Below are 54,541 nucleotides of genomic sequence, written 5' to 3' on the forward strand. Positions count from 1 at the left end.
GCGAATGCCGGACACCCGCATCAAGGCCCACACCAGCCCGAGCGCGGTCGACAGCAACAGCGAGCCGATCGTGACGACGATGGTCAGCCAGACGCCCTGCAGCAGGATCGGCACGAACTCGACGGCATCGTGGAAGAATTTTTGCATCGGCTCAAACGTATCCAGTCCCGTCATGTGCTCGAAATATTATCTCCGTCACCCTGACGAGCGCGTAGCGCGCCTCGAAGGGTCGACGGCCACCAGCCGCGCCGTCGACCCTTCGAGGCTCGCTCCGCCCGCACCTCAGGATGACGGATCACTTCGGAGCACACACGCTCTCACGACCCGCTGGCCTTCTGGCCCCATTTCTCGAGGATCTTTGCGATCGTGCCGTTAGCCTTCAGCTTCGCCAGCGAGGCATTGATCTTGGCGAGCAGCTCGGTGTCGGTCTTGCGGACGCCGATCGCGACCGTGCCGACGGTGACGGGCTTGTAGCCGTCGACCAGGCGGACGTCGGCGAAATTGCCCTGCTGCAGATTGTAGGCGAGGATCGGATAGTCGGCGAAGCCGGCCTTGAGGCGGCCCGCGTTCACGTCGCGCAGGATGTCGGGAATGGTGTCGTAGACCTTCACCTCGCTGAACAGCCCGGTCTTCTTCAGCGCGTCGACGAAGGCGGTGCCGACCTGGGCGCCGACCACGGTGCCCTTCAGATCCTCCTGCGAGGCATAGGCCTTGGTGTCGGCCTTCGGCACCACGAGGCCCTCGCCATAGCTATAGACGGGATCGGAGAAATCGATCACCTCCTTGCGCGCGGCGGTGGCGAACATCGCGGCCGCGATGATGTCGATCTTGTTCGCGGTCAGCGAGGGGATCAGCGCCGAGAACTGCATCGGCTCGATCTGCACGGAGAAGCCGGCGTCCTTGCCGATCTCGGTGGCGAGATCGACCATGATGCCCTGGATCGAGTTGGTCTTGGTGTCGAGGAAGGTGAAGGGGATGCCGGTCGGCGTCGAGCCGACCTTCAACACCTGCTGCGCCTGCGACGGCGCGCTCACAGCAAGAGCGAGCACCGCGACCGCGGCCTGGACGAGACGCTGAAACGACATCGCACCACCTCCCGAAGCTGGCCGCCGGCGCCGCGTCGTCCGCTGTAGAGCGGTTTTGGTTGCGGGCGACGCCGTTCCGGCCTATTTTCACCAATATGAAATTGTGGTCACGAAACCGCGGCAAATGCAAGCGGTTTTCATGCACATGAAGGAAGCGGACTGACGTGAGCGGCGGCAAGAGAATGCGCAAAGGCGCGGCAGCGAAGCCCGCGGCAGCCCGCCGCGCCGCCAAAAAGCCGGCCGGGAAGCCGGCCGAACCGGCGATGGATCTCGCGGTCGGACGCCGCATACGCGACCTGCGGCGCAGCAAGGAGATGTCGCTGGAAACCGTTGCCGCGCGCACCGATCTATCGATCGGCTTCATCAGCCAGATCGAGCGCGGCCTGTCGTCGCCCTCGCTGCGTGTGCTGGCGACCTTGGCCGACGTGCTCGGCGTTGGCATCGCAGCGCTGTTCGGCGCGACGCCGCGGGACGACGGCGCCGGCGGCGTCGTGACCCGCGAGGTCCAGCGCGCCGAGCTGAAACTGTGGCGCACCGGAATCTCGAAGCAATTGCTGAGCCCGGCCGGCAGCGAGAGCCGGCTCAACCTGTTCCTGGTGCATCTCGAGCCCGGCGGCAACACCGGCGACGAGTTCTATACCCATGACGGCGAAGAGGCCGGCCTCGTGCTTCAGGGCGAGATGATTCTCACGGTGGACACCGAGACCTGGACGCTGAAACAGGGCGACAGTTTCAGATTCGCGAGCCGCCGCCCGCACCGGTTTTCCAATCCGGCTGATGATGCCAAGGCCGTGGTGCTGTGGGTGAATTGCGTGACGGCGGCGGGGTAAGCCACCTGCCCCATCCAACGTCGTCCCGGCGAAAGCCGGGACCCATTACCACAGGGTCGTGTTGTTGAAGCAGGCTGTGGCCCCAGCGTCGCCCAACAACCAACATTTGTGGTTATGGGTCCCGGCCTTCGCCGGGACGACGACGATGGTTAGCCCGCCATCGTGTCGAGCCGTGTCACCCCAACCCCATCACCAATTCCTCGATCTTGATCGGGAAATTCCGTACGCGGATGCCGGTGGCGTGCCAGACGGCGTTGGCGACCGCGCCGGCGCTGCCGGTGATGCCGATCTCGCCGACGCCCTTGATGCCGAGCGGATTGACGTGCGGATCATGCTCGTCGACCGTGATGACGTCCATCGGCGGCACGTCGGCATTCACGGGCACATGATATTCGGCGAGGTTCGCGTTGAGGATGCGGCCTGATCGCTTGTCCATCACCGCTTCCTCATGCAGCGCGAAGGAGAGGCCCCAGATCATGCCGCCGCGCAGCTGGCTCTGCACCATCAACGGATTGATGATGCGGCCGGCGGCGAACGCGCCGACCAGCCGGGTGGCGCGGATCTGGCCGAGCTCGGGATCGACCTTGACCTCGGCGAAGACAGCGCCATGCGCGTGCATCGCATATTGCGATTGCGCCGCGGGATCGGCCGCACCGGTGCCACTGGCCTCGACCTCGGCAACGCCGGCACGCGCCAGGATGTCGGCATAGCTTTCGCTGCGCGTATCGTCGTCACGGCGATGGAGCCGCCCGGCGCGCGCCACCACGCCGGCATTGGCGGCGCCGAACAGCGAAGAGCGCTCATCTGACGTCGCAAGCTCGGCAAGCTTGGCGATCACGGCAGCGCCGGCGTTGTGGATCGCGGCGCCCACCGTTGCGGTATGCGCCGAGCCGCCGGCGATACCGGCATCCGGCAAGTCAGACGTGCCCGACAGGAACGAGATCTGATCGAGATCGAGACCAAGCGAATCGGCCGAGATTTGCGCGAGCGCGGTCCAGGCGCCCTGCCCCATGTCATGCGCGCCGCTCTCCATCACGCCGCGCCCGTCGGCGCGGATCACGGCGCGGGCATTGCCCTGGAACATCAGCGCGGGGAACGTCGCGGTGCCCATGCCCCAGCCGACCAGAAAACCGTTGTCGTCGCGCATCTGCTTCGGTTGCAATGGACGTCCCGCCCAGCCGAAACGTTCGGCGGCCTTCGCGTAGCACTGCCACAGCGCCTTGGAGGAAAACGGCTTGCCGGTGGTCGGCTCGACCTCGGCGTAGTTCTTGAGCCGGAACTCCAGCGGATCGATGCCGCAGGCGAATGCCGCCTCGTCGATCGCGCTCTCGAGCGCAATCGATCCGGTGGCTTCGCCCGGCGCGCGCATGAACAGCGGCGTGCCGGTATCGATGCGCACTGCTTCATGCGCGGTGCGGATCGCAGGGCTCGCATAGAGCGTGTGCGAGGCGTCGGCGGCGGGCTCGTAGAAATCGTCGAAGCTCGAGGTCGTGATGCGCGCCTCGTGATCGAGTGCGGTCAACAGGCCAGTATCGTCGGTGCCGATCCGGATGCGCTGCCGGGTCGCCGAACGGTGGCCGACCGGGCCATACATCTGGCTCCGCCGCAGCACCAGCTTGACCGGCCGGCCGACCAGCTTGGCCGCCATGATGCCGAGCACCTGCGGGCCGGAGACCAGCCCCTTGGAGCCGAAGCCGCCGCCGAGGAACGGGCTGGTGATATGGATATTCGCCGGCGGAATGCCGAACAGCCCGCCGATTCGCAACTGCGCCATCGCCATGCCCTGGCTCGGCGTGTCGATGAACAGACGGTCGCCGTCCCACACCGCGACGATCGCATGCGGCTCCATCGCGTTGTGATACTGCGCCGGCGTCTCATACGTTGCATCTGTCAGCTTCGAGGCCGCGGCAAGGCCCGCATCGATGTCGCCGTGGCGAACTTCGGCGGGATTGCCGATGCCGACCACCGGCGGCGCATAGGCCTCGCCGGCGTCGAGGCCGACGCGCGCGATCTCGACCTGATAGCGCGGCGACAGCAGCGCAGCGCCTTCGGTCGCGGCCTCCAAGGTCTCGGCGATCACGACCGCGATCGCCTGGTTGGCGTAACGCACCTCGTCGCTCTGCAAGAGCTCCATGCGGAAGGCGAACGGATTGCCCTTGGCGTCGGGGTCTTCCGCAAGAGGCGGCTTATGTGCCGGCGTCATCACGTCGATGACGCCGGGATGGCGCTTGGCGGCGGCGACATCGAGCGCGGTGACGCGGCCGCGCGCGATGCAGCTGGTCGCGATCACCGCATAGGCCATGCCGGGCGGATGATTGTCCGCTGCATAGCGCGCCTTGCCGGTCACCTTGAGCACGCCCTCGGTGCGGGTCAGCGGCTGGCCTATATTCGAGCCATGGCGGAGATGGGCGGGGTCGCGGGTCAGATTGAGTTCAGCTGTCATGCGTCACGCTCCTGCAACGGATGAGAAGGGAGAGCCCGGCAGCGCGGCAATACGGTCCGGCGTGCCTGCGGCAGCAAGGGTGAGCGCGCGCACGACGATGCGCTGCGCGAGTTCGATCTTGAAGGCGTTGTCGCCGGACGGTTTTGCATCGGCGAGCGCGGCGCGCGCCGCCTCGCGATAGCTGGCCGCATCCGCCGCGCGACTGGCGAGCACCTGCTCGGCCTCGCGCGTCCGCCACGGCTTTGCCGCGACGCCGCCGAGCGCGAGCCGCGCTTCACGGATTTTGCCATCTTCGATGCGCAAGGCCGCCGCGGCCGAGACCACGGCGAAGGCATAAGAGGTGCGCTCGCGGACCTTGATGTAGCGGGCGTGCCTGGCAAAGGCCTGTGCTTCGGCCGGCAGGCGCAGCGCGACGATCAGGTCGCCACGCTCCAGCGCGGTCTCGCGTTCCGGCGTCTCGCCGGGCAACCGATGCAGCGCCTCGAGCGGCAGCTCGCGCCGGCCGCTTTTGCCCTCGATCTCGACGACGGCGTCGAGTGCGACCAGCGGCACGCAGAAATCCGACGGATGGGTCGCGATGCAGCCTTCGCTCCAGCCGAGCACCGCGTGCAGGCGGTTCTCGCCCTTCAAGGCGTCGCAGCCGGCGCCCGGCCAGCGCCGGTTGCAGGCGCTGCCGGCGTCGTAGAAATAGGCACAACGTGTCCGCTGCATCAGATTGCCGCCGACGGTGGCGGCATTGCGAAGCTGGGCGGATGCGCCCGACAGCAGCGCTTCGGCCACCGCGGGATAGGTACGGGCGAACTCGGCGTCATGCGCCAGATCGGCATTGCGCACCAGCGCGCCGATGCGCAACGCGCCATCGGCGAGATGCTCGATGCGATCGAGCCCGGGCAGCCGCGCGACGTCGACCAGGCGGCTCGGCCGGCTGACGCCACCCTTCATCAGATCGAGCAGGTTGGTGCCGGAGGCGAGATAGGTCGCGCCGTTTTCGGAGGCCGCCGCGATCGCATCCGCGACGTTGGCGGGCCGGACATAATCGAAATTCATCATGCGGAGCGCCTTTGTTTTGCAGTGGTCATGCTGCTCTGTGCCTCGAGCACGGCCTCGGTGATCCCCTGATAGGCGCCGCAGCGGCAGAGATTGCCGCTCATGCATTCGCGCACCCGCTCCGGATCGTCGCCGGCCTGCCCCTCCTGGATCAGGCCGATGCCACTCATGATCTGGCCCGGCGTGCAGAAGCCGCACTGGAAGCCGTCATGGGCGATGAAGGCGGCCTGCACCGGATGCAGCTGATCGCCGCGCCCGACGCCTTCGATGGTGGTGATCTCGGCGCCGTCATGGCTGACAGCGAGCGCGAGGCAGGAATTGATGCGGCGGCCGTCGACCAAAATGGTGCAGGCGCCGCACTGGCCGCGATCGCATCCCTTCTTGGTTCCGGTGAGGTCGAGCCGCTCGCGCAACAGGTCGAGCAGGGTGACGCGGGGGTCGTCGAGGACAATTTCCCGGCGGACACCGTTGATGGTGAGACTGAGTGGGAGATTCATGCGGGGCTCCGATCCGTGTATGGTCGGTTGAATCAGGGCAACGCCGTCCCGTGGCCGCCGATCGGTGATCGGCGCGCCTTGTCAGGCCGGGTGCTGGTCGCCATATACGGAGGAGCCCTCCGTTTACAAGGGAGGGCGAGAAGAAAAAACAATGGCCGGTCCATCAACAGAAATTGCTCGCAAGCCGCGCGCCGACGCCGTGCGCAATCGCGAGCGCGTGCTGGAGGCGGCGAAGGCCGTGTTCTCGGCCGGCGGCAGCGAGGCGAGCCTCGAGGCCGTCGCACGCCATGCCGGCGTCGGCATCGGCACGCTGTATCGCCACTTCCCGACCCGCGAGGCGCTGTATGAGGCGGTCTATCGCCGCGAGGTCGAACAGCTCGGCGACCTTGCCGAGCAGTTGCAGAGCGCGCCCGAGCCGGTCGACGCGCTGCGGCGCTGGCTGCGCGCCAATGTCGAATTCGTGGCTACCAAAAAAGGCATGGTCGCCGCGCTGGCGCTGGTCGCGGCCGGCTCGAGCGAGCTGCACGCCTATTCGTTCGATCGCCTGACCAAGGCCATCGGCACCCTGCTCGCGCGCGCGGTCGCGGCCGGCGCGATCCGCAACGACATCAGCGCCGAGGACGTGCTGCGCGCGCTGATCGGCATGTGCTACATGCACGACCAGCCAGGCTGGCAGACCACGGCGCTGCGGCTGCTTGATGTGTTCGTGGACGGCTTGCGGGTGCAGCCGGCGGGCACGATAACGAAGCCCCAAGGGCCTGGGCTGGACGCGAAGAAAGCCAACCGCAAACCGGCGCGCTGACGCGCCGAAATTCGTTCACGCTGCCAGATTGAAGAGAACGCCGAGCGGCAGCCGGGGTCCTGCCGGATTGACATGAAGCACGGCGTCGATGGTGCGCGCGGCAGGGGATGACGGCTTCATCCAGTCAAGATGATCCGCGAGCCAGGATCGCGGCTCCCCGGCGAGCACGATCGCCGATGCCCAGGTAGCAAGCGGATTGTCGCGGGCCAGCGCCTGTTCGCGGCCGGGAATGGTTGCGCCGGCCGCGCCCATCAGATGATGCAGCACCGCCTTGGCAAGCAGGTCATCGAAACATCCGTCATCGACCCGTTCGCTCCCAACGGCATCGATCGCAAACAGCGCGTCGGCTTCGGCGCGACTGACCGAGCGCCCCGTGCGACCGGCAACGCAGAGAATGCGCGCGCATAGCGCGGTATCGGCGGCGTCGATCGTTCGCGAGAAGTGCGCCCGACCGGCCACAGTGGGTCCCTCGCCCGCAATGATGTCGCAGCACACCAGCGCGAGCGCCGCTGCGCTGCGTGCCGCAGCGTCAAACGTTGACCTCGCGACTGCGGCCACAAGATCGTCCGCGCCGCACGGCTCCCGCGGGGACAGTTCAAACTCAGGGCCTCGCATCATCGCTCTGTTGTTGATTGCAAGTGGCGGCGCTCAAGGACGCCCGGTGCGCGGCCGCAGCCACCGCATGACGATCGCGTGCGGCGTTCGCCGGCTGCGCGGCAAATCGTGCCGCTGCAGCGCCGCCTTTGCAAAGGCTGCAGCCTGCTCGCTGGAGTGCCGTTTCTCGCGCGCCAGCGTCATCCATTCGCGAATAACCGCGCGTCGTACCTTGGACATCGGAGTTTCCTTTCGGGATCAACTGCGCCTCAGGCCGCCAGCTGCAGCGGATGGGCCTGCGACCGCCGCGCCGACAGTGCGCAGCCGTATTGATGCACGATGCCCTGCTCGACGACGAAGCCGCGCTGCTCCAGCGACGCGCGCAGGCTCTGGTTGGCCGAGGCCTTCTGCGCATCGACCCAGACCACCAGCACCGCCCGGGCGCTGAGGAAATTCGCCAGCCAGTCCAGGGCCGGCTCGAGCGCAGGAAGCGTGCGACGCCGCCAGTCGACCAGCGCGGCGTCGTACTGGCCGGCCGGACGGCCACAATTGCCGGTCGCCGCCGCGCGCAGATAGCCGCGCCGGTGCAGCTCGAACATCAACTCCATGCTCTTCGAGCCGGCCACGACGATACGCTGCTGGGTCGTGCAGCCGGCCAGCGCGATCATCGGCTCGATGATCCGGTCGCCGGCGGTAATCTGAAGCGAAGACATGACATCACCTGTTCCCGTTCGCGCTCGCGCGTGCAGCCGAGCCGCGGCGGCCTGGCGTCCGCGGGAGCGCTTGCATCGGGATCAATATCTTCAGCGTGGGATATGAATTCGAGAGCGCTGCGCACGCCGCGGCATATGAACCGCATAAGCCCGCGCAAGTGTGCTGAAGTGCACAGACCGGACGGCGATAATCTCGTTAGATGCCGGTATTGCAAACTAGTGAATATTCATGATCCAGCCCGGCCGTCGTGCCGGGCTGTTTCGCGATGATGCAACAAGAAACCCCTCTTGAAGCGGGGCGCCTGGGACCGTGCGGGTCGGCTACTACGACGAGGCCCTCACCCGAACCGGCGATCGTAGCGCTTGATCGACAGCTCCTTGGTATCGATGTCGGGCTTCTTGCCGGAGAGCATGTCCGCCAGCACCCGGCCCGAGCCGCACGCCATGGTCCAGCCGAGCGTGCCGTGACCGGTGTTGAGATGCAGATTGGCAAAGCGCGTCGCGCCGATCACCGGCGGGCCGTCCGGGGTCATCGGGCGCAGTCCGCACCAGAAGGTGGCCTTGGGAAGATCGCCGCCGCGCGGGAACAGATCGGTCAGCGAATGATCCAGCGTCGCGCGCCGCGCGGCGTAGAGTTTGGTCGAATAGCCCGAGATCTCGGCGGTGCCGCCGACGCGGATGCGATCGCCGAGCCGGGTGATCGCGACCTTGTAGCTCTCGTCCATCACGGTCGATTCAGGCGCACCGGCGGCGTCCCTGATCGGCACCGTGATCGAGTAGCCCTTCACCGGATAGACCGGCAGTGAGATGCCGAGCGGCCGCACCAGATGCGGCGAGTAGCTGCCGAGCGCCAGCACATAGGCATCGGCGGTCATCATGCCAGCGCTGGTCGCAACGCCGGTAATGCGGGTCGCGTCCGCATTCAGCCCGTCGATGCCGACATTGAAGCTGAAGCGCACGCCGATCTTCTCGGCCTCCATCGCCAGCGCCAGCGTGAACATGTGGCAGTCGCCGGTCTCGTCATGCGGCAGCCGCAGTCCGCCGGCGAATTTCTGCTTCACAGAGGCGAGCGCAGGCTCGGCTTTGATGCAGCCCTCGCGATCGAGCACCTCGAACGGCACGCCATATTGCTTGAGCACCGCGATGTCATCGCCGGTGTGATCGAGCTGGGCCTGCTCGCGAAACAGCTGCAGCGTGCCGCGTGCGCGCTCGTCATAGCGGATGCCGATGTCATTGCGCAGCGCCTGCAGGCAGTCGCGGCTGTATTCCGCGATCGGGATCATCCGGCTCTTGTTCACCGCGTAGCGCGAAGTGGTGCAGTTGCGCAGCATCTTCAGAAGCCACAGCCACATCACGGGATCGAGCTTCGGGCGGATCACCAGCGGGCCGTGCTTCATCAACAGCCACTTCACCGCCTTCACCGGCACGCCGGGACCGGCCCAGGGCGACGAATAGCCCGGCGACACCTCGCCGGCATTGGCGAACGAGGTTTCGAGCGCGGGCTTCGGCTGACGGTCGATCACCGTCACCTCGTGGCCGGCGCGCGCAAGGTAATAGGCCGAGGTGACGCCGATCACGCCACTGCCGAGAACAAGGACCTTCACTTTTCCTCACATCCTGCAGCAACAAACGCAATCGCCGCTGCGAAACCACTCTGCTCCGCAACGGCGACAGCAATTTGTAGAGCTAGCGATTATCTCGCAAGCAATTATCAGGCCACGCGCTTGATGGCGTCGCCCAGGATCGAGACCATGTCGTCGATGTGCTTCTTCTCGACGATCAGCGGCGGCGAGACTGCGAGCGAGTCGCCGCTCATGCGCAGATAAAGCCCGCTGTTGAAGCAATCGACCATGAGGTCGTAGCCGCGCGCGGCGACGACACCATCGCGCGGCGCGACTTCGACCGCGCCCATCAGGCCGATATTGCGGATGTCGACGACGTTCGGCAGTCCCTTCAGCGAATGCAGGCCATCGCGGAAATAATCGGCGAACTGCGCACCGCGCGTCAGCAGGCCTTCATCCTTGTAGATGTCGAGCGTGGCAATACCGGCGGCGCAGGCCACCGGATGCGCCGAATAGGTGTAGCCGTGGAACAGCTCGATCATGCCCTCGGGGCCGGTCATCAGCGCGTCATGGATCTGACGGGTTGCGAACACCGCGCCGCAGGGCACGCTGCCATTGGTGATGCCCTTGGCGGTGGTCATCATGTCGGGCGTCACGCCGAAGAAGTTGGCGGCGAACGGCGTGCCGAGGCGGCCGAAGCCGGTGATGACCTCGTCGAAGATCAGGAGGATGCCGTGCTTGGTGCAGAGCTCGCGCAGCCGCTGCAGATAATTCTTCGGCGGCGGCAGCACCGCGGTCGAGCCCGGCACCGGCTCGACGATCACGGCGGCGATGGTGTCGGCGCCATGCAGCGCCACCATCCGCTCGACGTCGTCGGCAAGCTCGGCGCCGTGATCCGGCATGTCCTTGGCGAAGGCGTTGCGCGCCATATCATGGGTGTGGCGGATATGGTCGACACCCGGCAGATGGGTCGCGAACTGGCGGCGGTTGGCGACCATGCCGCCGACCGACATGCCGCCGAAGCCGACGCCGTGATAGCCGCGCTCGCGGCCGATCAGGCGGGTACGGGTCGGCTGGCCGGCGGCGCGATGATAGGCCAGCGCGATCTTGAGCGCGGTGTCGACCGATTCAGAGCCCGAATTGGTGAAGAAGATGCGATCCAGCCCCTTCGGGGCGATCTCGGCGAGGCGCTCGGCGAAATCGAACGCCAGCGGATGGCCCATGTTGAACGAGGGCGCGAAGTCCAGCGTGGTCAGCTGCCGCTCGACCGCGGACGCGATCTGCGGGCGGCCATGGCCGGCGTTGACGCACCAGAGACCGGCGGAGCCGTCGATCACCTGCCGGCCGTCGACGGAGGTGTAGTACATGCCCTTGGCGGAGGAGAACAGCCGCGGCGCTTTCTTGAACTGCCGGTTGGCCGTGAACGGCATCCAGAGCGATTCGGTCTTGATGGTGTTCGGAATCTGATGAACGGTCACGGCGCGCTCCATTGCTGACGATGCCTAGTCGGACCACTCTTCCCGGCACTCAACAAGTCCTTTTCTGTCGCACGGCAAGCCATTGATCTTGTTGAGGCGGTCTGCGAAGATTTGTTCGATCCGCAACACCTGCAACAGCGATTTTGCCAAAGGGACTGTCATGAGCGTCGACATCGGCGGCCGGCTGCGATTCATCCGTGCGCGGCACAAGCTGTCGCAGCGCGAACTCGCCAAGCGCTCCGGCGTGACCAATTCGACGATTTCGCTGATCGAATCCAACCAGATGAACCCGTCGGTCGGCGCGTTGAAGCGCATCCTCGACGGCATCCCGATGGGGCTCGCGGAGTTCTTCGCGATCGAGCCGGAGCGGCCGCGCAAGGCGTTCTACCGCGCCGACGAGCTGACCGAGATCGGCAAGAAGCCGATTTCCTACCTCCAGATCGGCGACAGCCTGTTCGGCCGGGCCTTGCAGATCCTGAAGGAGCGCTACGAGCCCGGCAGCGACACCGGCCGGGTGCCGCTGGTGCATGAGGGCGAGGAAGGCGGTATCGTCGTCTCCGGCCGGCTCGAGGTCACGGTCGACGACGAGCGTCGGGTGCTCAACGCCGGCGACGCCTATTATTTCGAAAGCCGCCGCCCGCACCGCTTCCGCTGCATCGGCGCCAAGCCGTGCGAGGTGATCTCGGCCTGCACGCCGCCGACATTTTGAACCGGGCGCGCGCGGCCGGCGACCCAAGGCGCAAGGGCCGCATGCCGCGGCCTCGCAGGTTGTAGCCCATGCCTCGCTCCTCTCGGCTCGCGGCCATCGCCGCGGCCATCACGGTCCTGGCGTCCAGTCCGTCCATTGCGATGGACGATTATCTGCGAGCATCGAGCAGCGCACCAACCGCGATCAGGCTGTGCGGCGATACCGGCGACAGCACGATCAAGACCGCCGACTGCAAGAAGGCCGGTTATGACAAGCTCGTGTCGCAGATAGATAAGGCGTTCGATGCGGCGCTGGCAAAAATGCCGGCAAACATCAAGCCGCTGCTGAAGCGCGACCAGGCCTGGTTCAACGAGATGATCATCGACGCCGCGGAGGTCTTGGCCGATGCCGACGCGGACGAGCTGAAGGAGAGTTTTGCCGAGGCGTTGCGCCGCCGCGCCGCCGCGCTCGACGGAATGGCATCCGGCCGTCCGGGCCTCGCCGGCAGCTGGGTCAACGCCTTCGGCAACATCACGCTGATGCCGGCCGAAGCCGGCGCCTATCGCCTCGCCGCCGATCTCCGTGGCGACTATGGCGGCGACCGGCGACGAAGCTGCAAGCTGACCGCGCTGGTCAAGCCTGCCGCGAGCGGCTGGCTGTCCGGCCCCGCACTCACCGACCCGGCCAAGACCGCCGAACCCGCAAAGCCACCGTCGTTGAAGGTCCGCCGCCAGGGAGAGAGCTTGCGCATCGTTGCCATCCTGGGCGACGACGAGGGCGGCCTCGCCGCATGCGAATCCATGGGGCAGATCACCGGCAGTTATCTTGCCGTGGGCAAGGACGCGGCATCCGACAAGGCCGATACCACTTTCGTCACCCCGACCTTCGACTGCACCAAGCCCGAGACCGCGACCGACGAGGAGATCTGCGCCGACCCTGATTTGGCCGACAATGACCAGCGCCTGAACCGGGCCTGGAAAGCTTTGCAGCCGCGGCTCGACGAGCCAACGCGGCGCGCGCTGATCGACGACCAGCGCAACTGGGTGAAGAGCCAGACTGAGGAGTACCCGGAATTCCTGCATCCCGCCTGGGAGAAGCAGACCTCGCAGGTGCACGACACCGTCGGTGCCCGCGACCATGTCGACGGATTGCAGCGCGAACGCCTTGCGCTGCTCGAAGGCTTTGACGACAAGCGCAATGGGCTCGCCGGCATCTGGCTCGCCTATAACGCCGTCATCAAGGTCACCGCCGACAGCGACGGCACCCTGAGCGCCACGGGATGGAAGTGGGACCAGGGCGACTGGAAGGCGGGCTGCGACTACGACATGACGGGCAAGATCGTGGCCGGCGTGTTTCGCTCCGACGAGCGGCGCAAGAACCCCGATACGCTCGAGCGCGACCACGCCATGCTGATCGTCAACCGGCTGGACGATGCCTTCGCCAGAAAACGCACCGGCAAGGACGGCGCCGAGGATAGCGCCGACGAGGCAAAATGCCGGCGCCGGCTCGACATCTCCTCGACCGCGCGGCTGTTTCCCGCCCGCCCTTCGCCTGACATCGACAAATTCAAGGGCGCGATCCGCTAAAGCGCGGACAGCATCACAGATCGCGCGTCTGGCGGTCGCCCCACGCAATGACGATGGCAATGGTGGCGAACATCGCGGTGACGGCGATCATGACAAGGATGGTGTCGAGGGGCATGGTCGTCTCCTGCATATGATGGAGAGACCTAGCGCGCCTGCGCGCGCATCGCCTTGTGCTGGATCAAAAACCGATGCCTCAGCTCGCGCCGCTCAGCTTGAGCCGTTCGAGGTCGAGCAGCCGCACACCATCGGGCACGATCAGCACCACCTTCTCGCGCGCAAGCCGGGTCAGGGTGCGGCTCACCGTCTCGATGGTGAGACCGAGATAGTCGGCGATGTCCTGCCGGCTCATCGGCAGCGGCACGGTGACGGACATGCTTCCGATCCGGGCGTGTCGCGTCTGCATGTTGAGCAGGAACGCGGCGATCTTTTCCTCGGCACTGCGCCGCCCGAGCAGCAGCATCTGGTCCTGCGCGAGGCTGAGCTCGTGCCCGGCGAATTCATGCAGGCGGCGCAGCAGATGCGGCTTGCCGTCGACATAGGCGAGGAACGTCGATCGCGCGAAACGGCAAACCGCGACCTGATTCACCGCCTCCGCGGTGACGCCGTAGCGGTCCTGCAGCGCAAGTCCGAGGAAGTCGCCCGGCAGCGCGAAACCGACGATCTGGCGGCGGCCGTCGGGCAATGACTTGTACAGCCGCACGACCCCGTCGGTGACGTTGAACACGCTCCCCGCCGGCGCACTCTGCTCGAACAGCGTGGTTCTTGCCGGGACCTGCTTGGCCTGGCTGATCCGGTCGAGCTCCTCGAGCTCGGACGGCTCCAGCGCGGCGCAGACGCTGAACAGCCTGACCTTGCAGTCCTCGCAGCCATTGGTGGCGCGGCCGTGCCTGCAGTCGCACGGCGTCGTGCCGGCACACGAATCCTGCAGTGGTTCGGCGATGCTCATGGCTTCGGGGGTCCGCATGGTTTCGATGTCGACACTATCAGCCCCGATTTGATCTGGATCAACCGCCGGGGTCATTGATGCAGATCAATGCTGCGCCGCCCGTTCCCCAGCAATTTCGCCCGTGTTCGGGGAAACCGACGATGAACGAGCATTTCCAAGCACTTCCGATCGACCATCATGACGCGATCGCGGCCTATCCGCTGGTGTTCATGCATGATGCCAGTATTACCACGGAGCAATGGCTGCAGTTCGTGCGCCAGCGCAGCCGCGGCAGTTTGCCCGAGACCGGGCTGATCGCGATCCGCGATCGCCGTGGCGTCATCCATGCCGTCTTCAGCTACCGCGTCGACAGCGACCTGCGCGTCCGCAAGCGGCTCAGCATCAGCGACCTGATCGTCGCTCATCTGCCCGGCTCGCGGATAGACGACGCGGTGTCGAGCGTCGTCGCCGACGTTTCGGCGCGGCACGGCTGCCAGATCGTCACCATCGAGCGGCCCTTCGCGACGCCCTCAGCGCGGCGGGCCGGATGCCCGACCGCCGAGGCGCTGCTGCACCGCAACCGGCGCGTCAACTGATATGGCTCCTCGATCTGGATCGGTGCACGCCCGATAGTGGGCGACAGCTTCGTTCGAACCTGAGGCGATCCGGAAAGACCAATCCATAACAGCCCGACGTCCCGCCCCGCGGAGTGCATCACCATGTCCGGCCGAAACGGCATCCTGTCGCGCCTTATCGTCGCGGCATTCGTGCTGTGCATCGGCACCGCCGTTCAGGCCGAGAAGCGGGTCGCACTGGTGATCGGCAATTCCGCCTATCGGAGCGCGCCGAAGCTGCCGAACCCGGCCGGCGATGCCAGGCTGATCTCGGACACGCTGTCGTCGCTCGGCTTCCTCGTGGTCGGCGGCGGCGCGCAGGTCGACCTGACCAAAACCGGCTTCGACGATGTGCTGCAGGCTTTCGGCCGCGAACTGGCCGGCGCCGACGTGGCGCTGTTCTATTATGCCGGCCACGGCGTCGAGACCCACGGCCTGAATTATCTGGTGCCGGTCGACGCCGATCCCGCCAACGAGGGTGACGTGTTCATGCAGGGCATCGCCATGGCCGGCGTGCTCGACCAGATGGAGAAGTCCGGCGCCAGGATCAATCTCGTGCTGCTCGATGCCTGCCGCAACAATCCGTTTCGCGACCGCGGCGTGCGCTCCGCCACCGGCGGGCTGGCGCAGATGCAGGCGCCGGCGGGCACGCTGATCTCGTTTGCGACCCAGCCGCGCAGCGTCGCGCTCGATGGCGACAACGGCCACAGCCCGTACACGCGCGCGCTGGCCGTCACCATGCGGCATCAGGGCTATGGCCTGTTCAGGACCTTCAACGAGGTCGGGCTTGCGGTGGAGAAGGCAACCCATGGCCGGCAATTGCCCTGGGTCGCCGCCTCGCCGATCGCGGACAGGTTCTATTTTTCCGGCGCGCCGGCGGTGGCCAGGGAAACCGAGCCTGCACGGGATGCCGGACTAGCGGCCAGGCCGCCGCGGGGCGTGCCGCGCTGATGCAGGCGACGCCTTTGTCGCTTGCAGCGGAAACCAGCCTGGGGTGTCATGCGTAACACGGGTAATCCGACATGTAGCCCTGTGGAGCCCCGCATGCGCGCGATCGCCCTCATTGCCGCCCTTCTGTTCGCCCTCGCCTCATCAGCTGCCGCCGACGACGTCGGCGCCGCGCAGGACGTGATCCGCGCCCAGGAGCAGGCGTTCGGCCGCGACGATGCCACTTCCGCCTATTCCTATGCCGCGCCCGCGATCCGGCAGATCTTTCCGCAGGCCGACATCTTCATGTCGATGGTGCAGAGCCAGTACGCGCCGGTCTATCGCCACAGGAGCTTCGAGTTCGGCGCGGCGCAGAGCGACGGCGACCGGATCGCGCAACGCGTCCATATCGTCGATGCCAATGGCGAGGCGTGGGAGGCGCTCTACACGCTGGAGCGGCAGGCGGACGGCAGTTTGAAGATCACCGGCTGCTCGCTGCTGAAAGCCGGCCAGGCGGTGTGATCTGCTGGCCTGCTCCCGAGGCTGGAAAACCTCAGGACAAGTCCTTTCTCAGCCGGAGCCTGTCCTCCAGCCAGTCGAATATGACTTCATTGGCCAATGTGGGGTTATCGATATGTCCCTGCATGGCAGCCGTTTCAGCACAGCGAAACAGGATCAGCCGGGCGTCATGATGAATGCTGTCCAATTGATTGCCGAATTCGGTCAGGGCGCCGGGGAGAAGCCAGCCGCCTTCACCCGCGGTGACAAGCAGCGGACAATCGATCCGCCGTGACATCGAGCTGGCGTCTTCAAGCCATCCAGGCTGCTCCCGGCCGGCGGCATGCTGGTAAAAGAAGCTTCTCTCGTGCGAGTCCCAAATGCCGGCGTCGCACACCGCCGCGGCAAATCGGGCGTCGCTTGCGGCGGCTCGCGCGACCAAAGAGGAATTCCATGCATCGGCCACGATCGCGATCCGGCTGCTGTCGACACCCGGCTTCTCCGCGAGATAGTCCAGGATACGGCTCATCGCAGTCTCGAACTTCTGGCCTTCGAGCCGCTCCGGCGACAGAGCCATTTGAGTACCCAAGAGATCCACGGTCAGCAGCGACAGTCCGCGCTCGTTCGCGTGGCTGGCGTATTTGGTGATCAACTCTTCCTTGTAGGAGCCCGGCTCGCCGATGCATACGATCACGGGCCCATTGTCGCGGAAAGCCGACGGCAAATAATAGGCCTGAAGAAAAAGATCTTCAGTCCAAGGAATCGAGAGCACCTGACCGGCTGGAATCCTGTTCTCCAGGAAATTCGTTGCACATCGCCGCATGCCGTCGACGGCGCATTTCAAAAGATTGCTGGAGCACCCGGGAAGCCTTGCGGCGGCGTGAAAGTAGGTCGTGGCCCGCAGCCAGTTGTGACGGGCGGTGATCAAATTGCCGTTCAATGACGAAAGATCGGCTCTCGCCTCGTTCAGTTCCGCGGTCCTGATCCATTCTTCGGACCAGGAATTTTCCGAAGCAAGGTCGATCCTGCTCAATGTCAACCAGCATTCGGAAACAGTCGAACCTCCCTCCTGCGCGGCAGCCAGTAGTTTGATGAACTCCGCCGACAAATCCTCTCGGCCCGGCCAGGAAGGCCAGCCCTTGTCGTCAAACTCGACGCCGCTTGACGAGGCGCCGCGCGCCCCCCGGTGCTCATGCATATTCCATCAACTCGTTCGCTTCTCGGAAGGGTCCCTGATCCTGCTTACCGGCAAGCCAACGATTTCGCCTCTACAGCTGAGATCTACGCGTGCGGTTGGTCGCGACAGTTTGCGTTTGTGGTAGGCAGCGGCGGCGCGAACGATACACGAGACGTGACCAGCGAAGCAAAAGCGCCCGGCACATAGGATCAGCAAGCTCGCGTCTCGATGTTGTGCATCGTGACCACAATCTCGGCACTCTGTGCCGGGCACATTGCCGTCAGACCGACAATATCGCTTCGACGCGTCCGTAGCGCTGACGTAACCAATGTGGATGAATGGTGTGGCAACCTACTCCCTCCTACGACCGGCCTGCTCCGCTGCAGATGTGCGTTCTCGCATGCGCCAATTCGCATCCACGAGCCGCCGGTTCAGTAGCCGCGGAAAGCTGGCGCCGAAATCGCAAACGCCAATCACCCCGCTCTCCCAAGAAAATACACGAGCGCGTTTCATATAATTGAAGTAATTCGTCGGCGGCAAATGTTGATATGGCGGCGCAGGAATGCATTGCGCTTATGCCTGATAGCTGATTGCTGATTGTTGCCGCCGCAATCGTTACCGAGCAATTGCTCGGTAAAAGCGCACCGAGTCATGTGGCGAGCTTGCCGCCGGCGCAAGTCCGCTCACAGAATTGCGAGCAGCGGGATGTTGCCGGTCACTCGACCGTGACCTGGTAAGGCAACCTGGCAAGTCATGCCGCTAGAACGAGACGATGTCGCTGTCCCTGGCCAGATAGTCTTGCATCGCCAGCGCTCGATCGCTTGACCTGATGAAGCGCTCGACGAGATCGAGAAAGATGGAGAATTCTTCATCATTCATGCAGTCCAGCCAGACGTCGTTGACATTCGACTGCATGGGCGCGAGCGAGTCGAGAAGGATGCTGCCGCCATGTGTGACGGTCAGCCTGGTCCGGCGGCGATCATCCAAATCCCCGGCCTTCTCGACCAGTCCAAGCTCGGTCAGGTGCTGGATCGCTTTCGTAACACCCGCGCTGGCCAAGCCGAGATACTCGGCGACGGTCACCGGGAAGACGTCGCCTTTGGTCTCGAGATAACGGATCGTGGTCAGGATCGTGTACTGAATGCCGGCGATGCCGACATGCGCTGCATAGCCTTGGGTCAGATCGTGGTGGCGCGATGCCAGGGAGTGCAGACAGCCCGTGAGGCGCTGCAGCTGCAGTTCCGTTGCTTTCGCGACACGATGGGTTCGGGCAGTCGAGCGAACCGCCGCCGGCAAATCGGCAGTCGAAGGTTTACGGTGACGGCTTGATTGTGCGTTTGCCTTCGGCATGCCGAGCACGCTCCCGCAATTATATGATAAAGTCATATAACTGGCATAAGACTTCCCGTCCAGATGATCCTGCCGCCTTGGCCGTGCGGCAGATCACGATTTCGAGGCCGCCTTCGATCCCGGGCTTCACGAACACGTGCGCCGCGCCTGCGCGCACCGAAAGGGCTTTGCACCGCCGTGTCGGCCGCGCGTGCTGGAACTCGCCGACAGCGCGATCGGACCGCGCACAAACGAAAACCTCCGGCAGGGCATTGCCGGAGGTTCGGGAGGTTCGTTCATGAAGAGGTTGGTTATCTCTCCATCAACATCGGCGGCAAAAGCCGCTGAGGGTTTGTATATGATTGAATAATGTTAGTAAATCATACAGTGAGCTCGTTTCGACAACGCCTCATTGCAAAAACAGAACCCCGACGGTTGCCCGTCGGGGTCCTTTTTTAAAGGTCAGATCACGTCAGCTGGAGATTACCAGTTGCGCTGGGCGCGGAGCAGCAGGGTAACGGTGTCCTGATCCTTCAGCTCGTACACCGTGGCCGGCTTGCCGATCGCGGCGCTGCCGGGATAGGTGATCGTGCCGGCGTACTTCTGATCCAGATGGGTGTAGGTCAAGTCTGCCGAGAAGGTCAGGTTCTTGACCGGGGTCCACTGGGTCTGCGTGCCGATCTGCGCGATGTTGTAGTCCGGGTTGCACGAGGTCAGACCCGCGGTCCCGAACACAGCGCCGAACGAACCACCGACGCCGTTGCCGCCCGGTCCGCAAATCGCGCTCTTGGCCGTATCGTTGTAGTGAATGCCGGCGTAGGCACCGTAGACGCTGGTGTTCCAGTTGGGATTCCAGTTGTGGATGAATGCACCGCGCATACCCCAGGTCTGGATCAACTGCTGCTGGCCGCCGTTGACGAACACGCTGTCCGGAGCCATGCCAAACCCGATGCTCTGATAGGCGCCGGGCAGGTTGGTCCCACCGAAGTAGGTGACAGCACCAGCGATCGACAGATCCTGGATGTTGTAGCGGGTCGCACCGTCGGTGTAGACGCCCTGGATGTTGATCGTGTCGCCCGGCCCGGTCGGGATGTTCTTGATCGACAAGGCCAACTGACCGGCCCAGCCCCACTTGTCGTCCGGATGACCGGTCAACTCGGTGCCGCCATAGTAGGCTGCGTGGTTGTCATGGGCCGCGAACGATGCCTGGAACAGACCCCAGGCCTGGTCGACGCGGAGAGCCGCGACGAGGTCCGGCGCGATCGTGCCGGCATAGTCGCTCGCACCATAGGCACCGAGAGCGCCGGTACCGAGCACGCCGAGATTCTGCACGCCAGCCTGGTAGTAGGCCGACTGATCCTGGGCCGACAGCGACAGCGACACGCCGTTGCCGAACTGCGCGGTGTAGGTGAACTGGTTCACGCCGGTGACCGTACCGCCGCCGCCGACGAGACCGTCGAAGTTGTTGCCCGGGTAGTTGGTCCACGGCGCCGAGAACTGCGAGACCGCCTTACCCATCGTGAAGCCGGCGAACTGGATGAAGGCGTAGTAGACGCCTAGCGTGCCGGCAGCGACGCCGCCCGAGGTTGCGTTGTTCGGAGCCGCCGCCGTTCCGATCGGCGAGTAAACGGTCGCGCCGTTACCCTGCCCACCGTAAGTGTCCGACGTCCAGCTGAAGGTCAGGTCGACATAGGTGCGAACCACACCGTACTCGGTCGCGGTGCGGGTATCGACGTTCAGATCTTCACGCGAACGCCAGGTGTAGCCGTTCGTGAAGCGGTTCTGTGCGCCACCGGCGCCCGACGTGTTGCCGGACGCGTCCGAGTTGGTGTTGGCCAGAACGTCAGCACGCAGGTAGCCGCCCAGCTTGATGCAGGTATCGGTGCCCGGGATGAAGTAGAACCCGGGACCATACAGCGAGCAAACCTTCACATACTCAACCGCCTTGGCTTTGACCGGAAGGTCGGCCGCCTGCGCGCCGCTGCTCGCGATGAGCGCCGCCACCGAGCCCAACAGAAGGCCCTTTACCATCTTCATGCTATCCTCCAAGTGATGCCTTGCGCTGCTGGCAAAGCGACAAAAAGTACCCCTCTCGAAAACCGCTGCGGCGCAGCCATTTTCAAGATGCTCGTGGTCAACTCGGCCACTGCAGGCGTGAGATGGCGGATGCCCCCCATCTACGGCGGGAAACTATGCATCCGGCGGTCGCATGTTCAACTTATATTAGTTAATCATTCTATGTTTCGGCCGTCATGTGTCATTCAGGCAACGCCTGGGTGAACATTTTCACCAGACCACCGCTTCAAAAAAAACCAGATATGAGCGAAGATGAATTTTTGTTAAGGAACGCCATGAGCGAGCGCAGATCGACCGACAAACTGCAGGACGCGGCTGAGGGGTTGGCCTGGGAGATCGTGTCGACCAGTATCCGCCTGGAGGAGTTGCGCAGCATCTGGGCCAAGATGATCGGAATCACCGGTCCTCAATGGATGATCATGACGGTGCTGGCGAATGCCGAAGACCGCCACATCGGCCTGCCCGTCGGTGCAGTTTCGCGGGCGTTGCGCGTCGATCAGTCGTTTGTGGTGACGCAGTCGAAATTACTCGAAAAGAAGAATCTCCTGCGCCGCAAGAGTTCGACCGAGGATGCGCGGGTCGTGAACCTGTCGCTGACCGACCATGCCAACAAGCAGATGGCAAAGCTGTCCTCGCAGCGTAAAGCGTTGAGCGAGTTCGTCTATGCCGACCTCGATCTGCGGGAACTGCAGCAGCTGACCGGCAAGATGAATTCCATCAAGAACCGGCTGGAAAAAGCGATCTTGAAGGTCTCGGCCGATCTCTAACGAGTCACCGAGACGCCCATCTCGAGAGAGAGGTGAGCTTCCGCAGCAGCGCCTGATCAGGCCCTCATTTAAGCGTGATCTTTCCGGAAAACCGCTTCGCACTTTGCGCTAACGCGGCCTCCGGTCCGGATCACGCTATCGCCAGCCGCTGCCGCGCCCGCATCAGGAGCAGCAGGATGATGCTGACATTGAGCAGGTTCCAGGCGAGGCCATTGGCGAAGGCCGCGGCATAGGAGCCGGTGGCGTCGAAGATCACGCCCGAGATCCAGCCGCCAAAGGACATGCCGAACACCGACGCGAAGATCACGATGCCGATCCGGGTCGCAGCCTCCGACGCCGGCATCGCCTCGCGCACGATGATGGCATAGCTCGGCACGATGCCGCCCTGGAACAGGCCGAACATCGCGGAGATGACATAGAGCGAGGTCAGGCTGTCGAAGAACAGATAGAACAGCAGCGCCGAGCCCTGCGCGATCGAGCCGATCAGCAAGGTGCGGATGCCGCCGATCCGGTCGGCGAGGAATCCGGAGCCGATCCGGCTGATGATGCCGAAGCCGAGCATCAGCGACAGCATCTCGGCGCCGCGCGCCACGCCATAGCCGAGATCGCCGCAATAGGCGACGATGTGGACCTGCGGCATCGACATCGCGACGCAACAGGAGATCGACGCCAGCGCCAGGATCGCGGTCAGCGCGTTGGTGGAGAGCCGCAGATCGACCCGCGGCGGCGCCGCGTTGACATGGCCGCGCCTGACAGCCGCGCCCATCAACAGCCGCAGCACCATCAGCGCGAGCGTCATCGCGATCGCGGTGAAGATGCCGATCGCAATATGGGTGGTGCGCCAGCCGACGCTCTGCATGCCGAAATTGACCAGCGGCGGCCACACCGTGCCGCCGACATAATTGCCGCTCGCGGCGATCGCGACCGCCAGTCCCCGGTAACGCTCGAACCAGTGCGACGCCTCCGCCATCAGCGGGCCGAAGGTCGCGGCCGACGACAGGCCGATGGCGAAATGCAGCAGGATGAAGGCCCAGATCGACGGCGCGTAGCCCGCGCCGATATAACCGAGGCCGAGGATGCCGATCCCGGCGCCGATCGCCGCGACGATGCCGTAGCGGTCGCTGATCTTGCCGGTCACGACTTGGCCGATGCCGAAACCGAGCATCACCATGGTGAAGGCGAGCGAGGCCGTTCCGCGGGTGGCGCCGAAGTCGGTCTGCACCACCGGCAGCGCCACCACCACGGACCACATGCCGACGCTGCCGAGCGAGCCGATCGCCACGGCCACGGCAAGGCGCAGCCACGCCCGGCGCGAGTCGGGAATGAACGTTGCGACTTCAGGGGAAAATTCAGAAGAAATTGCCACGGCAGGCGGAACTTCGTCGGCATTTGCCTCCCGGTCAAGCCACATTGCCGAGAGATTAGGCATGCGCCAGCAACGGGACGCGCACCCGCGCCGGCATGTGAGACGGATCAGTTCCCGAAATTGGGATCCTGCGACTGGAATGCGCCGCACTTCGCTTGCCTGGCGAACCGCTGGTCGAAGTCGACGGTGCCGCCGGCGACGGGAATCCGGGTCGGCGGCAGGCCACGGAGGTATTGATCGACGGTCACGGTCTTCTCGTCGGCGCTCAGGGTGACGCGCACCGGCTCAAGCGGCTTGCCCTTGTTCACATCCGTCAGGTCCAGCGTGTAGTAGCCGATCACCGATTGTCCGCCCCGCATATGGCGATCGACCGATAGCGGTAGATAGACCTCCATCCGGACCCCCTCGCCTTCGCAGGCGATCATGCGGATCATCACGGCCTCGGCACCGGGCGGTTTCGCGAACGCCGCGGTCGCAACGCAAAGGGATATGGCCGCGACAAGTCCCCGCTTGACGAACCCGCGCCTGTCAATCATCGCAATGGTGCGGCGCATCTGGTTTGGCATTCGGCATCCACAATGACCTTTACGTTGCATTTGGTCGGCGCCGGGTCCGGCAAGTTCAATTCTCCGGCTCCGCCGGTTCGGGAATATCGCTGGTCGAACGGTGATCCATGCTGACGAAGAAAGCTGCTATAATGCGAACCGGTTCACACTGGCGGCGCGCAACCCGAACTATCATTTCGCCGGGATGTCACGCAGTTCGCAAGGTAAAGGATCGAAGCGCATACTGTCGGAGGGTCATCATGCATTCGTCGTCTGCAGAGTGGTTGCCCGTTGCCATTGCGCCATCTGACCGGGAGCTCGAGGTCTGTGTCCTCGACTACGACGGCATGGTCCACGCGCTCATGTTTCCGTGCCACCGGGACGGCGCCGAATGGGTCGATCATGCCCGCAGCAGGCATCTCGATATCCAGCCGACGCATTGGCGCAGATGGATGCATTCGGCCAATTAGGTGACAGGGCGCCGACGCTCTGACGAGCGCAGCGTCATCGCGCCCAGCATCATCGCCGCATCGGGCGTCGTGCTCTGGGATCGGCTGCCGTGAACCCGCCTCCGGAGCGGGCGGGCGGTCCGACCTGCCCTCCGCGGCCCAAATCCCTCCTGCCCGAGGCCTGCGACGACCCGCGCGGTCCCATCAGCGGCACTTATTAACCCTTTGCTAACCATACACCCGGCAAGAATTGCCGAGTGAAGTCGAGTGTCGTCGAACGCGTATAACGGGTGGAGATCCCCGTGGACGCCAGCGCGGTGCCTCACTTTCGGAACGGCGGCCCTGCGGCCGTCGCGCAGACGCTTGGCGGCCGCAGCCGCCAGTCGCGGGGGAGAGCGGCTACCATGGTCGACGTCACGGCGGGTCAGGGCACGGCGGGCAAGAGCGGATTGCCGAGCCTCGGCGAGATCGGCGACATCTTAAAGCGCGGCGACCTCGCGCTGGCGCTCGGCGTTCTCACCATCCTGGTGGTGCTGATCCTGCCGCTGCCCTCGATCGTGCTCGACCTGTTCCTGGCGGTCTCGATTACGATCTCGATCCTGATCCTGATGACCTCGCTGTTCATCCAGGCGCCGCTGGAATTCTCGTCGTTTCCGACCATCCTCTTGATCTCGACCATGATGCGGCTGTCGCTGAACATGGCCTCGACCCGGCTGATCCTGAGCCACGGTCATGAGGGCACGGCGGCCGCCGGCCACGTCATCGAGGCCTTCGGCAACTTCGTGATGGGCGGCAACTTCGTGATCGGCATCATCGTGTTCGCGATCCTGGTGATCGTGAACTTCGTGGTCATCACCAAGGGTTCAGGCCGCATCGCCGAAGTCGCGGCACGCTTCCAACTGGACTCGATGCCCGGCAAGCAGATGGCGATCGACGCCGACCTGTCCGCCGGCCTGATCGACGAGAAGGCCGCCAAGGAACGCCGCAAGGCGCTGGAAGACGAGAGCGGCTTCTTCGGTGCCATGGACGGTGCCTCGAAATTCGTCCGCGGCGATGCCATCGCCGGCCTTTTGATCGTCGGCATCAACATCGTCGGCGGCATCATCATCGGCGTCGCCCAGCAGGGACTCTCCTTCAGCGAAGCCGCCCGCACCTACACCGTGCTGACGGTCGGCGACGGCCTCGTCACCCAGGTGCCGGCGCTGATCGTCTCGACCGCCGCGGGCCTGCTCGTCTCCAAGGCCGGCATCACCGGCGCCGCCGACAAGGCGCTGATGCGCCAGCTCTCCGGCTATCCGCAGGCGCTCGGCATGTCGGCCGGCGTCATGCTGATGCTGGCGCTGCTGCCGGGCATTCCGACGCTGCCGTTCCTGGCGCTGGGCTCCGGCGCCGCCGCGCTGGCCTGGAACGCGCGCAAGCACAAGCGGGCGGCGAAGGCCGCCGAGGCCGCCGAAGCCGCCGCCCCCGCTGCGGCTGCGGCCGCGGCAGCAGCCGCCGCGGAGGAGCCGATCGCCGCCGCGCTGAAGATCGACGACCTCAAGATCGAGCTCGGCTACGCGCTGCTGCCACTGGTCAACGGTCCTGACGGCACCGACCGCCTCACCGAGCAGATCAAGGCGCTGCGCCGCTCGCTGGCCATCGAGATGGGCTTTGTAATGCCGGCGGTGCGCATCCTCGACAACGTCCAGCTCGAGGCCAACAGCTACGTCATCAAGATCAAGGAAGTCGACGCCGGCACCGGCAAGATCTGGCCGAGCCAGTTCATGGTCATGGACCCCGCCGGCAACCAGGTACAGCTGCCCGGCATCCACACCATCGAGCCGACCTTCGGCCTGCCGGCGACCTGGGTCGATGCCGGCCTGAAGGAAGAGGCCGCGCTGAAGGGCTACACCGTGGTCGACGCCGCCACCGTGCTGTCGACGCATCTCACCGAGCTGCTCAAGACCAACATGGCGGACCTGCTGTCCTACGGCGAGGTGCAGAAGCTGCTGAAGGACCTGCCGAAGGAGCAGAGCGAGCTGATCAAGGACATCGTGCCGAGCCAAGTCACGGTGTCGGGCATCCAGCGCGTGCTGCAGCTGCTGCTCGCCGAGCGCATCTCGATCCGCGATCTCTCGACCATCCTCGAAGGCATCGCCGACGCGCTGGCGTTCTCGCGCAATCCGGCCGCCATGGTCGAGCATGTCCGGGCTCGGCTGGCGCGGCAGATTTGCGCCCAGAACACCTCGCCGAACGGCTATCTGCCGCTGATCGCGCTGTCGGCGCGCTGGGAGCAGGCGTTTGCCGAGTCGATCGTCGGTCAGGGCGACGACCGCAGCCTGGCGATGCAGCCCTCCAAGCTCTCGGAATTCATGACCGCCGTGCGCAATGCCTTCGAGCAGGCCGCGCGCGAAGGCGAGGCGCCGGTGCTGGTGACATCGGCCGCGATCCGGCCGTTCGTTCGCTCTCTGGTGGAACGGTTCCGCTCGCAGACCACCGTTCTGTCGCAGGCCGAGATCCATCCGCGCGCCCGGCTGAAGACGGTCGGCAGCGTCTAGCGCGAGCAAATCATTCGCGTTTTCGCCTGTGTTTTCTCGCCACAGGCAACTGATTTGTGTGGAACCACCCGAAACGGCCCTATCTTGGTGATTGTCACCCGGCATTCGATCAAGCTACTGATATTACGTGCAGTTAATGTGATTTTGGGGTGGTGGAGGCGAGTTTCGATCGCGGCGGATCACGTCTCATCACCAGCTTGTGATGACCTCTAGGGAACGGAATCGGCAAATCCTACGTTAGCGGGGCACGAGACGTTGAACCGGGCATAAGACCAGACCGACAGATTTACAGAGCAGGAAGGCGGCAGGAGACTTCCATGAACCACTCGATCTACAGCGCCGATCGTATGACGCACCTGAAGATTGTGGTCGTGGCGTTGTTCGCCGGTATCCTGGTCGCCGGTTTCGGCATCGCGGCGCACAATTCGTCGGACGACGGTTATACGCAGACGGCGCGGGTCATGAAGGCCGGCAAGCCAGTCGCGATCACAAGCTCGAGCAACTCGATGGTCCGCTGACCAGTTTGCTCGCTAACAGGAGAGTTTCACGAATTCACGTAGTGTTCTTTACAGCCCCCCAAAGTCGCTGCGTGGATATTTAAGACCCCCAACTACCCCCAAGTTGACTACCGAAAACGCCCGCTCCCCACGGGCGTTTTCTTTTTGTGCGGATAGCTGACGCGACGTTCTATCAACGTCATTGCGAGCGAAGCGAAGCTATCCATTCCCGCCAACCCTAGCGGATAGATGGATTGCTCCGTCGCTTCGCTCCTCGCAATGACGAGCTGCAACAGCATCTTCCGAGAGGCCTGAAGTTTACCGCGGCGTCGAACCCGGCGCGCCTGGCACGGTCTCGATCAGCTTGCCGGTGAAGATCGGTGCCGAGGTCGGCTGGCCATTTGGCGACCCGCCGGCCTGCTCGACGGTCACCGCGTAGGTGGCGCCGTTGATCACGTCGGGGTCATAGCCCGACAACACCGGGCGTGCGGTGAAATCATCAGCGCCGATCACGCCGAGCGAGCGCGGCTGCGGCAGCTTGTCGGAGATCAGCCAGAGCTCAAAACTCTTGCCGGGCTCCGACGGGGCGCCGACCTTGCGGACCGTAAAGTTCTTGGTCGCGCCGTCGATTGTGAGGATGAATGCGGGCCCGCCATTCTGCCCCTGCAACAGCGCTACATATTGCGCGGACGGCGCGAATGCCGGCGCCGGGGTCTTCACTTCCACGGTCTGGATGCGCGGCTTCGGCCGGATCGCGTTCGGCAAGGCGTCGGGCCGGAAGATCTGCAGGCTGAGCGTCACCAGCAGCGCGGCAGCGATCGCGGTCGCAGCCGACGCGATGCCGCGCCAGCGCTTCACGCGGCTTGTCAGCGCGACCACGTTGCTGTCACCGAAGGTGACCCGTGGCCGCCGGATCTCGGTTGGCTGCCGTATCGCCGGCGGCTGCTGCGGCTCGTCCGGATCGAACGCTGAGCCGAACTCGGAATCGTCCATGATCGGCTTCGGCGGCGGCGGTGTCACCGTCGCGGCCGGCGTCTCGGGCAGCACCAGCGGCGCCTGCGGCGCGCTCACATGACCGATCGCCGCCTTGATGTTGTCCCAGACCACCGGGCGCGGCTCGACCGAGCCAACCATCTGGTTGAGCGGCCCGAGCCTGAACTCCCAGGCCTGCACGAGGGCTGCGAACTCGGCGTCGACGGCCATCATGCTCTCGACCTGCGCGCGCTCCTCGGCGTCGAGCGTACCGAGCGCATATTCCGCGGCGAGCGCGATATGGTCTTCGCTAGTGGCCATCAATCAGAGTCCAAGACACTCCCGGATATCCATCAGGCTTCGGCGCAGCCAGGTCTTCACCGTGTTCACCGGCGTCTCGAACTTTGCGGCGAGCTGTTCGCGGCTCCAGCCGTTGTAATAGGCGAGCAGCACGAGCTTCTGACGATCCGGCTCCAGACGACCGACGCACTCCAACAACCGCTTCAACTCTTCCGTCATTTCCCGTCGCGCCAGCGGATCGGGTGAGTCGGCGGCGACTTCCATCGCGGCCGGCTCATCTTCCAGCGAGGACTCGCCTCGCTTGCGCACGACGTCGATGGCGCGGTTGCGCGCGATCGACGTCATCCACGTGATCGGCGACGACAGGGCTGGGTTGAACTGCCCGGCGCTGTTCCAGATCTTGACGTAAGCCTCCTGAATGACCTCCTCGGCGAGGTCCTGTCGCCGCAAGATACGGAGCACGACGCCGAAGAGTTTCGCGCGGGTCGCGGCGTACAGCCGCTCAAAGGCGGCCTCGTCCCCCCTGGCAACGGCGGCGATCAGCCAGACCAGCTCAGCCGGCGTCAGCATCTTGCGCCCCCCAAGCCTGCATCAAGCCTGCATCCCCCATTGCCACCGTGCCGCCGATCGTCCGGTCCGGACCGGTGGTAGCATATTTTGGGACACCACGATCCGCCAAGTAGGCGCCAAGTGGCCCGCTTGTGGACAGCGCCCAACAAAAAGCCCGGGCGATCGGCCCGGGCTCTCAATCTGGTCAGCGGAGGGAGCGAGATATCAGGCGATGACGCCGAGACGCGCCCGCATCAGGCCGATCGAATCCATGTCGGCCTGTTCGCGGGCACTCTCCTCCGCGCGTTCGCGCGCCTGGTCGCGCTCGTCGAGCAGTTCGACCTTCTTCAGCTCCTCGAACGCCTCCGACAGCAGCGCCTTGGCGTCGTCGAGCTGGGCGCGCAGTTCGTCGGCCGAGCGGGTCAGGTTCTCGCGGCGCTGGATCGCGGCCTTGGCATAGGTCGGATAGGCGAAGTGCGTGGGGTCGTTGATCCCGGCGCGCTCCTGTTCGGTCTGGATCTCGCGCTCGAGTTCGACGGACATGCGCTGGAAGTCGGCGATCATGCCTTCGATCTGGGTAACCCGACGGCGCTTTTCATCGACCTGAAACTTCTTCAGGCGGATCAGCGTTTCACGTGACTTCATCGACTCATACTCCCCAGAAGTCCCAATTCTGAACGCGGGACAGAACCGGCTCCCCCCTGGGCCCCGCCGGCATAGCTATGGTGTGCCGGAGATGATGGCCTGACAAAGTTAGCGTTCCGTTTCCAAACCCGACAGGATTTGAGCGAGTTGCCGGTACCCGTCGCCAAGGCTGGTCGCCTCCTCCTTGGCCTGGCGCAGGTAGGCCTCGAGCGGCTCATGCAGCCGGATCGCCTCGTCGACCTCGGGGCTGGAACCCGGCCGGTAGGCCCCGAGCCGGATCAATTCCTCCATGTCGGCATAGGTCGCCATCACCTGCCGCGCCTTGTTGATGTAGGGCAGGAAGTTCGGATCGGCCGACTTCGGCATCGTGCGCGAGACCGACTTGAGGATGTTGACCGCGGGATAGCGTCCGCGCTCGGCGATCGCCCGCTGCATCACGATATGACCGTCGAGGATGCCGCGCACCGCGTCCGCGATCGGCTCATTGTGGTCGTCGCCGTCGACCAGCACGGTGAAGATCGCGGTGATGGTGCCGTCGCCGGTGCCCGGCCCGGCCCGCTCCAACAGCTTGGGCAGCTCGGTGAACACGGTCGGCGTGTAGCCCTTGGCGGTCGGCGGCTCGCCCGCCGAGAGGCCGATTTCGCGTTGCGCCATCGCAAAGCGCGTCACCGAGTCCATCAGGCACAGCACATCCTGCTCCTCGTCGCGGAAATACTCCGCGATGGCGAGCGTCAGATAGGCCGCCTGGCGCCGCATCAGCGCCGGCTCGTCCGAGGTCGCGACCACCACGACCGAGCGCGCCAGCCCCTCCTCGCCGAGGTCTTCCTGGAGGAATTCCTGCACCTCGCGACCGCGTTCGCCGATCAGCCCGATCACCGAGATCGCGGCATCGACATTGCGCGCCAGCATCGACAGCAGCACCGACTTGCCGACGCCGGAGCCGGCGAAGATGCCGAGGCGCTGGCCGCGACAGCAGGTCAGGAAGGTATTGAGACCGCGCACGCCGAGGTCGAGCGGCGGACCGACCCGCTTGCGCGAATGCGCAGGGGGCGGCGAGTTGCGGTAGGACATCGGTGACGCGCCCTGCGGCAGCGGCCCCTTGCCGTCGATCGGTTCGCCCATCGCGTTAACGACGCGGCCAAGCCAGGCCGGCGACGGCCGCACCTGGCTCGCCGCATTGGCGATGACGGCGCGGCAACCGCGCCTGACACCCTCGAGCCCGCCGAACGGCATCACCACCGCGTTCTCGCCGGAGAAGCCAATCACCTCGGCCGGGATGAAGCGGCCTACGCCGACATCGATCACGATGCGGGCGCCGACCGACATCGCGTGAATGGGCCCCGCGATCTCGACCATGAGCCCGCGAACGCCGACCACACGGCCATAAATATTGACGCCGTCGATGTCGCCGATCTGCTCCGCGAGCGCCTTCATTGCGAAAACCTTAAGTTTCCGCGATTTTGCTCCAGCCGCTTAACTTCGTGTTTACCCGCATCATTAATCATTGCGTCACTGTCTTTGGTGACTGAGGTCGCTTGCCCATCAGAAGAAGGGCGAGTCGCGAGAGTCGGTTAGGCCCGCCTCTTAATCTGGAATCTGAACGAGCGCGGTTAGGAAAACCTACTTCTACGCAATATCTTAGGGCGATTCGACAAAAATTGCACGGTTAGAGCTTGCGTGAAGGAATCAGTTTTTGTTAACCATATCTCGTCAGGATCCGAATCAGTTGTTCAAAGGCGTTTTGAGTGCCGCAAGTGCGGCCGACCTGACGCCCGGAGCGGCGACTATAGGGGACTGGCATGCGCGTTTTGCTGATTGAAGATGATAGCGCCGTCGCGCAGTCGATCGAATTGATGCTCAAATCCGAGAGTTTCAACGTCTACACGACGGATCTCGGTGAAGAAGGCGTCGATCTCGGCAAGCTTTACGACTACGACATCATCCTGCTCGACCTCAACCTGCCCGACATGTCCGGTTATGACGTGCTGAAGCAGCTCCGGGTCTCGAAGATCAAGACTCCCATTCTGATCCTCTCCGGCCTCGCCGGCATCGAGGACAAGGTCAAGGGTCTCGGCGTCGGCGCCGACGACTACATGACCAAGCCCTTCCACAAGGACGAGCTGGTCGCCCGCATCCACGCGATCGTGCGCCGCTCCAAGGGTCACGCCCAGTCGGTCATCCAGACCGGCGATCTCGTGGTCAATCTCGACACCAAGACGGTCGAGGTCGGCGGCCAGCGCGTGCATCTGACCGGCAAGGAATACCAGATGCTGGAGCTGCTCTCGCTCCGCAAGGGCACCACGCTCACCAAGGAAATGTTCCTCAACCACCTCTACGGCGGCATGGACGAGCCGGAGCTGAAGATCATCGACGTCTTCATCTGCAAGCTGCGCAAGAAGCTCGCCAACGCCTCCGAGGGCCGCAACTTCATCGAGACCGTGTGGGGCCGCGGCTACGTGCTGCGCGAGCCGCACGAGGCCGACGAGCGCATTCCCGCCTGACCTTCCGGACGCTGCAGCGAACCCAGGGTTCGCTCCTCCCGACCTCAACCCCGCCGCAAATGGCGGGGTTTTTGTTTGGCATGCTACACGACCGGCGTTGCCGCAAGCGCCGCGACGAGATCTGCGCCCTTCGGGACACCCAGACCCGTGCAGGCGTTCCAACCGCGACCTGCATCGTAACCCTTGCCGCGGACGCGGTTGTTGCCCTGCTCGATCGAGCTGAACAGCGCCTGGTTGGCATAGAGCGTGAAATTAACGAAGCCGAGCGGCGCGTCACGCCCCGCATTGGCGATCGCGATCAGTCCGGCCCATAGCGGCGCGACTGCGCTGGTACCGTCCTTGATCAATACCGCACCGTTGAGGACGATGCGGTAGCCCGGCGTCGCGGCCGCTGCCGCGGCGACGTCGGGGACACCGCGCCGCGCGGCTCCGTCATTGACGGACGCCGGCAGCGCGAGGGCGGATTGATAGGCCGGCACCGGAAAAACGTCGCTGATCCCGCCGCCGGTGCCGCTGACGCCGTCATTCCAGACGATTTCCCCATTGAGCGTCGCATCGGCGTCGCCGGCCGCAGGCTGCGTGCCGCCACAACTGAGCACATAGGGACTCGACGCGGGAAACCAGACATGCGCCTTGCCATCGTCCAATCCGCCGGTCGCAAGCTCGTCACCGGCCGCGAACAGCACCGTGATCTTCAAGCGCTGGGCGTCGGCCAACACCGCCTGCATCGCGTCGCGAGCGGACGAGCTCCAGAACATCTCGGCGCTACCCCAGCTGACGGACAAGACCTGCGGCCGGTTGACGTCGTCGAAGATCGCCTGATTGATTGCGCCGACCAGGCTCTGAATGGTGTTGCCGGCGAAATAGACCACGATCCGCGCCTTCGGCAGCAGGCCGGCCAGGATCTGGAGATCGAGCGCGATCTCCTCGTCGGACATCGTGCCGCCGCCAAATTGATTGCCGATCCCCGGCGCCGCAGCAGCCCCGGCCATGCTTGTGACCGCTTTGTCGACAACTTCAGGCGGGTCGCGCCCCATCGCCGTCAGCGCCTGCGCCAGGTCGGTGGCGAGATAACCGCCGCCCAGTGCGATGATGCCGACACAGACTTTCGAAACATCGCGATCGAGCGGAATGCCGTAGCGCGCGGCGACATCCGTCGGCCACAAGCCTGCACCGGCTCCGGCCCCCGCGAGTGCGCGCAGCCGCTCCGGCGGCCTCGACACCGGCCGCTGGTCAAAGCCGAGGATCGCGCGGGTCCACGGCGCGATGTCCTTCGGTACGACCAAGGCGCCGACGCGGGCGCGGAAGCGGCAATGGCCGTCGTCATAGACGCGAAGCGTGGCGCCGAGCACTTCGCTCAACAGGCGTGCCGTAGCCTCCAGCGTGACGGTTCGCTGCGACAGATCGATTTCAAGCACCGTGACGCGATACCGCGCCGCCAGCTTCCTGATGCGTGCAGCGGCGCGGCCGTGGGTGCGGCGGCGCTGCGCTGCCAGCGCGTGCCGCGTGATCGGCTTCGCCAGCCGGGCAAGATCGCCGGCGCTGCCCGGCTGGAACGCGTCGGGCGTGCGCCGCTTCAGGTAGATCGTGACGACGATGCGTTCGTCCGGATCGACCTCGCCGACATAGGTCGCACCCGGCGGCTCGGCGCGATAGCTGCCTGCAAGCTGGATCTTTTGCCCGGTCACCGGCGCATCCAACAGCCTATTTCCCGGTGCAGCCGCTCGGCTGCGGCGGAGTCTGGGTGTCGTCGATCGCGCAGAACGGGATCGACCAGACGAAGTCTGCGGAGGTCGCGATCTGCGTCAGGCCGGGCATGCCCTGGAAGATCGGCGGCTGCGTGGAGAAACGCCAGAACCAGTTGGGCTGGATCGGGCCGAGCGGCGCGCCGTTGTTGTCGAATCCGGCGCCGGTGGTCGCAGCACCCGTGTTGTCCCAGGCCGCGCGGCCGTGGCAAGTCATGCACGAGGATTGATCGACAAAACCCCGCTCGGTGACCGAATTGCCGACACGGATGTCGAGGCCGGTCGCATCGGTGAAATCGGTCTGCGATCCCTTGAGACAATAATTGGCGAATGCCGGATCCCAGTTGGCGGATGCGATCATCGCCGCCAGCGCCGGCGTCTTCACGCAATCAGGATAGGCCTGGTTCGGCTGCGGATTCGGGTTTACCGGGTTGGTCTGCGCGCCGAATGCGTCGTGGCAGCCGATGATGTCGCAGCGTCCGGGATTGAACTTGTGCTCGAAGGTCGCCCACGTCCAGTTCGGGACCGCCTTGGAGATGATGTGCATGGAGACGAAGGCGTATTGCTGGCCGTCGGAGCCGGTGTTGACGTGATAGAGCTTGGGCACGTCGGCGAGCGAGACCCTGCCACCGCTGAATTCCGGAATATCCGTCACCAGCATCCAGTTCGCCTTCACCTCCATCGCGGCAACCGGGAATGACAGCGCCTTGCCAAACGCCGTGCGAAGACCGGACACCTTGTACAGGTTGTTCTGGACGATGAAGTCGAACGACTCCTTGTTGCGGCGGGTTTCCTCGAGGAAGCCCGCGCCGGGCGGGATCGCCGGCAACAGCTTGCCCGACTGCTGCAGTGCCAGGCGGCCCAGCCTCGGCACCGCGGGCTGGCGCAGCGCGAGCGGCGCTGGCGCCGTCGGGAATTGCGGATTGGCCTTGAACGTATCGGAGTCGCTGGCCCAAGTCTCGAACAGAGCATTGCTGCCGCCGGCGCTCGTATTGACCTGAATGAAGAACTGCCAGGCCAGTTGATCCGGCACATTCATCGCCGGGTTCGGCGTCGTTTGCGACACGGCCGGACCAACGGGAAGCAGACACAAGCCGCAACCGAGTACGGCGTTGACCAATCGTCTCATCGTCAGCCTCCTCGAGTATCGCAGGGTTCAGACACGGTCTGCCGATTGCGGATCGGCACGCATGTGGCCGGCGCCATCACCGAGGGTGACCGCGCGCCAATCACCAAAGGTTGCATTCTGTATAGAGGACGATTGCTGATTTCCGTGTGAAGCGGCTCACAGGCGGGCTCGGCATGTGGGCCCCTGATGTCCCTCACTGCATCGCAAACGGGATTTCGAACCGAAGCTTCGCGAACTGCGACCAATGGGCTATACGACGACCGAGAAGCGGCAGTTCGGGCGCATCACATGATCCTGCAATCCCTCGCCGGCCTGCCGGCGTTCCTGCTCTATTTCTGCACGGCGCTGATCGCCGTGGTCGCCTACCTCTTCGTCTACACGCGCGTCACGCCGCACGACGAATTCCAGCTGATCCGCGACAATGATCCGGCGGCGGCGATTGCGCTCGGCTTGAGCCTGCTCGGCTTCGTGCTGCCGGTGGTCAGCGCCATCGCCCACTCCGCCAATGTGGTCGACTGCCTGATCTGGAGCATCATCGCGCTGATCGTGCAGATCATCGTCTATTACATCGTGAAGATCCCGGTGCCGAACCTGTCGGCGCGGATCGCCGCAGGCGACCTCGCGCCGGCGATCTGGCTCGGACTGTCCTCGCTGGCCGCAGGCGCGCTGAACGCGGCCTGCATGATCTACTGAGCCAATGAGCTAACCATGGCGCGCAAACCGAACCCGGATTTCGGCAAACGGCGGCCGGTCGTGCCGGCGGTGCCGCCGCGGCCGGATCCGCCTTCCAAGCGCTCCAACCATGTCGCGCTGCTGGTGATGGGCACGCTCGCGGTCGGCGGCAGCGCCTACGCGCTGATGCCGCGGCCGAATTGCCAGCCCGTGCAGCCGCCGCCACCGGGCGTCACCGCACCGGGCACCACTGCGCCAGTGCCCCCGCAACCCGGCGTCGATTGCACGGCGCGCAGCTCGTCGTCCGGCTCGGGCGGCAGCAGCGGCGGCTCCTCGCGCAGCAGCTTCTACAGCAGCAGCTCCTCGTCGGGCGGCTCGTCATCCTCGTCGAGTTCATCGTCGACCTCCTCGGTCAGCCGCGGCGGCTTCGGCTCGTTCGCACATGCGTTCGGCTTCGGCGGCGGCGGATGAGCATTTTGTGGTGTCATCGGCGCGTCATCGCGCTTTCGCTTGCCCGGCCATCCCGGCTGGTGGACACTCGGCGCGGCTCCGCAGATGACAGGGATTGCGTCGATGAAACGCTCGCGCCGCGTATGGCTGAAATTGATGGGAAGTATTGCGATCGGCGCGGCGTCGATCGGCCTGACGCCAGGTCAGGCCCGCAGTCACCAGCACCGTACAGGGCACAGGAAGAAGAGAAAGCCCGAGCAATTGTCGCCCTCCGGCGGCTTCGGCGGCGCGCCGCGCAGCATCGCCCGCTTCGGCGACGGCGATCCCTCGCATGGCGGAAGCTAGAGCATGATCCGAAAAAGTGGACACCGGTTTTCCGCGCGACAAACGCGAAGCGTTTGCGCGGAGATCATGCTCAAGCAAATCTGACACCAGGCTGACACGCGTCGTCTGAAGATCACGGGCCACCCTCATGCAACGCATCGCATGCCCCGAGCGCGACGATTGGCAAACGACCGCCGAGAACGCCGGCTTCACCTTCCACAGCATTGACGGGGAACGGTACTGGGACGAGCGTGCCTATTACGCCTTCACGCTGGACGAGATCGAGCGCGACATCGAAGCGCCGACCGGCGAGATCGAGGCGATGTGCCTCGAGCTCGCCGGCCGTGCGGTCAAGGACGAGCGCTATCTGCGCCGGCTGAAGATCCCGGAGGCGTACTGGGATCTGATCGCTGTGAGCTGGCGGCGCAAGAACCCGAGCCTGTACGGCCGGCTCGACCTCAAATTCAGCGGCAGCGGCCCGGCAAAGCTGCTCGAATACAACGCCGACACGCCGACATCGATCTTCGAGGCGGCGGTGTTTCAATGGACCTGGCTCGAACAGGCGATCACGCGCAACATCATCCCGAAGCGCGCCGACCAGTTCAACTCGATCCACGAGGCGCTGATCGAGGCCTGGAAGAGGATCGGCGCGACCCACCCGCTGCACCTCACCGGCCTGACCGGAAATGCCGAGGACGCCGGCACGCTCGCCTATCTCGAGGACACCGCAGCGCAAGCCGGGCTGAAGACCACGCTGCTCGACATCGAGCAGATCGGGCTGCGCAACGACGGCCAGTTCGTCGACCTCGACGAATGCCCGATCAGGCTGGCGTTCAAGCTCTACCCGTGGGAGTGGATGTTTCACGACGCGTTCGGCAAGAATCTCGCGGCCGCGCCGACGCAGTGGATCGAGCCGCCCTGGAAGGCGATCCTGTCCAACAAGGGCATCCTGCCGCTGCTGTGGGAGATGTTCCCGAACCACCCCAATCTGCTGCCGGCCTATTTCGAGGACGACCCTCAGGCCGCAAGCCTCGGCACCTCCTACGTGCGCAAGCCGATCTATTCGCGCGAGGGCGCCAACGTCGAACTGGTCAGCGCCGGCCTTACGCTGGTCGCGGAGGAAGGCCCCTACGGCGCCGAAGGCTTCATCCGCCAGGCGCTGGCGCCGCTGCCGAATTTCTCCGGGCAGTATCCGGTGCTCGGCAGCTGGCTGGTCGACCACACGCCATGCGGGCTCTCGATCCGCGAGGACGAGAACCCGATCACCGGCAATACCTCCCGGTTTCTGCCGCACGCGATTTTGTAGCTGGCAGAGACGCGCACATCTCGATTCCCGTCATCCTGAGGTGCGAGCCCTTGCGAGCCTCGAAGGATGCACGGCCCGGCTGGTGGCCGTCGACCCTTCGAGACGCCGCTTCGCGGCTCCTCAGGGTGACGGAACAGGCGGAGTCGTCTTACTGATCCGGAGAGATCTAGCTCAACGCGAAGCCGAAGCCACCGCCTTCAGCACATGAACCGCGGCGCCGGCACGCGCGACCGGAGCAACGCTCGGCTGATACAGCCCGCGCCGGTCGGGATAGGGCCTGAACAAAGTGGTGATACCGACCACGGATTCCGCGGCGCCGAGCGCCAGCACGCCGTCGGGCTCGAGCATCCGCGCGATCTTGCCGAAGATGCCGGCCTTGGTCTGCTGATCGAAATAGATCAGCACGTTACGGCAGAAGATCACGTCGAAGGTGCCGAGATGCGACAAGTCCTGCAGCAGATTGAGCTGGCGGTGCTGCACCATGCCGCGGATATCGGCGTTGAGCTGCCACAGCTCGCCCTTCTGCACGAAATACTTCACCAGCAGCTGGATCGGCAGGCCGCGCTGCACCTCGAACTGGCTGAACAGGCCGGCCTTGGACTTTTCCAGCACCGCCTGCGACAGGTCGGTGGCGACGATCTCGATGCGCCAGCCGGCGAACAGCGCGGTCATTTCCTTCAGCAGCATCGCGATCGAATAGGGCTCCTGCCCGGTCGACGAGGCCGCGCACCAGATCCGCAGGCTGCGGCGGGAGGCGCGCGCCTGCGCCAGCGCGGGCAGCACCGCGTCCTTCAGATGGTCGAACGGGATCTTGTCGCGAAAGAAGAAGGTCTCGTTGGTGGTCATCGCCTCGACCACTTCCGATGTCAGCGGCTCGGCGCCGCCCTTCATCCGTTGCACCAGCTCGGGAATGCCGGCGAGGTTCGACCGGCGCGCCAGCGGCAGCAGGCGGCTCTCGACGAGATATTGCTTGTCGGGCGACAGATCGAGGCCGGAACGTTCCTTCAGCAGCTTACGCAGATACTCGTAGTCCAGCGGCGTCACGCACGGTCTCCCGAAAACACGCGAACAAGTTTCGGTGCGATCTGATTGAGCGGCAGCACGGCGGCGCAGATTCCGGCATGGACCGCGGCACCGGGCATGCCCCACACCACGCTGGTCGCTTCGTCCTGGGCGATCACGCTGCCGCCGGCGGCGACGATGTCCTTGCCGCCGCGCATGCCGTCGGAGCCCATGCCGGTCAGGATCACCGACATGATGCTGCCCTGCCAGACATCGATCGCGGAGGTGAACATCGGGTCCACCGCGGGCTTGCAGAAATTGACCGGCGGTCCGTCGTCGAGCGCGATGGTGGCATCGATGCCGTGGCGGGCGATGCGCATGTGGCGTCCGCCCGGCGCCAGATAGATCTGGCCCGGCTTGATGCTCTCGCCGTCGATTGCCTCATGAGCCGGACGCTTGCTGGCGCGCGCCAGATGCTCGGCGAGAATGGTGGTGAAGGTCGGCGGCATGTGCTGGGTGATCAGTACCGGGAAGCGATCGATCACCGGTCCGATCTCGCCGACCAGCGTCATCAGCGCCTGCGGGCCGCCGGTGGAGGAGCCGATCAGCAGCACCTTCGGCGGCAGCAGGCCGAACGCGCGGCGCACAATCGGCGCCGCCGCGACGGCTGCAGCGGGCGTTCCCGGAGCCGCCGTGCGCAGTCTGTCATGTCCGGGCGCAAGCGGCGGGCTCGCCGTCGTGTGCCCGGTGCCGCGTCGCGCCTTGGCGCCGAGATGACGGATCTTCTGGATCAGATCGTGACGGAAGGTCTCCGCGGCGGTCGCCTCGCGCGTGCTTTCCGGCTTCGGAATGTAGTCGGACGCGCCGAGCGACAGCGCCTTCAGGCTGATCTCCGCATTGCGGCGGGTCAGCGTCGAGGCCATGATGATGACGAGGTCGCGCTTCTTCGCCAGGAGCTGCGGCAGCGCCGAGATGCCGTCGAGCTCGGGCATCTCGATATCGAGCACCGCAACGTCGGGGTTGATGCGCTCGAGCTGGTTGACCGCATCGAGGCCGGTGCGCAGCGATGCCACCACCTCCATGTCGGGCTCGGCACCGATCCAGCGCGAGATCATCCCGCGGATCACCACGGAATCGTCGACCACCATCACCCGCACCTTGTCGGTACGGGTCGATGTCGGGACCGCAGCACTTGTCAACGCAATACTCATGACTTCACCAGCGACGCAACACGACGCACAACAAACCGTTGAGCCGAAGGCTTCTGCCGCCGGATCGAACGGTCGACTTAAATCAGACCGACTTCCTGGAACTTCGCGGTGACGATGTCCCGGTCGAACGGCTTCATGATGTATTCGTTGGCACCGGCATGCAACGCGCGTGCGATATGCGCGACATCATTCTCGGTGGTGCAGAACACGACCTTGGGCTGATCGCCGCCGGGCATGCGACGGAGATTGCCGAGAAACTCGTAGCCGTCCATGACAGGCATGTTCCAGTCGAGCAGCACCGCTTCCGGCATCGCCCGCTTGCAGGCTTCGAGCGCCTTGGCGCCGTCCTCGGCCTCGATGATCTGGAAGTCGAGCCCTTCCAGGATGCGGCGGGCGACCTTGCGAATGACGCTTGAGTCATCGACAACAAGACAGGTTCTCATTTGCGACCTCTACTTCCTCATCCCCGGTGGGATGTTTCAGTTCTTCAGTTCTGGCGGCCCTGCTCACGCCGCTTTGGCGTCAGGCACCAGTTCGAGCACGCGATCGATATCGAGGACGACCATGAGCTGGCCGTCGAGGCGGTAGACGCCGCCGGCGAGCTTGGCCATGCGGGGATCGAGGTTGACCGGGTTGTCCTGGCGGCTGTCGTCGGGCAGCCGCAAGACCTCGCCGATCTGGTCGATCAGGAGGCCATAGGATTCGCCGCGCTGGTCGACGCCGACCGCCATCGGCGGCTGGCCGTCAGCGGCCTTCGGCAGCCCGAGCCGGGCGCGCATGTCGACCACGGTGACGATGCGGCCGCGCAAATTGAGCACGCCGGCGATCTCCGTCGACGACAGCGGCACCCGCGTCAGCCGCTCCGGCATGAACACGTCCTGCACCCGCGAGATCGGCAGCCCGAACAGCTGCCCGCCGATCACAGCGGTGACGTATTCGGCCATCGCGCCTTCACTGGTCTCGGTCTTGCTGGTCATCGATGCTGTTTCCCTCGGTCCCATCAGGCCGCTTTCCGGAGTTCGGCGGTCTGCTCTTTCAGCGCCGCGATCAGTCCGGGACGGTCAAACTTGGCGACATAGTCGTGGAAGCCGGCCTGCCGGCCGCGCTCGATCGCCGCCGGCGACACCATCGCGGACAGCGCGATGATCGGCAGCCCGATCAGATTGTGGTCGCTCCGGATGTTCTCGGCGAACTCGAAGCCGTTCATCTCGGGCATCTCGATGTCGGTCAGCACCACGTCGAAGGCCTGCCCGGAACGCAGCGCGGCGAGCCCCTCCTGGGCGTTCGGCGCGGTCCGCACCTTGTAGCCGGCGGCTTTGAGCACTGGCGCCAGCATGTTGCGGAAGAACGCGGAGTCATCGACCAGCAGCACCGACTGCGCTGACGCCGACGGGCGCATCTCCTTGCGCGAGAACCAGTCGGCGAACGCCATCGGCAGGAAGTGGCCGACGTCGATCACCTCGGTGGCCTGGCCCTTGATCACGGCCGAGCCCAGAATGCCGTCCTGCGAGCCTGCGACCTCGATGTTGAGCCGCTCCTCGACGATGTCGATGATCTCGTCGACCACGAGCCCCATTGAGCGGCCGTCGTCGGCGAACACCAGGATCGGCTGCGACCCTTGCGTCTGCACCTCGACGCCGGCCATCTGCACCAGCGGCATCAGCTGCTCGCGGTACTGCACCATGTAGCGGCCGTTACTGAGCTCGATCTTGTCGGTTGCGATCTCTTCCAGCCGGGTGACGAGGCCGAGCGGCACCGCCTTGGGCTGCGAGGAGCCGGCGCGGAACACCAGCAGCGAGGTGAGCTGCTCGCCGCTCGAGGCGTGGGCGTTCGCACTGTCCTCGGCCATGTCATGGGCCGACGAGCCGGAGGCGCCCAGCGCCTTGGCGATGCCGTTGGGGTCGATGATCATGATCACGGCGCCATCGCCCAGAATGGTGTTGCCGGAGAACATGTCGATGTGACGCAGCTTGGTCGACATCGGCTTGACCACGATCTCCTCGGTGTGGAACACGCCGTCGACCACGATGCCAAAGGTCTGGCTGCCGACTTGCGTCACCACGATGAAGCCGTTCTCGGCGTCGGTGGTGGTCGCGCCGTCGTCGATCTTGAGGAGCTTCTTGAGATGGATCAGCGGCAGCAGCTTGTTGCGCAGCCGCAAGACCGCGGTGTCCTTGATCCGCTCGATGCGGTGCTCGGAGTTGGCGCGGGCCCGCACCAGCTCGACCACCGAGAGCTGCGGGATCGCAAAGCGGTCGCCGCCGGCTTCGACGATCAGGGCGGAGACGATCGCCAGGGTCAGCGGGATCTTGATGGTGACGGAGGCGCCCTCGCCGGCCACGCTCTTGATGTCGATGGTGCCGCCGATCTGGTCGATATTGGTGCGCACCACGTCCATGCCGACGCCGCGGCCGGACACCGAGGTCACCTGCGCTGCGGTCGAGAAGCCCGGCGCGAAGATGAACTTGTGGATCTGGGCTTCGGTCATCTTCTCCAGCTCAGCCTCGGTGACGAGGCCGTTCTGGAGCGCCTTGGCCTTGATCCGCTCGGTGTTGAGTCCGCGGCCATTGTCGGCGATGCAGATGATGATGTGGCCGCCCTCGTGATAGGCGGAGAGCCGGATGGTGCCCTGCTCCGGCTTGCCGGCTGCGACCCGCTCGGTGGTGGTCTCCAGCCCATGATCGGCGGAGTTGCGCACCATGTGCGTCAGGGGATCCTTGATCAGGTCGAGCACCTGGCGGTCGAGCTCGGTGTCGGCGCCGTGCATTTCCAGTTCAATCTGCTTGCCGAGTTCGCCGGAGAGGTCGCGGACGATGCGCGGCAGCTTTTGCCAGGCATTGCCGATCGGCTGCATGCGCGTCTTCATGACGCCTTCCTGCAGCTCGGCGGTGACGTTGGAGAGCCGCTGCAGCGGCACCTTGAACTCGGTGTCCTCGTTGCGCCTGCTAATCTCGAGGAGCTGGTTGCGGGTCAGCACCAGCTCGGAGACCATGGTCATGAGGTGTTCGAGGGTGTCGACATTGACCCGGATCGACTGGTTGGCGATCTTGTCGCCTTCCTGGACGTCCTCACCGGCGGCCTTGCGGGCCGGCTTCTTCGCGGGCTCGGCAGCTTCGGCAGCAGGCGCTGCGGGAGCAGTGGCGACGAGCTTCACGACAGGTGCGGGTGCGGCCACTTCGGTCGCGGTCTCGCGGAAGGCGCGCTCGAGCTCGTCGAGCGAGACCTCGCCCGGACGCAGCGGACGCTCCAGCGTCTGCACCACCAGCGTGCCTTCAGTCATTGCTTGGGTCATGTCAGCCTGCACCGACGGCGCTTCGACGACAGGCACGTCTTCTTCGGCAGTCTCACCTGCAGCCATTGCGGCCATGCCGCGCTCGACCATGGCTTCCAGCTGATCGATCAAATCGCGGTCGTTGCCCTCAGGCTCGGCCTCGGTGGCTTCCAACCCTGCAAGAATCTCCTTGATGCGGTCGATCGAGGACAGGATCAGCGTCACGGCTTCCGCCTTCACCGGCATGCCGTCGCGGAATTTGCCCATCAAGGTCTCGCCGGCATGCGCCAGCGCTTCCAGCCGCGGCAGCCCGAGGAAGCCGCAGGTGCCCTTGATCGTGTGCACCAGGCGGAAAATGTTATCCAGGATCTTCGCGTTGTTCGGGTCCTGCTCGAACTGCACCAGCTGGTTGTCGACCGTATCAAGGCTCTCGCTGCTCTCCGTCAGGAACTCGCGCAACAGATCGTCCATGAAACCAACCTTCGAAAACGCAGCGGCGCGCGACATCGACGCGCCTGACGGAACCGGGCCAGCTTCTCCGCAAAGCGTTTAAGTTTGGTTGAGCAAATGGAAAAGAACGGGATCAACAAAGAGATAAGGCCGCGCGATCGAATCGCGCGGCCGGTCGTAACCTTTGATTAATGATGTTCCCGCGGGCCGCGTTCAGGACGCGGCGATAATGACCTTGTCGCCGTCGAGCGCGAGCGTCACCTTCAGCCCGCAGGCGTCCGCAAGCAGGCGGGTGTAATGCGGTTGCACCGCATGCGCATCGACCGTGTTCGACGACGTCGCATTGAGCAGATCGACGATGTTTTGCGGCACGCGCGCATTGAGGCCTGCGGCCGTGATGCGGAAGCTCATCGCCTCGCCGTCGCCGACCGGGTCGATGATCAGCGTGCCGCCGCGCGGGATCGTCTGCTGTGCAATGACCAGCATGTTCAGCAGCAGCTTGACCCGGTTCTTGGGCAGCAACAGCCGCGGCAGATTCCAGGTCAGCGTCACCTTGCCGTCCTCGATGTGCCCCTTCGCCATATTCTGGGCATCGCCGAGATCGATCTGCGCGCCGGAGGAACCGGCCGCGCCGAACGCCAGCCGGCAGAACTGCAACCGGGCCGACGCGGTCTTGGCGCTCTTGCGAATGAGATCGAGCGCGAAGTCGCGGTCTTCGGGCTTGGGATTGTCGTCAAGGACCTCAAGCCCATTGACGATCGCGCCGACCGGACTGATGAGATCGTGACAGACCCGCGAGCACAACAGCGCCGCGAGTTCGAGCGCATCGGGAGCGGGACCGGGAGACGAAGTGCCAGACATTGATTGTTTCCTGGAAAGCCGCACGCCGCCGGAGGAGTGCGAATCACGCATGCCTGTCGGCTTGATACACCGCGCAGACGGATGCTGCCAGCTTGCGGCGGGACTGATAAAGCTTGATCCGGACCGGAACCGCCGCGTTCACGCAAAGTGGAAACCGGTTTTCCGAAAAGATCATGCTCAAACAAGGAGATGAGATCATGATGCGATGCCTTGTCATCGCATCATGATCTCAGGGAAGACAAACAGGATATGAGACCCGCCCATGAATAAGGCACAGCCGCCCGTGATCGGCTGCGAGGCCGCCGCCACGCTGCTCGAATCGCTGACCGAGCTGGCGATCCGGGCCGGCGAGGCGATCCTTGCAGTCAACCGTTCCGCGATGAATGTCACCGGCAAGAGTGACGGCTCGCCGGTGACCGAGGCCGATCTCGCCGCCGACCATATCATCGTCGAAGGGCTGACGCGGCTGGCGCCGCACGTGTCGCTGCTGTCGGAGGAGCGTGTCCATCTGGCGACGCCGCCCTACAAGGACAGTTTCTTCCTGATCGATCCGCTCGACGGCACCAAGGAGTTCGTCGCCGGCCGCAACGAATTCACCGTCAATGTGGCGCTGGTCACGCACGGCGTGCCGCTGCTCGGCATCGTGGGCGCACCCGCGCTCGGCCTGATCTGGCGCGGCATCGTGGGCAAGGGCGCCGAGCGGTTGACGCTGCAGAACGGCGCGGTTGCGCAGGCCGTGCCGATCAGGACCCGTCTCTGCCCGCCGCGCGGCGCGCCCTGGACGGTTGCGGTGAGCCGCTCACATGGCGACGCGCGCACCGAAGCCTTCATCGACGAACGCGGCGGCGCGGTCCGCGCCGTGCTGGGCTCGGCCGTCAAGTTCGGCCGTGTCGCCGAAGGTCAGGTCGACATCTATCCCCGCCTCTCGCCCACATCCGAATGGGACGTGGCGGCCGGTCACGCGGTCGTCGTTGCCGCCGGCGGCAAGGTAACCGATGCGAACGGAGGCCCACTGCATTTCGGGCTGGGCCGCGAGGACTTTCTGGTGCCGGAATTCATTGCCTGGGGCGACCCGGCCGCAGCGTCGTGATCACTGCGCGAGATTTTCTGCCAGCTCCGGCCAGCGCGCCGCGGCTTCGTTCAGGAAGTGCGCGGGATCGGCGGCGAAGGCATCGCGGCTGCGTTCCCGGTTGAACAGATAAAGCCGATTCCCGACCACCGCCCAGAATCGCGGATTGCCTGCACAGGTGACGCCGCGCACCAGGTCGGTCGGATCATAGCCGCCGAACTGCGGTCCATAGATTTCGGGATGCGCCACGAACGAGGCGCGGTTGCCCGCGTTGCGGAAGCGCCAGACGACGCCACTTGTGGCGGCCTCGAATTCGGACCGCCCCTGGGTCGCAGCGGAGTCGGTGAAATAGGCGACGGGATCGAATCCCTCGATCGCTAATCCCGAGTAGCGGTTCGTCACCACGCGCTCGGTCGTGGCGGCCCCAACAGGCAGTGGCGGCCAGGTAGCCGCCAAAATGCCCGCCAACAGGCCGAAAAACGCCATCCCCCGGCACGATCCATATCTTTCCTGCCGTTGTACCGTCATAGTTGATACCGATAACATCCGAGTCGAGGGGACACTGGACGCAACCTAGAGCCGTGCCTGTTGGCATCAGGTTAAAGGGCAACGCCCGGGATTCGATAGCAGGGGTTCTTTATGAGTTTCGCATCACGCCTTGCCGCGGTCGCGTTCGCCGCGCTGATGTGCTGGAGCGCTGGGGCATCGGCACAGCAGGCGCCGCCACCGCAATATCCGGCGCCGCAGCGTGAGCCGACCCCGTATACTTACGGGCCCGACGAGTTGGTCGGCGCCGGACACAAGTTCTTCGGCAACGTCTCGCGCGGGCTCGCCTCGGTCATCGAGCGCGCGGTCAGCCAATGGGGTCTGCCAAACGGCTATGTGCTCGGCGAGGAAGGCTCCGGCGCGTTCGTAGCCGGGCTGCGCTATGGCGAAGGCACGCTTTACACCAAGAATGCCGGTGACCTCCGGGTCTACTGGCAGGGTCCTTCGGTTGGCTTCGACTGGGGCGGCGACGGCGCCCGGACCATGACGCTGGTCTACAACCTGCCTTCGACGCAGGCGATCTACCAGCGCTTCGTCGGCATCGACGGCTCGGCCTATATCGTCGGCGGCTTCGGCATGACGGCGCTGACCGCCAACAACATCGTGCTGGTCCCGATTCGCTCGGGCATCGGCCTGCGGCTCGGCGCCAGCGTCGGCTATCTCAAATACACCCCGCGCGCGACCTGGAACCCATTCTAGGTCGCCGCCCTGATCGGGTGATGACGCCGGCGCTCCGGCACGGTTAGCGATTCAGGTTAACGCGGCAAACGGGCTGGCCTTCGGCTGGCCTGCCGTGGCATTGTGCTTAACAATTTCCTTCTTTCTTGGAGTGACCCTTCATGATCGAGCCGATCATGTACGCGGCGATCGGTTTCCTGATCTCGATGCTGTGCGGCCTGATGATCGTGCCCCTGGTGCATAACCGGGCGGTGCGGCTGACCACGCGCCGCATGGAGGCGGCCACGCCGCTGTCGATGGCCGAGATCCAGGCCGACAAGGACCAGCTCCGCGCCGAGTTCGCGATGTCGGCCCGCCGGCTCGAGATGAGCGTCGATCAGCTCAAGAGCAAGACCACAAGCCAGCTCGCCGAGATCGGCAAGAAGACCGACGCGATCAATCGCATGAAGATCGAGCTGGGCGAGAAGAACGCCGCGATCTTCGCGCTGGAGGCGCGCGAGAAGGCGATGAAGGAGCAGCTTCGCGCCACCGAGGAAGAGTTTACCGCCAAGACCGAGCTGCTGCGCACTGCCGAGCAGGCGCTGACCGACAAGCAGAGCGAGCTCGGCAAGATCAACGCCGCGCTCAACGACCGCTCGATGACGGCCGACAGCCGGCAAGTCGAACTGGTCGCGGTGCGGACCCAGGTCGAGGAGTTGAAGAACCGGGTCGGCGATGCCGCCAGGGAGTTCGCGGCGACCGAGGCACGCCTCGCCCAGGAGCGCAGCCAGTCGGAAACCGCTACGCGCGATCTCACCGATGCGCGCGGCCGGGTCGAGAATCTGAGCCAGCGCGTCACCGATCTCGACCGCCAGCTGATCGTCCAGGTGAAGGAAGCCGAGATGCTCGGCAACCGCGTCACCGACCTCGAGGCGCGGCTCGCGACCCAGGGCAAGCTGCTCGCCGAGCGTGAATTCGAGAACGGCCAGCTCAAGCAGGCCAACGCCGCCGCGGAGCGGACGGTGCAGGAGCTGCGCGAGGAGATCGCGGCGGCGGGCGGCGGCAAATCATCCGCACTCGAGAAGCTGCGCCAGGAAAAGGCGGCGGCCGAGGAGCAGCTACGCATCGCCCGCGACGAACGCGGCAAGCTGCAGCGCGACATCAACGCGATCCAGCAGCAGGCCGAAAGCTCCTGGGCGACCGAGCGGATGGAGAACGCGCTGCTGCGCGAGCGCATCAACGACATCGCCGCCGAAGTGGCCAAGCTCGCGATCCAGCTTGAGGGACCGAACTCGGCGATCGAGGCCATGCTGGCGGCCGAGCCGACCGTGCCGGCCAAGGCGACCGCCAAGCCCGCCAACGGTGCCGCCAATGGCGTCTCGCCTGGCAGCGCGATGCCCGAAGGCGGCGGGACGCTGGCCGAACGCATCCGGGCGCTGCAGTCGCACGCCTCCCGCGCCCGCCAGCAGGGCGCCTGATCCCCGCAGGGTTTGATGTCCTGCAGGCCTTGATTCCTGAAGGTCTTGGCTTGACACCCCTACCCGGCACTTCGTAAATCGCACGCTCTGACGAAGCGCCTCTATCGACCGGCCGCCGACCAGCGGCCTTTGGCACGTCACATCCCGGACGCATAGCTCAGCGGGAGAGCGTTCCCTTCACACGGGAGAGGTCCAAGGTTCGATCCCTTGTGCGTCCACCATTCCCCTTCCTGCCAGCAGATCAATTAACGTCGCGGCGGTCTGAGCGCGGTTCGCCCCGCATCCCCTCATTGCCGCCGGCGGTGCGGGGCCGATGACGGCTTGGCGGAGCGCCGGCTGAGTTCGCCGAGCAGGTCGCGGACGGCGCCGTCGAGTTCGTCGGGCGGAGTGGCGTGATCGGCCTGTTGCGTGCCGGTCGGCCGATACCGGCCGCGGGCGGAAATGTCGTCATTGGCGGCCCGCGCCTTCGGCGCGTGAATGCGCTGCGGCGACCGGCGCCGGCGGCGCGAGATCAGCTCGCGGACGCCATATCCCGATACGAACCCGATCCCGGCGACGAGAACGACAATCAGAAGCTCCAGCATCGTGCTGTCCCCAATCACCTTGCCGCAATGCAATAAGCGCGACAATGCGGCAGGGGCTTGACCGGGCCGGTTCCTTTTCACGGTATCGAGCAGAACTCCGCCCCCACGGAGTCCTACGGTGTTTTATTCGCGAGCCTCCTCGGCTACCTTCCCGGAACTCGCGGAGGCCGGGACGTCTCGATGCGCAAGGGCAATGACTACATTCTGAAGCTGCGGCCGTGGTCGTTGTCGACGTTCGTGGTCGCCCTGCTGGCCGTGGTGCTGGCCACCGCGACCCAGGAGATGTTCGCGACCTTCGGCATGCAGCTCTATTTCGCAGGTTTTGTGCCGGCGATCCTGATCGCGGGCCTGATGGGCGGCGCACCGGCCGGCGCCTTTGCGACGATCATCACGGTTCCGATCGTCTGGTGGGCGTTCATGCCGCCCTATTTCGACTTCGCTTGGCCCACCGCCGAAGACTATGACAGCCTGGCGATGTTCCTGTTGTCGAGCGCGCTCTTGGTCTGCTTCTCGCAGCTCTACCGGGAAGCGCTGGTGATCTTGCGGAAGTGAGTCGCCGACGCATGCCGCTGCTGCTTGCCGGTGCCGGCAAGCCGCTGGGCTGCAAGGACCGTTCGCGGTCAGATCCCGAACATCCAGACCGCAACGATGGTCGCCAGGGTCGCCACGCCGCTGACCGTCCAGCCCACCGCGTAGAAGGTGTCCTCGGGGGCGGTATCGAGCATGGTGCCGGTGGTTTCCGTCATCGATCGCCAGCGCATGGCGCGTCTCCTCGGAACTCCTGCCTAGCGGCATAACGCAGCTCGAGGTTCCCGGTTCCGTGGCCTGCACGAGGGTTGTGCCGTTCACGCGCTGCTCACGGACTGCTGATCCGCGTCGCGGAACCTGCGACATTCTGTCCCGTTGAGGGGCGCCGGAAAAACCAACTTGGGAGAACCATCCGATGCGAACACTGATCCTCGCCGCCACGGCGCTTGCCTTCGTCTCGTCCGCCGCACTCGCGCAGGACAAGGCCGGCACGAGCCCGGCCCCCGCCGCAAGCGGCGACACCGCGGCCAAGGGCGAGGCGTCCAAGATGGCGCCGAAGAAGGCGAAGAAAGCCGCAAAGAAGTCGAGCGCCAAGACTAGCGAAAAGGCTGGGGAAAAGACCGGCGACGACGCGGCCAAGCAATAGACAGAAGCAATCGCCCACAAAAGCAATCGCGCTTTGCGATCTCTTGGCGATCTCGGCGATCACGGAAAAGGCCGCCCGAGGGGGCGGCCTTTTCTGTCTCGGTTCGCGGGCTGTCTCGACCCGTCACGTCGCAATCGGCTGCGCCGCCGGTTTGGGGAGCGAGAGCGGAGCCCGTGAATTCAAGTGCGGGAGGGGGAGCGAAACAGTTGCGGAGCCGGTAATCCGCACCGCCATCGGATCGTTCTGAAATTGACCACCAGCCCCAGTAATTGCTCCACCTCCCGCGCCTTCTGTTCTGCCGCGCATGCACCGGCCACGCATGATCCAAACGGGCTATCACGGCAATGCGGAGAGAAGATTCATCCATCAACTTAGTGCTGAGCGCCATTGTCATGCTTGCCTGCAAGCCCGCCCGCATCCAGCCGCTCGGCAAACCAGCGCGATGCGGCGCTGTCGATGACGCCGCCGGCATAGACCTCGGACAGGCTCACCCCGTCCTTTCCCACGATCAGCAGCACGCCGATCGCGTAGGCGAACCAGACATTCGGATCGGTCAGCGCCTGCAGCTTGCGCTGATCGTGCTCGAGGAGCTGGTGATTGCCGTCCTTTCGCAGCTCGATGGCCAGCAGATTGTTCGGAATGTCGCGCTGATGCACGACGATATCGGGATAGATCGACTTGCCGAGATGGTCATCGGTCGAGATCGTCGAACCGCGCGGCAGCCGCAGCGTGCGCTCGCCGAGCCGGTCGTAGTTGCAATCGACCTGCCAGCCGGAAAACTGCCGCTCGACATAGACGGCCAGCCGGTGAGTAAGCGTTCGCTCGCCGAGATCGCGCTCCAGCAGGAACGTCTCCTGCGCATAAAATTCCTCGATGGCGGCGATCACCTTGGTCAGCTCGGTCTGCATTGGCGCCTCCGACTGGACTAAAGCGCGATGAGTTTCATCGCGGGCCGCCGCCGCGGCCTTCTAAAGCGGTGTGTCTACATCTGCACTTCGATCAGCCGCGGTCCCGGCTCGGCAACGGCTTCCGCCAGCGCCTTGTTGAACTCGTCGGCCGTCGTCACCACCCTGCCCGGCACGCCCATGCCCCTGGCGAGCGCGACGAAGTCGAGCGTCGGGCGATCGATCTTGAGCATGTCCTGTGCCCGCTTGCCCGGCTCGCCGGCGCCGACGCCGTCGAATTCGCCGCGCAGGATCTGGTAGATGCGGTTGGCGAACACGATGGTCACGACGTTGAGGCCTTCGCGCGCCTGCGTCCACAGCGACTGGATCGTGTACATCGCCGAGCCGTCGCCGACCATGCAGATCACCTTGCGGTCCGGACAGGCGACGGCGGCGCCGGTTGCGACCGGGGTCGAGAAACCGATCGAGCCGCCCATGTTCTGCAGCCAGTCATGCGGCGCTGAAGCCGCCGTCGGCGGGAAGAAGCCGCGGCCGGTGGTGACGGATTCATCGACCATGATGGCATTCTCGGGGATCGCACACGCAATCGCCTGCGCGATCGTGGCGTGATTGAGCGCGCCGGTCGGCTTGGCCAGATCCTGCAATTGCTGCGGCTTGACGTCGTGCACTATGGCATGCAGCGCGCCCGCGAGCGCCTCGAGGGCTGCGACAGAATTCTCGCCCCAGGCGGTCATGCGATGCACCTCGCAGCCTTCCGCCTTCAGCATGCTTGGCTTGTTCGGATAGGCGAAGAACGCGACGGGATCGTTGGCCTCGACCAGCACGATGTGACGGAAATTCTTCAGGATCGGCAGCGCCTGCTCGATCACATAGGGGATGCGGTTGATCGAGAACCGGCCGCGGCCGCGCGCCATGCGCGGATGATAGGTCTGGCCCATCACGGTGCAGCCGGTCTTGCCGGCAATGCGCTCGGCGAACACCAGCCCCTGCTCGGTCAGCGCGCTGCCGGTGACCAGCAGCAGCGTGTGCGCGGCGTCGTTGTGCAATATCTTCGCGGCCCGCTCGACCGCCTGCGGCGAGTAGCTCGGACGCTGGGTGTCGACAGCCACTTCGGCGATGCCGTCGGCCTCGTTCCAGGCGGTGTCGGCCGGCAGGATCAGGGTTGCGATCTGCGGCGGCGCGCTCCTGGCCGCGGCGATCGCGGCCGCGCCATCGGCTGCGACCGACTTGGCATCCGGCGACGTGCGCACCCAGGATGACATCGGCCGCGCCAGGCCCTCGATGTCAGAGGTCAGCGGCGCGTTGTAGCCGATGTGGTAGGTTGCGTGCTGGCCGACGATATTGACGATGCCGGAATGGGCCTTCTTGGCGTTGTGCAGATTGGCAAGGCCGTTGGCGAGGCCGGGCCCGAGATGCAGCAGCGTCGAGGCCGGCGTTCCCTTCATGCGGAAATAACCGTCGGCCGCACCGGTCACCACGCCTTCAAACAGACCGAGCACGCAACGCATGCCCGGGACCTTGTCCAGCGCCGCGACGAAATGCATCTCCGAGGTGCCCGGATTGGTGAAGCAGACGTCCACTCCGCCCGCAACCAATGTCCGCACCAGACTTTCCGCACCGTTCATGATCCCGCTCCCGCCAGAGATGTTTCTTGAGGTTGATCCAGATCAACCATTCTTCATCCGCTTCGTCAAAGGCTTGGCCGGACAATGCAGGTATCGCTTCCGATCTGTTGCCTTTTTAAACCGTGTCGTCGGAAAATGGCTGGTGTCACGGCTTCGTCGCTTGCGAAACGCCGGCGATTGTGGCCTTTCTGGCTGCATATTTGATTGTTCGCGAGGACGATGACGATGCGCCCGATTGCCTTGATGTTTGCCGCGCTCACGATCCTGGCAGGTGCCGGCCAGGCCCACGCCCAGTTGTTCGATTCCCGTGGCTACCAGTCCGAGCCCCCGAGCTTCTTCGGCAACGGCGCGAGCCCGATCCCGCGCACCACCGTCAACTACCCGACCAACTACGCGCCGGGCACCATCGTAGTGAACACCGCCGAGCGCCGGCTCTATCTGGTGCAGGGCAACGGCCAGGCGCTGCGCTACGGCATCGGCGTCGGCCGCGACGGCTTCCGCTGGGGCGGCGTCCACCGCATCTCGGCGAAAAAGGAATGGCCGTCCTGGACGCCGCCCAGGGATATGCTGCGCCGCCGCCCCGATCTGCCGCGTCACATGAACGGCGGGATCGAGAATCCGCTCGGCGCGCGCGCGATGTATCTCGGCTCGACGCTGTACCGGATCCACGGCTCGAACGAGCCGGAGACGATCGGCCAAGCGGTCTCGTCGGGCTGCTTCCGCATGACCAATGACGACGTGAAGGACCTCTATGATCGGGTCTCGGTCGGCACCACTGTCGTGGTGAAGAACTGATCGCGTCGGTTTCACCGGAACCAGGCGCCACCGTCCGGCAGGATCGCTGATCTCGCCGCCTTGATCCCGTCTTGCGCTGCCGCAAGCATTGCGGCAGCGTCGTCAGAATGCCCCAGCACCGCCCTTCGATCCTGCTCGTTCTCGCTGCAGCGCTCGCCGCTTGCCTCACTGACGCCACCGTGCCCGCGGCCGGCGCCGAGGTGCCGGCCGTTGTCGTGCGTCAGCGCAACGAGAAGAAGCTCTTCACCGACGCCGAGATCGTCGAGGGTTTTCTGAAGACCGCATTCGGTGCCGAATATCATCTCGCCGGACGGGTCGATCGCATCCGCAAATACGACAGCCCGGTGCGCGTGTTCGCCGACGGCAGCCGCGCCGACCGCAAGGCCCAGCTCGCCAAGGTCATCGCCGACATCCGAGCCAAGGTGCAGCATCTCGACATCGCGATGACCGAGAGCAGCGACGCTGCCAATGTCGTGGTCAAGCTGGTGCGCGACCGCGAGCTCTACCGCACCATCGCGACCTTCTACGGCCAGGACCGCGCCAAGGAAATCCGCTCCTCGCTCGATCCGCAATGCCTGTCCGGCTTCCGCAAGAACGAGAACTACGAGATCGAGCATTCCGATGTGATCCTCACCGTCGACAACGGCGATTTCGTCTTCCTCGACTGCGCCTATGAGGAGCTGCTGCAGTCGCTCGGCCCGATCAACGATACCGCGACCGTGCCGTGGACCATGTTCAACGACAGCGTCTCGATGGGCTATTTCGACGTCTACGACCAATATCTGCTCAATTTGCTCTACGACCCCCGGATCAAGCCCGGCATGACCGTGCAGGAGGTCAAGGCCGTGCTGCCCGACGTGCTCACCGACGTCCGCGCCTGGGTGGCGAAGGTGAACCATCTGGAGTGAGTCTTGGTTTGCACGGAGCGCGCCGCACAGATCCGAGTATTGCGATAGCCACAGCTTGCCAGGCGCTCCGTCGTCTTCCTGGCGAAAGCCAGGACCCACCACCGCAGTTGATGATGAACGGGATCGCGGCCCAAGCATCGCACAACAATTTGCATTCGGGGTAATGGGTCCTGGCTTACGCCAGGACGACGCTGAGGATGGTTATCGATTCAACCTCTCAAACAGCTTGTTCGGTGTCATCGCCCGGCTTGACCGGGCGATCCAGTATTCCAGAGGAGCCGGTTGCTAAGGTGAGAGGCCGCGGCGTACTGGATCGCCCGGTCAAGCCGGGCGATGACAGTGTGGGTGGGGACATAGCTTCGCGTTCTCGCGACATGAAT

The 54,541-nt window shown here is 64.9% G+C and carries 56 protein-coding genes and 1 tRNA gene (1 of these 57 running past the window's edge); 24 read left to right on the forward strand and 33 right to left on the reverse strand.

The genetic code is table 11. The features are described from left to right. Positions 1-147, reverse strand: the 5' portion of a protein-coding gene (locus WDM24_RS32200) for an amino acid ABC transporter permease (protein WP_338828629.1). The gene continues 507 nt to the left of window position 1, outside the view; the window shows 147 of its 654 coding nt (coding positions 1-147); it begins with the start codon at positions 145-147; the stop codon falls past the left edge of the window. A gap of 170 nt (positions 148-317) precedes the next feature. Beyond that, positions 318-1,085 (reverse strand): ABC transporter substrate-binding protein, encoded by a 768-nt coding sequence (locus WDM24_RS32205; RefSeq protein ID WP_338828630.1) that lies wholly within the window; start codon positions 1,083-1,085, stop codon positions 318-320. 182 nt (positions 1,086-1,267) lie between these two features. Between WDM24_RS32205 and WDM24_RS32210 the strand changes: the two genes are divergently transcribed. Next, positions 1,268-1,915: a cupin domain-containing protein gene (locus WDM24_RS32210; protein WP_338828631.1), complete on the forward strand. Its 648-nt coding sequence runs from the start codon at positions 1,268-1,270 to the stop codon at positions 1,913-1,915. Positions 1,916-2,090: 175 nt separating this feature from the next. On the opposite strand, the gene WDM24_RS32215 is transcribed toward WDM24_RS32210, so the two are convergent. From WDM24_RS32215 to WDM24_RS32225, 3 genes are read right to left on the reverse strand one after another with little or no spacing between them, the layout of a single operon-like run. Beyond that, a complete protein-coding gene (locus WDM24_RS32215) occupies positions 2,091-4,358 on the reverse strand; it encodes a xanthine dehydrogenase family protein molybdopterin-binding subunit (RefSeq protein ID WP_338828632.1) in 2,268 nt (755 codons plus the stop codon). 3 nt (positions 4,359-4,361) lie between these two features. After that, positions 4,362-5,408 (reverse strand): xanthine dehydrogenase family protein subunit M, encoded by a 1,047-nt coding sequence (locus WDM24_RS32220; protein WP_338828633.1) that lies wholly within the window; start codon positions 5,406-5,408, stop codon positions 4,362-4,364. Further along, positions 5,405-5,902, reverse strand: coding sequence for a (2Fe-2S)-binding protein (locus WDM24_RS32225; protein WP_338828634.1), 498 nt, complete (start codon positions 5,900-5,902; stop codon positions 5,405-5,407). The genes WDM24_RS32220 and WDM24_RS32225 overlap by 4 nt, the downstream gene beginning before the upstream one ends. A 151-nt stretch (positions 5,903-6,053) precedes the next feature. Here WDM24_RS32225 and WDM24_RS32230 point away from each other — a divergent pair, with 151 nt between their 5' ends. Further along, positions 6,054-6,704: a TetR/AcrR family transcriptional regulator gene (locus WDM24_RS32230; RefSeq protein WP_338828635.1), complete on the forward strand. Its 651-nt coding sequence runs from the start codon at positions 6,054-6,056 to the stop codon at positions 6,702-6,704. A 15-nt stretch (positions 6,705-6,719) separates the two neighbouring features. Here WDM24_RS32230 and WDM24_RS32235 read toward each other — a convergent pair whose 3' ends face one another. The 5 genes from WDM24_RS32235 to WDM24_RS32255 form a co-directional block, all read right to left on the reverse strand. Continuing rightward, complete coding sequence (locus tag WDM24_RS32235) at positions 6,720-7,262, reverse strand: hypothetical protein (protein WP_338828637.1); 543 nt, start codon at positions 7,260-7,262, stop codon at positions 6,720-6,722. A 90-nt stretch (positions 7,263-7,352) separates the two neighbouring features. Continuing rightward, entirely contained in the window at positions 7,353-7,538 is a 186-nt protein-coding gene (locus tag WDM24_RS32240; protein ID WP_166298397.1) for a hypothetical protein, read from the reverse strand. 29 nt (positions 7,539-7,567) lie between these two features. Further along, a complete protein-coding gene (locus WDM24_RS32245) occupies positions 7,568-8,011 on the reverse strand; it encodes a hypothetical protein (RefSeq protein ID WP_338828638.1) in 444 nt (147 codons plus the stop codon). Positions 8,012-8,349: 338 nt separating this feature from the next. Further along, entirely contained in the window at positions 8,350-9,615 is a 1,266-nt protein-coding gene (locus tag WDM24_RS32250; protein ID WP_338828639.1) for a D-amino acid dehydrogenase, read from the reverse strand. Positions 9,616-9,722: 107 nt separating this feature from the next. Continuing rightward, positions 9,723-11,063 carry an aspartate aminotransferase family protein gene (locus WDM24_RS32255; protein ID WP_175619344.1) on the reverse strand — a complete coding sequence of 447 codons (1,341 nt, stop codon included), beginning with the start codon at positions 11,061-11,063 and terminating at the stop codon, positions 9,723-9,725. Between the two features lie 148 nt (positions 11,064-11,211). Here WDM24_RS32255 and WDM24_RS32260 point away from each other — a divergent pair, with 148 nt between their 5' ends. Together WDM24_RS32260 and WDM24_RS32265 are read left to right on the forward strand one after the other, a co-directional pair. After that, positions 11,212-11,760 (forward strand): cupin domain-containing protein, encoded by a 549-nt coding sequence (locus tag WDM24_RS32260; protein ID WP_018273259.1) that lies wholly within the window; start codon positions 11,212-11,214, stop codon positions 11,758-11,760. A 68-nt stretch (positions 11,761-11,828) separates the two neighbouring features. Continuing rightward, the gene (locus WDM24_RS32265) at positions 11,829-13,325 is read left to right on the forward strand and encodes a lysozyme inhibitor LprI family protein (protein ID WP_338828640.1); all 1,497 of its coding nucleotides are present in this window, start codon (positions 11,829-11,831) and stop codon (positions 13,323-13,325) included. A gap of 193 nt (positions 13,326-13,518) precedes the next feature. Here the strand turns inward: WDM24_RS32265 and WDM24_RS32270 are convergent, their stop codons facing one another. Beyond that, complete coding sequence (locus WDM24_RS32270) at positions 13,519-14,271, reverse strand: Crp/Fnr family transcriptional regulator (RefSeq protein ID WP_338828641.1); 753 nt, start codon at positions 14,269-14,271, stop codon at positions 13,519-13,521. A 140-nt stretch (positions 14,272-14,411) separates the two neighbouring features. Here WDM24_RS32270 and WDM24_RS32275 point away from each other — a divergent pair, with 140 nt between their 5' ends. The 3 genes from WDM24_RS32275 (at position 14,412) to WDM24_RS32285 (ending at position 16,313) form a co-directional block, all read left to right on the forward strand. Further along, positions 14,412-14,846: a hypothetical protein gene (locus tag WDM24_RS32275; protein ID WP_338828642.1), complete on the forward strand. Its 435-nt coding sequence runs from the start codon at positions 14,412-14,414 to the stop codon at positions 14,844-14,846. 123 nt (positions 14,847-14,969) lie between these two features. Continuing rightward, positions 14,970-15,815 carry a caspase family protein gene (locus WDM24_RS32280; protein ID WP_338828643.1) on the forward strand — a complete coding sequence of 282 codons (846 nt, stop codon included), beginning with the start codon at positions 14,970-14,972 and terminating at the stop codon, positions 15,813-15,815. Between the two features lie 93 nt (positions 15,816-15,908). Next, positions 15,909-16,313, forward strand: a complete 405-nt coding sequence (locus WDM24_RS32285; protein WP_338828644.1) for a DUF4864 domain-containing protein — start codon at positions 15,909-15,911, stop codon at positions 16,311-16,313. Positions 16,314-16,344: 31 nt separating this feature from the next. Here the strand turns inward: WDM24_RS32285 and WDM24_RS32290 are convergent, their stop codons facing one another. The 3 genes from WDM24_RS32290 to WDM24_RS32300 form a co-directional block, all read right to left on the reverse strand. Then, on the reverse strand, positions 16,345-17,487 hold the full coding sequence (locus WDM24_RS32290; protein WP_338828645.1) for a dienelactone hydrolase: 1,143 nt from the start codon (positions 17,485-17,487) through the stop codon (positions 16,345-16,347). A 738-nt stretch (positions 17,488-18,225) separates the two neighbouring features. Further along, on the reverse strand, positions 18,226-18,816 hold the full coding sequence (locus WDM24_RS32295; RefSeq protein WP_338691484.1) for a MarR family winged helix-turn-helix transcriptional regulator: 591 nt from the start codon (positions 18,814-18,816) through the stop codon (positions 18,226-18,228). A gap of 462 nt (positions 18,817-19,278) precedes the next feature. Continuing rightward, complete coding sequence (locus WDM24_RS32300; RefSeq protein WP_338691485.1) at positions 19,279-20,832, reverse strand: porin; 1,554 nt, start codon at positions 20,830-20,832, stop codon at positions 19,279-19,281. Between the two features lie 239 nt (positions 20,833-21,071). Here WDM24_RS32300 and WDM24_RS32305 point away from each other — a divergent pair, with 239 nt between their 5' ends. Then, complete coding sequence (locus tag WDM24_RS32305) at positions 21,072-21,638, forward strand: MarR family winged helix-turn-helix transcriptional regulator (protein ID WP_338828646.1); 567 nt, start codon at positions 21,072-21,074, stop codon at positions 21,636-21,638. Between the two features lie 130 nt (positions 21,639-21,768). On the opposite strand, the gene WDM24_RS32310 is transcribed toward WDM24_RS32305, so the two are convergent. Together WDM24_RS32310 and WDM24_RS32315 are read right to left on the reverse strand one after the other, a co-directional pair. After that, positions 21,769-23,049, reverse strand: a complete 1,281-nt coding sequence (locus tag WDM24_RS32310) for an MFS transporter (RefSeq protein WP_414645780.1) — start codon at positions 23,047-23,049, stop codon at positions 21,769-21,771. Positions 23,050-23,111: 62 nt separating this feature from the next. Continuing rightward, positions 23,112-23,570, reverse strand: coding sequence for a hypothetical protein (locus WDM24_RS32315; protein ID WP_338691488.1), 459 nt, complete (start codon positions 23,568-23,570; stop codon positions 23,112-23,114). A gap of 239 nt (positions 23,571-23,809) precedes the next feature. Here WDM24_RS32315 and WDM24_RS32320 point away from each other — a divergent pair, with 239 nt between their 5' ends. The 3 genes from WDM24_RS32320 (at position 23,810) to WDM24_RS32330 (ending at position 27,053) form a co-directional block, all read left to right on the forward strand. Beyond that, the gene (locus tag WDM24_RS32320) at positions 23,810-24,019 is read left to right on the forward strand and encodes a hypothetical protein (protein WP_338828648.1); all 210 of its coding nucleotides are present in this window, start codon (positions 23,810-23,812) and stop codon (positions 24,017-24,019) included. Positions 24,020-24,402: 383 nt separating this feature from the next. After that, positions 24,403-26,535, forward strand: coding sequence for a flagellar biosynthesis protein FlhA (flhA, locus tag WDM24_RS32325; RefSeq protein ID WP_338828649.1), 2,133 nt, complete (start codon positions 24,403-24,405; stop codon positions 26,533-26,535). A gap of 317 nt (positions 26,536-26,852) precedes the next feature. Continuing rightward, positions 26,853-27,053: a hypothetical protein gene (locus WDM24_RS32330; protein ID WP_166298416.1), complete on the forward strand. Its 201-nt coding sequence runs from the start codon at positions 26,853-26,855 to the stop codon at positions 27,051-27,053. Positions 27,054-27,350: 297 nt separating this feature from the next. Here WDM24_RS32330 and WDM24_RS32335 read toward each other — a convergent pair whose 3' ends face one another. The 4 genes from WDM24_RS32335 to fliI all read right to left on the reverse strand — a co-directional run bounded on the left by WDM24_RS32335 (position 27,351) and on the right by fliI (position 30,932). Further along, the gene (locus tag WDM24_RS32335; RefSeq protein ID WP_338691490.1) at positions 27,351-28,325 is read right to left on the reverse strand and encodes an anti-sigma factor; all 975 of its coding nucleotides are present in this window, start codon (positions 28,323-28,325) and stop codon (positions 27,351-27,353) included. A 3-nt stretch (positions 28,326-28,328) separates the two neighbouring features. Next, a complete protein-coding gene (locus tag WDM24_RS32340) occupies positions 28,329-28,874 on the reverse strand; it encodes a sigma-70 family RNA polymerase sigma factor (RefSeq protein ID WP_029083680.1) in 546 nt (181 codons plus the stop codon). A gap of 204 nt (positions 28,875-29,078) precedes the next feature. Beyond that, entirely contained in the window at positions 29,079-29,498 is a 420-nt protein-coding gene (gene fliJ, locus WDM24_RS32345; RefSeq protein WP_016848565.1) for a flagellar export protein FliJ, read from the reverse strand. A 108-nt stretch (positions 29,499-29,606) separates the two neighbouring features. Continuing rightward, positions 29,607-30,932 carry a flagellar protein export ATPase FliI gene (gene fliI / locus WDM24_RS32350; RefSeq protein ID WP_338828650.1) on the reverse strand — a complete coding sequence of 442 codons (1,326 nt, stop codon included), beginning with the start codon at positions 30,930-30,932 and terminating at the stop codon, positions 29,607-29,609. A gap of 365 nt (positions 30,933-31,297) precedes the next feature. Between fliI and ctrA the strand changes: the two genes are divergently transcribed. Beyond that, on the forward strand, positions 31,298-31,999 hold the full coding sequence (gene ctrA / locus WDM24_RS32355; RefSeq protein ID WP_016848562.1) for a response regulator transcription factor CtrA: 702 nt from the start codon (positions 31,298-31,300) through the stop codon (positions 31,997-31,999). An 83-nt stretch (positions 32,000-32,082) separates the two neighbouring features. Here ctrA and WDM24_RS32360 read toward each other — a convergent pair whose 3' ends face one another. Continuing rightward, a complete protein-coding gene (locus WDM24_RS32360) occupies positions 32,083-33,687 on the reverse strand; it encodes a S53 family peptidase (RefSeq protein ID WP_338828651.1) in 1,605 nt (534 codons plus the stop codon). 16 nt (positions 33,688-33,703) lie between these two features. After that, the gene (locus tag WDM24_RS32365) at positions 33,704-34,873 is read right to left on the reverse strand and encodes a hypothetical protein (RefSeq protein WP_338828652.1); all 1,170 of its coding nucleotides are present in this window, start codon (positions 34,871-34,873) and stop codon (positions 33,704-33,706) included. Between the two features lie 288 nt (positions 34,874-35,161). Between WDM24_RS32365 and WDM24_RS32370 the strand changes: the two genes are divergently transcribed. The 4 genes from WDM24_RS32370 (at position 35,162) to WDM24_RS32385 (ending at position 37,625) form a co-directional block, all read left to right on the forward strand. Further along, positions 35,162-35,566, forward strand: coding sequence for a DUF350 domain-containing protein (locus WDM24_RS32370; protein ID WP_338828653.1), 405 nt, complete (start codon positions 35,162-35,164; stop codon positions 35,564-35,566). A 15-nt stretch (positions 35,567-35,581) separates the two neighbouring features. Then, positions 35,582-36,016: a hypothetical protein gene (locus tag WDM24_RS32375; RefSeq protein ID WP_338828654.1), complete on the forward strand. Its 435-nt coding sequence runs from the start codon at positions 35,582-35,584 to the stop codon at positions 36,014-36,016. Between the two features lie 102 nt (positions 36,017-36,118). Next, positions 36,119-36,340 carry a hypothetical protein gene (locus WDM24_RS32380; protein WP_338828655.1) on the forward strand — a complete coding sequence of 74 codons (222 nt, stop codon included), beginning with the start codon at positions 36,119-36,121 and terminating at the stop codon, positions 36,338-36,340. Positions 36,341-36,467: 127 nt separating this feature from the next. Further along, positions 36,468-37,625 carry a glutathionylspermidine synthase family protein gene (locus WDM24_RS32385; RefSeq protein WP_338828656.1) on the forward strand — a complete coding sequence of 386 codons (1,158 nt, stop codon included), beginning with the start codon at positions 36,468-36,470 and terminating at the stop codon, positions 37,623-37,625. A gap of 171 nt (positions 37,626-37,796) precedes the next feature. Here WDM24_RS32385 and WDM24_RS32390 read toward each other — a convergent pair whose 3' ends face one another. The 6 genes from WDM24_RS32390 to chpT form a co-directional block, all read right to left on the reverse strand. Continuing rightward, positions 37,797-38,669 (reverse strand): protein-glutamate O-methyltransferase CheR, encoded by an 873-nt coding sequence (locus WDM24_RS32390; RefSeq protein WP_338828657.1) that lies wholly within the window; start codon positions 38,667-38,669, stop codon positions 37,797-37,799. Beyond that, positions 38,666-39,838: a chemotaxis response regulator protein-glutamate methylesterase gene (locus WDM24_RS32395; protein WP_338828658.1), complete on the reverse strand. Its 1,173-nt coding sequence runs from the start codon at positions 39,836-39,838 to the stop codon at positions 38,666-38,668. Before WDM24_RS32395 ends, WDM24_RS32390 begins: the two co-directional genes overlap by 4 nt. 77 nt (positions 39,839-39,915) lie before the next feature. Continuing rightward, positions 39,916-40,281, reverse strand: a complete 366-nt coding sequence (locus WDM24_RS32400; RefSeq protein WP_029083688.1) for a response regulator — start codon at positions 40,279-40,281, stop codon at positions 39,916-39,918. 63 nt (positions 40,282-40,344) lie between these two features. Then, positions 40,345-40,815 (reverse strand): chemotaxis protein CheW, encoded by a 471-nt coding sequence (locus tag WDM24_RS32405; RefSeq protein WP_166298427.1) that lies wholly within the window; start codon positions 40,813-40,815, stop codon positions 40,345-40,347. Positions 40,816-40,838: 23 nt separating this feature from the next. Next, positions 40,839-43,580 (reverse strand): hybrid sensor histidine kinase/response regulator, encoded by a 2,742-nt coding sequence (locus tag WDM24_RS32410; RefSeq protein ID WP_338828659.1) that lies wholly within the window; start codon positions 43,578-43,580, stop codon positions 40,839-40,841. 192 nt (positions 43,581-43,772) lie between these two features. Continuing rightward, positions 43,773-44,420, reverse strand: coding sequence for a histidine phosphotransferase ChpT (gene chpT, locus WDM24_RS32415; protein ID WP_338828660.1), 648 nt, complete (start codon positions 44,418-44,420; stop codon positions 43,773-43,775). A gap of 262 nt (positions 44,421-44,682) precedes the next feature. On the opposite strand from chpT, the gene cysQ reads away from it, so the two are divergent. Next, a complete protein-coding gene (gene cysQ, locus WDM24_RS32420; protein WP_338828661.1) occupies positions 44,683-45,510 on the forward strand; it encodes a 3'(2'),5'-bisphosphate nucleotidase CysQ in 828 nt (275 codons plus the stop codon). Here cysQ and WDM24_RS32425 read toward each other — a convergent pair whose 3' ends face one another. Next, positions 45,511-45,975 (reverse strand): YHS domain-containing (seleno)protein, encoded by a 465-nt coding sequence (locus tag WDM24_RS32425; protein WP_338828662.1) that lies wholly within the window; start codon positions 45,973-45,975, stop codon positions 45,511-45,513. It lies immediately after the preceding gene. A gap of 153 nt (positions 45,976-46,128) precedes the next feature. Between WDM24_RS32425 and WDM24_RS32430 the strand changes: the two genes are divergently transcribed. From WDM24_RS32430 to WDM24_RS32440, 3 genes are all read left to right on the forward strand, one after another. Then, complete coding sequence (locus tag WDM24_RS32430) at positions 46,129-46,734, forward strand: DUF1134 domain-containing protein (protein ID WP_166298431.1); 606 nt, start codon at positions 46,129-46,131, stop codon at positions 46,732-46,734. A 140-nt stretch (positions 46,735-46,874) separates the two neighbouring features. Further along, a complete protein-coding gene (locus WDM24_RS32435) occupies positions 46,875-48,170 on the forward strand; it encodes a hypothetical protein (RefSeq protein ID WP_338691503.1) in 1,296 nt (431 codons plus the stop codon). A gap of 146 nt (positions 48,171-48,316) precedes the next feature. Then, positions 48,317-48,391: transfer RNA gene (locus WDM24_RS32440), tRNA-Val, on the forward strand. Positions 48,392-48,457: 66 nt separating this feature from the next. Here WDM24_RS32440 and WDM24_RS32445 read toward each other — a convergent pair. Next, entirely contained in the window at positions 48,458-48,754 is a 297-nt protein-coding gene (locus WDM24_RS32445) for a hypothetical protein (protein ID WP_166298433.1), read from the reverse strand. Positions 48,755-48,934: 180 nt separating this feature from the next. Between WDM24_RS32445 and WDM24_RS32450 the strand changes: the two genes are divergently transcribed. After that, positions 48,935-49,306: a DUF4118 domain-containing protein gene (locus WDM24_RS32450; RefSeq protein ID WP_338691505.1), complete on the forward strand. Its 372-nt coding sequence runs from the start codon at positions 48,935-48,937 to the stop codon at positions 49,304-49,306. A gap of 68 nt (positions 49,307-49,374) precedes the next feature. Here WDM24_RS32450 and WDM24_RS32455 read toward each other — a convergent pair whose 3' ends face one another. Further along, positions 49,375-49,515, reverse strand: coding sequence for a hypothetical protein (locus tag WDM24_RS32455; RefSeq protein WP_165125659.1), 141 nt, complete (start codon positions 49,513-49,515; stop codon positions 49,375-49,377). Between the two features lie 182 nt (positions 49,516-49,697). On the opposite strand from WDM24_RS32455, the gene WDM24_RS32460 reads away from it, so the two are divergent. Further along, a complete protein-coding gene (locus WDM24_RS32460; protein ID WP_166298434.1) occupies positions 49,698-49,928 on the forward strand; it encodes a hypothetical protein in 231 nt (76 codons plus the stop codon). Between the two features lie 371 nt (positions 49,929-50,299). Here the strand turns inward: WDM24_RS32460 and WDM24_RS32465 are convergent, their stop codons facing one another. Continuing rightward, complete coding sequence (locus tag WDM24_RS32465) at positions 50,300-50,836, reverse strand: hypothetical protein (RefSeq protein WP_338828664.1); 537 nt, start codon at positions 50,834-50,836, stop codon at positions 50,300-50,302. A gap of 74 nt (positions 50,837-50,910) precedes the next feature. Continuing rightward, positions 50,911-52,458 carry an acetolactate synthase large subunit gene (locus WDM24_RS32470; RefSeq protein WP_338691509.1) on the reverse strand — a complete coding sequence of 516 codons (1,548 nt, stop codon included), beginning with the start codon at positions 52,456-52,458 and terminating at the stop codon, positions 50,911-50,913. A gap of 225 nt (positions 52,459-52,683) precedes the next feature. Between WDM24_RS32470 and WDM24_RS32475 the strand changes: the two genes are divergently transcribed. Both WDM24_RS32475 and WDM24_RS32480 read left to right on the forward strand, forming a co-directional pair. Further along, a complete protein-coding gene (locus tag WDM24_RS32475) occupies positions 52,684-53,253 on the forward strand; it encodes a L,D-transpeptidase (protein WP_175619345.1) in 570 nt (189 codons plus the stop codon). Between the two features lie 107 nt (positions 53,254-53,360). Continuing rightward, complete coding sequence (locus tag WDM24_RS32480) at positions 53,361-54,161, forward strand: DUF2927 domain-containing protein (protein WP_338691510.1); 801 nt, start codon at positions 53,361-53,363, stop codon at positions 54,159-54,161. The last annotated feature ends 380 nt before the right edge of the window (positions 54,162-54,541 follow it).

The organism is Bradyrhizobium sp. 27S5, assembly GCF_037217225.1.
GTDB lineage: Bacteria > Pseudomonadota > Alphaproteobacteria > Rhizobiales > Xanthobacteraceae > Bradyrhizobium > Bradyrhizobium septentrionale.

What these genes read in the sequence shown, in the direction of transcription:
- WDM24_RS32205 (WP_338828630.1), bottom strand. Translation starts at nt 1,085, where the DNA reads ATGTCGTTTCAGCGTCTCGTCCAGGCCGCGGTCGCGGTGCTCGCTCTT.
- WDM24_RS32210 (WP_338828631.1), top strand. Translation starts at nt 1,268, where the DNA reads ATGCGCAAAGGCGCGGCAGCGAAGCCCGCGGCAGCCCGCCGCGCCGCC.
- WDM24_RS32215 (WP_338828632.1), bottom strand. Translation starts at nt 4,358, where the DNA reads ATGACAGCTGAACTCAATCTGACCCGCGACCCCGCCCATCTCCGCCAT.
- WDM24_RS32220 (WP_338828633.1), bottom strand. Translation starts at nt 5,408, where the DNA reads ATGATGAATTTCGATTATGTCCGGCCCGCCAACGTCGCGGATGCGATC.
- WDM24_RS32225 (WP_338828634.1), bottom strand. Translation starts at nt 5,902, where the DNA reads ATGAATCTCCCACTCAGTCTCACCATCAACGGTGTCCGCCGGGAAATT.
- WDM24_RS32230 (WP_338828635.1), top strand. Translation starts at nt 6,054, where the DNA reads ATGGCCGGTCCATCAACAGAAATTGCTCGCAAGCCGCGCGCCGACGCC.
- WDM24_RS32240 (WP_166298397.1), bottom strand. Translation starts at nt 7,538, where the DNA reads ATGTCCAAGGTACGACGCGCGGTTATTCGCGAATGGATGACGCTGGCG.
- WDM24_RS32245 (WP_338828638.1), bottom strand. Translation starts at nt 8,011, where the DNA reads ATGTCTTCGCTTCAGATTACCGCCGGCGACCGGATCATCGAGCCGATG.
- WDM24_RS32255 (WP_175619344.1), bottom strand. Translation starts at nt 11,063, where the DNA reads ATGGAGCGCGCCGTGACCGTTCATCAGATTCCGAACACCATCAAGACC.
- WDM24_RS32260 (WP_018273259.1), top strand. Translation starts at nt 11,212, where the DNA reads ATGAGCGTCGACATCGGCGGCCGGCTGCGATTCATCCGTGCGCGGCAC.
- WDM24_RS32265 (WP_338828640.1), top strand. Translation starts at nt 11,829, where the DNA reads ATGCCTCGCTCCTCTCGGCTCGCGGCCATCGCCGCGGCCATCACGGTC.
- WDM24_RS32270 (WP_338828641.1), bottom strand. Translation starts at nt 14,271, where the DNA reads ATGAGCATCGCCGAACCACTGCAGGATTCGTGTGCCGGCACGACGCCG.
- WDM24_RS32275 (WP_338828642.1), top strand. Translation starts at nt 14,412, where the DNA reads ATGAACGAGCATTTCCAAGCACTTCCGATCGACCATCATGACGCGATC.
- WDM24_RS32280 (WP_338828643.1), top strand. Translation starts at nt 14,970, where the DNA reads ATGTCCGGCCGAAACGGCATCCTGTCGCGCCTTATCGTCGCGGCATTC.
- WDM24_RS32285 (WP_338828644.1), top strand. Translation starts at nt 15,909, where the DNA reads ATGCGCGCGATCGCCCTCATTGCCGCCCTTCTGTTCGCCCTCGCCTCA.
- WDM24_RS32290 (WP_338828645.1), bottom strand. Translation starts at nt 17,487, where the DNA reads ATGCATGAGCACCGGGGGGCGCGCGGCGCCTCGTCAAGCGGCGTCGAG.
- WDM24_RS32295 (WP_338691484.1), bottom strand. Translation starts at nt 18,816, where the DNA reads ATGCCGAAGGCAAACGCACAATCAAGCCGTCACCGTAAACCTTCGACT.
- WDM24_RS32300 (WP_338691485.1), bottom strand. Translation starts at nt 20,832, where the DNA reads ATGAAGATGGTAAAGGGCCTTCTGTTGGGCTCGGTGGCGGCGCTCATC.
- WDM24_RS32310 (WP_414645780.1), bottom strand. Translation starts at nt 23,049, where the DNA reads ATGTGGCTTGACCGGGAGGCAAATGCCGACGAAGTTCCGCCTGCCGTG.
- WDM24_RS32315 (WP_338691488.1), bottom strand. Translation starts at nt 23,570, where the DNA reads ATGCCAAACCAGATGCGCCGCACCATTGCGATGATTGACAGGCGCGGG.
- WDM24_RS32320 (WP_338828648.1), top strand. Translation starts at nt 23,810, where the DNA reads ATGCATTCGTCGTCTGCAGAGTGGTTGCCCGTTGCCATTGCGCCATCT.
- flhA (WP_338828649.1), top strand. Translation starts at nt 24,403, where the DNA reads ATGGTCGACGTCACGGCGGGTCAGGGCACGGCGGGCAAGAGCGGATTG.
- WDM24_RS32330 (WP_166298416.1), top strand. Translation starts at nt 26,853, where the DNA reads ATGAACCACTCGATCTACAGCGCCGATCGTATGACGCACCTGAAGATT.
- WDM24_RS32335 (WP_338691490.1), bottom strand. Translation starts at nt 28,325, where the DNA reads ATGGCCACTAGCGAAGACCATATCGCGCTCGCCGCGGAATATGCGCTC.
- WDM24_RS32340 (WP_029083680.1), bottom strand. Translation starts at nt 28,874, where the DNA reads ATGCTGACGCCGGCTGAGCTGGTCTGGCTGATCGCCGCCGTTGCCAGG.
- fliJ (WP_016848565.1), bottom strand. Translation starts at nt 29,498, where the DNA reads ATGAAGTCACGTGAAACGCTGATCCGCCTGAAGAAGTTTCAGGTCGAT.
- fliI (WP_338828650.1), bottom strand. Translation starts at nt 30,932, where the DNA reads ATGAAGGCGCTCGCGGAGCAGATCGGCGACATCGACGGCGTCAATATT.
- ctrA (WP_016848562.1), top strand. Translation starts at nt 31,298, where the DNA reads ATGCGCGTTTTGCTGATTGAAGATGATAGCGCCGTCGCGCAGTCGATC.
- WDM24_RS32365 (WP_338828652.1), bottom strand. Translation starts at nt 34,873, where the DNA reads ATGAGACGATTGGTCAACGCCGTACTCGGTTGCGGCTTGTGTCTGCTT.
- WDM24_RS32370 (WP_338828653.1), top strand. Translation starts at nt 35,162, where the DNA reads ATGATCCTGCAATCCCTCGCCGGCCTGCCGGCGTTCCTGCTCTATTTC.
- WDM24_RS32375 (WP_338828654.1), top strand. Translation starts at nt 35,582, where the DNA reads ATGGCGCGCAAACCGAACCCGGATTTCGGCAAACGGCGGCCGGTCGTG.
- WDM24_RS32380 (WP_338828655.1), top strand. Translation starts at nt 36,119, where the DNA reads ATGAAACGCTCGCGCCGCGTATGGCTGAAATTGATGGGAAGTATTGCG.
- WDM24_RS32385 (WP_338828656.1), top strand. Translation starts at nt 36,468, where the DNA reads ATGCAACGCATCGCATGCCCCGAGCGCGACGATTGGCAAACGACCGCC.
- WDM24_RS32395 (WP_338828658.1), bottom strand. Translation starts at nt 39,838, where the DNA reads ATGAGTATTGCGTTGACAAGTGCTGCGGTCCCGACATCGACCCGTACC.
- WDM24_RS32400 (WP_029083688.1), bottom strand. Translation starts at nt 40,281, where the DNA reads ATGAGAACCTGTCTTGTTGTCGATGACTCAAGCGTCATTCGCAAGGTC.
- WDM24_RS32405 (WP_166298427.1), bottom strand. Translation starts at nt 40,815, where the DNA reads ATGACCAGCAAGACCGAGACCAGTGAAGGCGCGATGGCCGAATACGTC.
- WDM24_RS32410 (WP_338828659.1), bottom strand. Translation starts at nt 43,580, where the DNA reads ATGGACGATCTGTTGCGCGAGTTCCTGACGGAGAGCAGCGAGAGCCTT.
- chpT (WP_338828660.1), bottom strand. Translation starts at nt 44,420, where the DNA reads ATGTCTGGCACTTCGTCTCCCGGTCCCGCTCCCGATGCGCTCGAACTC.
- cysQ (WP_338828661.1), top strand. Translation starts at nt 44,683, where the DNA reads ATGAATAAGGCACAGCCGCCCGTGATCGGCTGCGAGGCCGCCGCCACG.
- WDM24_RS32425 (WP_338828662.1), bottom strand. Translation starts at nt 45,975, where the DNA reads ATGGCGTTTTTCGGCCTGTTGGCGGGCATTTTGGCGGCTACCTGGCCG.
- WDM24_RS32430 (WP_166298431.1), top strand. Translation starts at nt 46,129, where the DNA reads ATGAGTTTCGCATCACGCCTTGCCGCGGTCGCGTTCGCCGCGCTGATG.
- WDM24_RS32435 (WP_338691503.1), top strand. Translation starts at nt 46,875, where the DNA reads ATGATCGAGCCGATCATGTACGCGGCGATCGGTTTCCTGATCTCGATG.
- WDM24_RS32445 (WP_166298433.1), bottom strand. Translation starts at nt 48,754, where the DNA reads ATGCTGGAGCTTCTGATTGTCGTTCTCGTCGCCGGGATCGGGTTCGTA.
- WDM24_RS32450 (WP_338691505.1), top strand. Translation starts at nt 48,935, where the DNA reads ATGCGCAAGGGCAATGACTACATTCTGAAGCTGCGGCCGTGGTCGTTG.
- WDM24_RS32455 (WP_165125659.1), bottom strand. Translation starts at nt 49,515, where the DNA reads ATGCGCTGGCGATCGATGACGGAAACCACCGGCACCATGCTCGATACC.
- WDM24_RS32460 (WP_166298434.1), top strand. Translation starts at nt 49,698, where the DNA reads ATGCGAACACTGATCCTCGCCGCCACGGCGCTTGCCTTCGTCTCGTCC.
- WDM24_RS32465 (WP_338828664.1), bottom strand. Translation starts at nt 50,836, where the DNA reads ATGCAGACCGAGCTGACCAAGGTGATCGCCGCCATCGAGGAATTTTAT.
- WDM24_RS32470 (WP_338691509.1), bottom strand. Translation starts at nt 52,458, where the DNA reads ATGAACGGTGCGGAAAGTCTGGTGCGGACATTGGTTGCGGGCGGAGTG.
- WDM24_RS32475 (WP_175619345.1), top strand. Translation starts at nt 52,684, where the DNA reads ATGCGCCCGATTGCCTTGATGTTTGCCGCGCTCACGATCCTGGCAGGT.
- WDM24_RS32480 (WP_338691510.1), top strand. Translation starts at nt 53,361, where the DNA reads ATGCCCCAGCACCGCCCTTCGATCCTGCTCGTTCTCGCTGCAGCGCTC.